This is a genomic window from Paenibacillus macerans (assembly GCF_900454495.1).
In the GTDB taxonomy this organism is placed as follows: domain Bacteria; phylum Bacillota; class Bacilli; order Paenibacillales; family Paenibacillaceae; genus Fontibacillus; species Fontibacillus macerans.
Genome location: NZ_UGSI01000002.1, coordinates 1 through 57,671, shown reverse-complemented (window position 1 = coordinate 57,671; position 57,671 = coordinate 1). Strand labels below are relative to the sequence as shown.

The following is a 57,671-nucleotide window of genomic DNA, read 5'->3' as shown; positions in this document are numbered from 1 at the left end:
CACCGATATAAACGGCATCACCATCGTCATCGCAACCTGCCGGATGCTGACCGCGGTACTAAGGATTAGCAAAAAGCCAAGCCCTGCTCTTGTGAAACCTTCTGTCTTGTATTTGCCGGTGCCGTTCATTGCATCGTCTGCTCCCAATCTTGCGGCATATTTTGATGGATGATCCAGGATTTATCGATATGCTCGCGGAAAAATTGCGGCGTAACTACCGCTTTTACTTTAATATGGCCCGTGATTCCCGTTTGTTCGCTTCTTTGCCGCTCCAACTCGGCGAACGTCCCCGGCCGGAATTGTACATAATGGGGCGGCTTAATGATCGTTCGCGAATAATTGCGGTAGGCGATGCGGATCTCTTTCAATGCCGCCGCAAAGGCGTCCATGAATTCGTTCATGGTCTCCGGCGATAGAACCTCTTTCATTTCAATCCCCAGACAATGGTGGACAAAACAATCCCGGTCCATCCAGCCGAAAAACAGATGAGGCCCCGCCTTCAGCTTGAGCCCGGCGGCAGCCTGATTAACGGCCTGGGCAATCTCCGCTTCGTTCAGCTTCTCCCCCGTTAAGTTGACCATGGACACCGTCCGTCCGACAACTTTGATCTGCGGCGGATCAGCCGACACGAATCTTACCACATCACCAGTCGTATAGCGGTACAGCCCATTAGAGCCCGTAATGATCATTTCGTACGGTACATCCTGCCTCACGTCCGCCAAAGGACACACGCTGCCGCTTTCCGGATCGCGAAATTCAAAGTAATACAAATCCGCGTTCAGCGTAAGCCCCGGGTCCTGCTCGGAATAAACGCAACCATACGCCCCTTCGGTGCCGGAATAAAAGTCGCTGACCCATACACCGTCGCCCAGCACTTGCCGGATTTGCGGAATAAACGTATCGTAAAGCACACCGGTAGACAACATCACCCGGAAGTTGGGCCATAGCTTCAGCAAATCGATACTGCCGTCGTCTCCCATCGCCGCCCGCACCGTCTCACGGTATTCGGGCAAGCGGGAAAATAAGCTGCCGCTCCGGTATTTAATATAATTCAATAAGTTCAGCGAGAAGCTGGTAATCCCGCCAATGCCGACAATATTGTGCTTTAGCGCGTATTTGGCCGTTTCAAACATTCTGCGGTCGTAATCTTCAAGCTCCATCACCGAATCGGGGACCGGATTAATATCCCTCAGCCTTGAGTTGTAGGAACTCATGATGCCGGAAATATAGCCGACCGGTACCCCGTTGATTTCCCCGACCTTCCGCGGCCCCGCCGTCGATAAAACCTTTCCGTCGGGCGGCAATAATAAGCCGCCGCCGGACTCCATATACCCGATTAAATTCCGCTTGGCGGCGCGAGACCACTGATCAAGGCTTTCACGGGTATGCGGTATCAGCTTGGCCGTGCCGGACGAACCGCTGGTTTTGGCCCAATAAAAGATTGGATCGCGGGTTAACACCCCCGGCTTCCGCTGCGCCTCTTCCAAATCGGGGGCGTATTCGTTATAACTTCTGACCGGTACGGCCCGGCGATACTGATCGGCCTCGCGCATTTGGGCAAACCCGTATCTCCGCCCTACTTCAGTCGATTCATTTTTACGGATGATGGACATCAGTAAATTTTGTTGTGTTATTTCAATGTCGGCAAGTGACTCACGAAAAGCGTTGAAATCTTCATACAATTGCCCCGTCAAGCGCTGTTTCGTAATCATCTTTGTACCATCCCTTTATTCGCAAATTCCTTTCATCAGAACCTGATACACTTCTTCCCAAGCTTGTTTCAAGGTCAGACCATGATCATGGAGAAACTGGTGCTCATAGATGATGGAACTCGTCTTCTCGATCATAAAAATGAGAATTTCCGGACGAATCGTCGGTCTCAGCAATCCTTGCCGCACTGCCCCGTTCAATAAATCGGTAAGCAGCCGCACTTTAAAGCGGCGGTAGGCCTCGACCTTTTCCCATTCCCGGGGATAGACCTGGCGGGCTTCTTCGATAACGGGCAAAGGCAACTTATATTTATGGTAGGAAAATACGGCAGCCCGGAACCGATCCCGCCATTCCTTGGCTTTATCCATTTCCTGAAGCGTACTGGTTCGATCGCTCCCCAACACCTCATCGAAAAAAACGGAAATAATATCGTCCTTGCCCGAAAAGTACTTGTATATGGTTTTCTTGCTGATGCCAAGCTGTGCGGCCAAATCGTCAAGCGTAAACCTCCGCAGACCATGCCGGCCAATAAGCTGAGAAGCTGTTTCGATTATCCGTTCCCGCAGCCTGCCTCCCTCCATTCTCCAACTAATTTCTACCCACACGGAAACTCAATTTAATTTTCTAGTTTCCTTGCTTATAGTACTACTTTTTCTATAATTTGTAAATCAGACTTTGGGTTTAAATTAGAATTCCGCCACATAACCTAAGAACGTTTTATAAAATTCCTCAAAGGAACTTAAAGGAGGCGGCAAGCGGCAATGGGTGAACAAACCGAATTTGAAGAAGGGCAACGGGCTCCGAACCCCGGCGTATACGTTGAGGTCGGCGAAGCGCGCAGCTTCCATACGCAAATTGAAAACCCCAAGCGGATAACGCTTGAAAAGGGCGACAAATTCCCGGAAACCACGAACAAAAACCGGAAGTGGAAAAAGGAAGAAAAAGCACGCGTTCATTAATCGCGAATTTCCAACTTTTTTCTCCGTATAAAAACCGGCCACCCGCACATAATATACTCAGACGGCGAGCAAGAGAGGTGTGGTTCCGTTGGATCAATCCGCAGGAAACAAACCATCAGGAGTATCTTGTCACTGCTTGTAGAAGCGTAAGAGCGCGGGTTGGGTAAGACCCCTCTTCTCCAATCCGCGTATGCTAAGGCAGTATCGAATGGTTCTCTAGCTTGTGTGAAAAGATTTCCAAAAATCAGTTCGCCGTCAACCAGGAAGGGCCCGCAAGGGTCCTTCTTTAATTTGGGCCTTATTTTTACAAAAAAGCCAACCCTGTTTGATATCGGAATGACACAGTTCCTTGCTGATGACTTTTACTGGATTCCAACGGCTGAAAACGAATCTGGTGCTCGGCAGGTATTATCCTAAAGTAAGAAGAGCCTGTTCCCGGAAGGAACAGGCTCTTCTTACTTTATTTTTATAACTTTAGATTACCGTTTCGAAATATCATTAAATCCTCGTTATGTAGAACACCTAAGGAATGACACAATTACAACTCGCGGAAAAAGCGGAGCTCCGTCCAAGCACGATAAGCGAAATAGTCAGAGATTCGCGAACAGTAATCAATAAGGAGCACTTGGCGAAGATCGCTGACGCGCTCGAAATCGACGACATATCAGAACTGATCGTATTAGAAAAGGAGTAGGCCTTTTTCACTTGTCAGTAAAAAAACAAACCTATTAATATGCAAAATGTACATACCGGCCGTCGACTGTTGAGTTCGCGGCTTTTTATAGTGCGCTTTCCGTGGAATTTACGGTAAAATTTTGCTAAATCCCTTGAAGTAACTTAGAACCTGGCTCAAAACCGAGATCAGTGCTTGACAATGACAAAATAAATTATGACTTTGGCTCTGAGGTGGCTGTCTATAGCGTTCGTGTCTTGGTATCCTGCATGCTGCTTTGCACGATTATCCCTTTAGTTCATGGGGTAGAGGGTGGGGGTTAATCACGGTCCTTTCATTTTTTTCGGTGTCTTGCCCCGTTCCTCCCGTCAGGTCTGCTTCACTTCTCCTAAACCTCCTTCTCACAAACCTGTCTAACGATCCGAGTATGTCTGCTTCTCCCAAACACATTATTCTTCCCCTGAATTTATCTTCCTCTGTGCTTCCGGATCAAACGGGATAATCATGCAAAGCGTCCGGACAGTGGGTGTTGATCTGCCGACTAACCCACCGGCCTTCCCTGTCCTCAAGCTTTCATCGCCCTTCCGATATTTCTTGCCACGATCGGTTACCGGCTTGACTGTCAAGCGCTGATTATTAGGTTGAGCTTAGAATAATTCTTCATTTATATCTGAAATAAATTGATTTTCTGATTCGTTTATCCATAATAAAAGCCTTCTACGCGATTATAACGTAGAAGGCTCGGAATCATTCAGGTATGTACAAATCATATTGATGCGGTTAGTGTATAATGGCGGAGAGGGTGGGATTCGAACCCACGCACGCCTTGCGACGCCTAGTTGATTTCGAGTCAACCCCCTTGGGCCTCTTGGGTACCTCTCCACAGCGAATTTTATTATACCATGGATCATGTACCAAAGCAATAGAATAATGCAGAATAAAAAAACAACCAAATTATGTAAATCCCATCCTCCCCAGACTGCAAGCAATTACGCGGAAAAAGAAAAAACAACCTGCACCGTGCAATTCAAGCAAGGAAGGCTGCTTTTGGGTTTTCTCAGCGTCTCCACCCTTAGGCATCATTCACTTTTGGGACGAAGGCTGCTTAGGCATGCTGACGGTGACGAAGTCGTTCCAGAAATCGGGGTTTCCAATCGACACATAACTGGCTCCGCTTCGGAAGGCCGTGTCGATCTCCTCCTGATTGCGGATTAGCCCTCCCGCTATCAACGGCTGGCCGATCCTCTGCTTGAACTCGCGGATAATACGCGGCATAAGTCCGGGCATGAGTTCCACCTCATCCGGCTCGCAATGCTGGATCATGCGAATCGCCGTTTCCACCGCCGCCGAATCGATCGCGAATACCCGTTGTATCGACTTGATGCCAACCTGCTTGGCCGCGACGACCATATTGCTTTTCGTCGTGACAATGCCGTCGATGTCGAACATTTCCGCCAAATACTCAATTACCGAGGCGTCCCGGCCGATCCCGCCCACCATTTCAACATGAACATAAATCTGCTTGTTCTTTTTGCGCAATTGCTTGACGATCTCATCCAGCGACATAATATTGCCCGCCATCAAGATAACGCGCTCGACTTTGCCGTCGACAGCAGCAGAGATCATGATGTCTTGAGTAATGGAAGCGATAATCGGATAGCTGCTCATGCTCCTCACCTCTTCCGCTGTTCTGAACTTAGCATACTGCCGATATATTAAGAAAATGCGTGCCTTTTGTTCAAATGATGTAAAAAAGAGGCGCATTCGGCACCATATACGTCGAACCACCTCTGTCGAGAACTATATAAGTTGAACTAATAATTGTACGGATATGGGCCGCCGGATGAAATGTTCTTACGATCGCTGCCCGCGCCAGATTTTCAGGATTGAACCAAATCCTTCAAACAAGCCGGAAATCCGCTGCTCAGAATCATTTTACACCCTACTCCTCCCGTGATGGCTGCTGCCCCGTCTCCTGCTCTGCCGCCGCGGAACGCAGCACCTTGCGCAGGTTTTTTTCGAACTTGGCGCGCGGCACCAGCACGCTATGCTTGCAGCCTACACATTTAATGCGGATATCCATCCCCATGCGGATGATTTCCATTTCGTTGCTCCCGCACGGATGATTTTTTTTCATTTGTACAATATCGCCCAATTGAAAAGATTTTCGCTCCATGGCCCTGCTCCTTTCTGCATGCATTAGTTCCTTGCCTTAACTCTGCCAACTTATCGGCTTACTGCAGTCCCTCTCCCCATCTCCGCATCCTCCATAGCTTCCTTGGCGAAGGTTTGAATTAGCCGTTCCACCTCCGTACGTTCCGACGGCGAACATTCCGCGGCGATCCGAATGACATATTCACTGGAGGACATGGATTGGATGCCAAGCACGTTTGGCGCCTGGGAAAACTCCGGATGGCTCTGCTTCAGCTTCTCCATCCCGGCTTTCAGCAGTTCCATGCTCTCCTCCAGCCGGCGGGTTTGGCTAAACGTCAAATCGACAACGGCCAACGCGTTTCCGATCGAATAGTTCGTCACATTGATGATCGAACCGTTCGGAATAATGTGCACCTCGCCGGTCCAACTGACCAGCCGCGTTGAACGCAGGCCGATCATCTCCACCGTTCCTTTATAGCTGCCGGTCTGAATGACGTCTCCCACCGCGAATTGATCCTCCAATATAATGAAAAAGCCAGAGATCACATCTTTAACCAAAGCCTGTGCGCCAAACCCGATCGCCAATCCCAATACACCGGCGCCGGCCAATAACGGTCCCAATTCAAAACCGATTTCCCCCAGCACCAGCATCAACAAAATAAAATTCGCCGTAATGGACGTTACATTTTTCATTAACTCCCCTACGGTCACCAGTCTGCGGGGGTTCATTTGCAGCCGGTTCTTTTCCCTTCGCTCCAAGGAGCGGTCGATCAAACGGTAGATCACTTTTACAAATAAGCGGGTTAAGATAAAAATAAGCAGTATTTTTAATGCGGAAATCAGCACGCCTTGCCACATATCCATATCCGCAAACCAGTTCCAAACCTTATCCTTCCAGGTAACGGCGGCATTCAGCATTTCATCCGTTGCCATCTCCAACCACATTGCATCTATCATCCTTTCGCACAATCCCTGACGGATTATAGCTCTATGCTATCATAGCCCATCGGCCGCGGCGAGTAAATGCCCCGAATTTCCACCGTTTCGCTGCGAATGATCCTCTTCACTTTTTCCAAAGCCTCTGACGGAAATCGAATCGATAAGGCGCAGCCTGCGGTTATCTCCTTGGGCGTCGGACACAGGTCGATGTCTACCTCGGCATATTCCAACAGCATTTCGGCTCGCAACGCCTGCTGGGTTGAATCAAAAGCCATCACCAGCCACGCTTCCCCCACCGTCGTCCCCCCTTTTTTGAATCATGACTTTAGTCCGAGTATATAATCCCCGTTTCTTCCATATACTATCTACTAAATCTACGAGCTGTCTTTGACGTTATTTTACTCGAGGAAAGGGAGATTCCATGTCACAGCTACAACCGTCAATCTCAGGCCAACCAATGCCGTATTTAAAAATCGCCCATACGGAACCAGGGATTCATTCCGCCATCATTCATCGTCTGCTTCTGCATTTTGCCGAAATCACTCCCGGACAGGAGATCGTCATCATCTGCATTGGGACAGACCGTTCGACCGGAGACTGCCTTGGCCCCCTGGTAGGCACTTCTCTCGCAAAATATAATAGCCCGGAATTCCATCTATTCGGGACGCTCGATGAACCCGTTCATGCCATGAATCTCAAAGACACGCTCGAACTCATCGACCGGACTTTCGCCGACCCGTTTATTATCGGCATTGACGCCTGCCTTGGCCAAACGTCGAGCGTCGGATCGATCCAGGTCGTGCAAGGGCCGCTCCGCCCCGGCGCGGGGGTAAATAAAGAACTGCCGCCGGTCGGCGATATCCATCTCACGGGCATCGTCAATGTCGGCGGCTTCATGGAGTATTTTGTATTGCAAAACACACGGCTTAGTCTTGTGATGCGGCTAGCGGACATCATTGCCAATTGCGTTTACACCGCAATCAAAGAATGGAACCGGAACCTTACTCCTTTATCGCGGCGAGAGCAATAGCTTCCCGTTCTTCCGTGGATAACGCATGCGTTGATTCGCCCTTCGACAAAGATTTGGCATATACATAGGAGCCGTCGCGGTTGTAAAGCCCGGTAAGAACAACTCCGTCCTGTTCCTCGTTAATAAACGCAATCGAGAAGCTCAGGTCGTTTCCGCGTTCACCGAATGCATTGTAGCGTTTAATTCCGATTTTCGCTTTTTGCTTCGGCATCAGCCGCTGTAATTCGTCAAGCTGCCGAGCCTGAGTTTCCTGAACATCTTCGATTTTGTCCTGCTGCATTTTCAAATCAATTAGCAGGCTCTCCAGATCTTCAACGCCGGTTCCCTTCATCATCAAATCGTATTTTTTTCTCATTTTCCGCAGCTTACTGCCTTGTATCAAGTTCCAAACGAACAACCAAACCAACAAAATGATAAATACGCCAACGACCAAAAACAACTGGTCGAAGATGAGATCATTCCAATCCCGCATGCTAATGTCTACTCCCCTATGCCTATGATGACTTTGTGATCGATGTCAACGCCGCAATGAGCGCCTCGACATCGGCATTTGTCGTATTGTACCCCACGCTGACCCGAACCGCTCCGCCTTCCAATGTTCCAGCCGTCTCATGTCCAAGCGGCGTACAATGATAACCGGCCCGCACGGCGATACCGAATTCCCGGTCCAGTGTAAAAGCCAGCTCGGAGGCTTCATGTCCAGCAATCGTAAACGCCACGATCCCCGTACGCGGCTTCCCCAGCTCCGGGCCCAATAAGGATATGCCTTTTACGGCGAGCAGTTGCTCCATTAATTTTTGCGTTAAAGCCCATTCCCTGCGGAATAGATTTTGGACTCCTTCTTTAAGCACATAACCAACTCCAGCTCCAAGACCGGCAATCCCCGGCGCGTTGCCCGTTCCGGCCTCATACCGGTCCGGCCGAACCGCCGGCTGCTCGGGCTCCTCCGATTGACTCCCTGTGCCGCCGTGCAGCAGAGGTTCCAAGTCAACACCCGGATCGATGTATAGCCCCCCGGTCCCTTGCGGTCCCAAAAGCCCCTTATGTCCGGGAAACGCCAGCATATCGATCCCCAAATCCTGGACGTCGATCGGATAGGATCCGGCCGTTTGCGAAGCGTCAAGCAGCAGTATCGCTCCTTGTTCATGAGCTATGGCGCTCAACTCCTTTACGGGCAAAATGCATCCTAGCAGGTTTGAACTATGCGTACACACGACCAGTCTTGTATTGGGACGAAACATGGACCGGACTTGATCAAGGTCGATTTCGCCCCGGAAATTTACTTTCGCATAGTCTACAGCCACGCCTTGAGTTCGCCGTAAATATTCAAGCGGCCTTCTCACCGAGTTATGTTCAACCGTCGTGGCGACGACATGATCCCCCGGTTTGACCCATCCTTTGATCGCCATGTTCAAGGCCGAGGTTGCATTGGAGGTGAATGCAATATCATTTGGATTTGAGATATGAAACAAAGTTGCAAGCTGAGCTCGTGTTTTGTAAATTACCCGCCCCGCTTGCAGCGCCATACTATGGTTTCCGCGCCCCGCATTGGCAGCTGGTCCAGTTAGTATTTCCAACACGGCTTCTCCTACCCCAGGAGGTTTTGGCCAAGATGTGGCTGCATGATCCAGGTATACCAACGGCTTGTCTCTCATCCGTCTCCTACATCCTCCCCAAGTCTTTTCCGTCAGACCAAGAATGACATACCCCTCTTCCCTTCAAAGCAAGCCGCTTCACAGAAAAGATGAATATGTCATCGCCCGGTTAACTCAACATATCAAGGATTCTTTGCAAGTCCTGCAAGCTATAATAATTGATCTCGATTTTTCCTTTTTCCTTGTTCGCTTTGATTTTAACGGTCGTCTTATACCGTTCACGCAAAGTTTCCTCTACTTCTTCGATATAAGGATCCCGCTTTTTGTTGGTGCTTTTTGGTTTTTCCTGTTTTTTGCGATCTAGCTGCTGAACAGCTTCCTCCAGGTCACGAACACTCCACTCATGATCAATACATTGTTTGGCCAACTGTTTGATCGTTGCCGGGTCCTTTAATCCAACTAATGCACGCGCATGTCCCATCGACAATGTTCCACGTGAAACATAATCTTTGACTTCATCCGGCAAGGTCAGCAGCCGTAAAAAGTTGGCGATATGGGAGCGGGATTTTCCTACCTTCAGGGACAACTCCTCTTGGGTCAACTGGAACTGATCCATCAACCCCTGATAAGCTACCGCGATTTCCATCGCATTCAGGTTTTCCCGCTGCAAGTTTTCAATGAGCGCGATTTCCATAACCTGCTGGTCGGAAAAAGTTCTTACTACCGCTGGAATCGTCGTATTCCCGCAGAATTGCGAAGCCCGGAACCGCCGTTCGCCGGCAATGATTTCATAACCTTTCAGTACACTGCGCACGATAATCGGCTGAATCACGCCGTGCTGGCGAATGGATTCAGCCAGTTCCCGAATTGCTTCTTCGTCGAAAGATTTGCGTGGTTGATACGGATTGGCACGAAGCTGGTTGAGAGGAATCTCAATGACTTTGTCATCGTCTTGAATAGAAAGCGACGGTATGAGAGCGTCCAATCCTTTCCCCAATCGTTTGCTACTCATAAGAGACCACTTCCTTTGCCAACTCTAAATATACTTCCGCACCCTTAGAGCGTGGATCATACGTAATAATCGATTGTCCATGAGAAGGCGCCTCACTCAACCGGACATTGCGCGGAATAACCGTTTTGTATACCTTTTGCTGAAAATATTTCTTAACCTCTTCAATCACCTGAATGCCAAGGTTGGTGCGCGCATCGAACATGGTCAACAACACGCCTTCGATTTGCAGTGATGTATTCAAATGTTTTTGTACCAGACGAACCGTGTTCAAAAGCTGGCTTAGCCCTTCCAAAGCATAATATTCGCACTGAATCGGGATAAGCACGGAGTCGGCGGCCGTTAACGAATTAATCGTCAAAATGCCGAGAGACGGCGGGCAATCGATGAGAATGTAATCGTACAAGCTGCGAACCGGCTGAAGCGATTTCTTCAAACGGACTTCGCGGGAAATCGTAGGCACAAGCTCAATCTCTGCGCCGGCCAACTGAATCGTCGCAGGGATAATATCCAAATTTTCGATTTCGGTATGCGCAATCGCTTCTTTAGGATGTACTTCATTAATAAGGACGTCGTAGATACAGTTGGCTACGTCCGCTTTATTGATGCCAACGCCGCTGGTCGTATTCCCCTGCGGATCAATATCGATCAGCAGCACCTTTTTTCCAATCGCAGCAAGTCCAGCTCCCAAATTAACAGAAGTCGTCGTTTTTCCGACGCCTCCCTTTTGGTTCGCTATGGCAATGATTTTAGACAATCCAGTTCACCTCAATATAATAGAAGAATCTTCTTGTAGTTCATATAGATGTTTGAATTCGCCAAGTTGCAGCTACAAAAAGACCAAAAAGCCCCTCGGAAGTATTTCTAACCCGAGTGTTGATTTCCTAAAACCGTGAGCTGGTTTATGGAACAGAAACAGATTGATCCAATCGAATGAATTGGCGAGGAAGTGCGTTCCATTCCATGAGCATGTGGCTGAATTTGCGAAAAAGAAGCTGACCATCAAACCTCGCGGTAAGGGTCAGCAAGCATTCTAGGAACGCTTAGGAATTTGAATGACAATTTCATAATGATCTTCGTGATCTTTTTCTTCCGTTTTAATTTGCAATCCTGAACCGGTAACCATATCGATCGATTGGCGAATCGTATTCAGCGCCAGTCTGACGTCCTTCGTAAATGAAATCCGCCTGGAAGCCGATTTTTTGTTTTTCGAAACTTCCTTATAAAAGGCAATTCTGGCTTCGGTTTGTTTCACATTCAATTCCTTGCTGATTATTTCAGCCAGGACTTTCAGTTGCAGTTCCTCGGAGTCCAAGGACAGTAAAGCGCGCGCATGACGTTCCGTAATTTTCCGTTCCATGAGCGCCGTTTTCACTTCTTCCGGAAGCTGAAGCAAACGAATTTTATTTGCGATGGTCGACTGGCTTTTCCCTAATCTTTGCGCCAGGCTTTCCTGTGTCAATTGATGAAGATCGATCAAATTTTGGTATGCCATAGCTTCTTCAATCGAAGTTAGACCTTCCCGCTGCAGATTCTCGATCAACGCAATCGAAGCGGCCTGGGAATCGTTGAAATCGCGCAAAATGGCCGGAATCGTCTCCAACCCTAATTTTTTGACCGCGCGCCAGCGCCGTTCCCCGGCAATGATTTCATACTTGTCATCCCGCTGGCGAACGACAATCGGCTGAATGACGCCGTGAGTCTTAATCGTTTGGCATAATTCATCGATCTTCTCATCGTCAAAAATGGTCCGGGGCTGATAAGGACTGCCGACAATTTCCCCCACCGGGATTTGCTTTACTTCATCACCGCTGCTCCGTTCGGTTAAACCAAACAATTTAGAAAATTGTTCTTTCATTCCGTCAATTACCACCTAGTTTCATAGTGACATAAGGCCAAGCCTTACGGGTAGCATCCCGTTATGGGGATGGAAAAGCAGTACAATCTACAATCAATCGCTTTTTAAGAGGTTGTTCAAAAAGCCTTCTTTTGAAGATGTAAGAAAGAACGTTTTGAAGAAACAAACATCATAAGCATAATCTCCGTACTGAAATCCTGACTTTTTGAACATATACTTAAAGGTTAAGATCATCACGAACCACAAAACGCCCAAATAAAGCCTGAATGGCGAAATAGGCGCTAATCTATGTAGAATGATCTCAACGCAAACCCGATATATCTATTCTACCACTTTTTCCTCTATAATCCTATTCTCTTCTTTTTAGAACTTAAAGAATATTACAGAAAAGAACCCCTCTTAACGAGATGTTTCACGTGGAACATTTTGCTAAGAGGGTGAAACAATTTATACAAGCGGAGACTTGACCGGAGTTCCTGCTTTGCGTGGGTATTTTTTAGGCGTTGGGCCTGTTTTGCGAATAATAACAAGATGACGATCGGAGTTTTCCATCGGCAACGTAAACGGTACGGTGTTTACCCATTGGCCCTTAAGCTGTGACAGACTGTACGCCGCCTCTTTGACCTCTTCCTCCGGATCGCTGCCCTTCATCGCTACAAAAACACCACCCGCTTTGGCAAAAGGCAAACAAAATTCATTCAAAACAGCCATTCGTGCGACCGCTCTCGCGGTCACCAAATCAAAGGAGTCCCTTAACCCTTCCCGGCGGCCCAAATCCTCCGCCCTGCCATGCAGCAGCTGAACGTCCTGCAGCCCGAGCTGATCAACAACATGCTGCAAAAATTGGATGCGCTTATTCAACGAATCGATGATCGTCAGCTGCAAATGAGGAAAACAAATTTTTAAAGGGATTCCGGGAAAACCGGCGCCGGACCCGATATCCGCCATCGTAACAATCTCCCCCATAGGTATGTGGAAAGCTAGAGTGACGGAGTCGTAAAAGTGCTTGATGTACACTTGGTGCCGCTCTGTAATCCCGGTTAAGTTCATTTTTTCATTCCAGGAAACAAGTTCCTTAAAATAAGTCTCAAACTGGCTTAGCTGGTTTTCCGATAGCTCGATGTCATGATCTTTGAGCAGTGTAAGGAATTCCGATTGTATCGAATCCAAGAGTAACCTCAACCTCCCGCTGCGGTCACACGATTATAGTGTTCCAGATACACCAGCAAAATGGAAATATCCGCAGGCGTTACTCCGGATATCCGCGACGCTTGGCCGATCGAAATCGGGCGGATTTTGGCCAGCTTCTGGCGCGCTTCCGTCGCAAGCCCTTGAACATCTTCATAGTTGATATTTTCCGGGATTTTTTTCTTTTCCATTTTCTGTAACTTCTCAACGTGAATCAGCTGCTTTTCAATGTATCCCGCGTATTTGATCTGAATTTCCACCTGCTCCTGCATTTCTTCATCCAAGTCCAAATCGGAAGGAGAAAGCGAGCCGATATGGGCATACGTCACTTCCGGCCGGCGCAAAATGGTCAGCAAATTGCTGCCGTCCTGGATCGGGGCCGAACCGACCGACTCGAGCAGCGGATTGATTTCCGAAGGACGGACCTTCGTTGCTTTGAGGCGTTCGATTTCCTGCTCGACTTTCTGTTTTTTATCGAGAAAACGGTCGTACCGCTCCTGGGTGATCAAACCGATCTCATAACCGATCGGCGTCAACCGCAGGTCGGCATTGTCATGGCGGAGCAGCAAACGGTATTCCGCCCGGGACGTCAACAAACGGTAAGGCTCGTTCGTCCCTTTGGTGACCAAATCGTCGATCAACACGCCGATATACCCTTGCGAACGGTCCAAAATGACCGGTTCTTTACCCTGCACCTTGCGCGCCGCGTTGATCCCGGCCATGATCCCTTGACCGGCCGCTTCCTCATAACCGGATGTGCCGTTGATTTGCCCCGCCGTAAACAATCCCGGCAGCCGCTTCGTCTCCAGCGACGGCCACAGCTGCGTCGGCACGATGGCGTCGTATTCGATCGCATAGCCGGTCCGCATCATCTGCACGTTTTGCAGGCCCGGCAGCGTCCGCAGCATTTTCAGCTGCACCTCCTCCGGCATGCTCGTGGAGAAGCCTTGCACGTAATACTCGGACGTATTTTTGCCTTCCGGCTCCAAAAAAATCTGATGCTTCGGCTTGTCGCTGAAGCGCACAATTTTATCCTCGATGGACGGGCAGTATCTGGGTCCGGTTCCTTCAATGACACCGGAAAACATCGGGGCGCGGTGCAGGTTATCCTGAATAATTTTGTGCGTTTCTTCCGAAGTATAGGTCAGCCAGCAAGGCAGCTGCTCGTTGTCGGAGCTTTTCGTCTCATAAGAGAAAAACTTCGGTTTTGCGTCGCCCGGCTGAATTTCCGTTTGCGAAAAATCGATCGTATCCTTGTGCACCCGCGGCGGCGTGCCGGTTTTGAAGCGGATTAGTTCAAAGCCCAGGTCCCGCAAATTTTCCGACAGCTTGACGGACGGCTGCTGATTGTTGGGCCCGCTCTCGTACATCAGCTCGCCCATGATGATTTTGCCGCGCAAATAGGTGCCGGTGGTCAGCACAACCGCTTTGGCCCGGTATTCCGCGCCGGTTTTCGTGATGACGCCGACACATTGGCCGTCTTCCACGATCAGCTCCTCCACCATCCCCTGCAGCATCGTCAGGTTCGGTTCCTTCTCCATCGTCTCTTTCATCGTGTGCTGGTACAGGAACTTGTCCGCCTGCGCCCGCAGCGCGTGCACGGCCGGCCCCTTCCCTGTGTTCAGCATCCGCATTTGAATGAACGTCTTATCGATATTGCGGCCCATTTCACCGCCCAGCGCGTCCACCTCACGGACCACATGGCCTTTCGCCGGACCTCCGATCGAAGGATTGCACGGCATAAAAGCGATCATATCCAAATTGATCGTCACCATCAGCGTACGGCAACCCATCCGCGCCGCGGCCAAAGCCGCCTCACAGCCCGCATGTCCCGCGCCGACGACGACGACGTCATAGCTTCCGGCAGCATACCCCATCACAAACAACCTCCTTATATCCCACAGAAAGAGAACCCTCTATCCGCTTATTTTTAAAAAATAAATCATTAAAATCTTCTGTATCATCATACCATGAACGGACTCGGCTGATACGTTCGAAATCTTTATTTCCCCAGGCAAAATTGCGAGAAAATCTGATCGATCAGCGCATCCGGCGCCGAGTCGCCGATCACTTCGCCAAGCTGCTCCCAGGCGAGCCGAACGTCGATCTGCAAAATGTCGATCGGTATCCCGCTGTCCGCCGCTTCGTACGCATCGGTCAGCGACTGCTTCGCTTTCTTCAGCAAAGCGATATGCCGGACGTTGCTGACATAGGTCAAATCGTTGGACTCCAGCTGACCTCCAAAGAACAGGCGAGCGATCGCCTCTTCCAGATGATCCAGCCCTTCCTCCGTTTTCACCGACAACTCCACAATCGATTCCTCTTTAAAATAACGCCGCACGACCTCCCGATTGAGCTGCTGCGGCAAATCGATTTTGTTGAGCAGCACGATGGCGGAACGGCTGGCCAACTGCTCCATCAAAGCAACTTCGTCCTCATGCAGCGCTTCCGCGCTATTAAGCACGAGCAGGATTAAATCGGCCTCGTTCACCGCCGCTTTCGAGCGCTCCACGCCGATTTGCTCGACGACGTCCATCGTTTCGCGGATCCCCGCCGTATCGAGCAATTTCAGCGGGATGTTGTTGATCGTCACATACTCTTCAATCACATCCCGCGTCGTTCCGGGAATGTCCGTCACGATCGCTTTGTTTTCCCGGGCCAGGGCGTTCATCAGCGAGGACTTGCCCACATTGGGCCGTCCCACGATCGCTGTCGTGATGCCTTCGCGCAAAATCTTCCCCTGACTGGCCGTTTTCAGCAGCGTGTCAATGCCTTCCGACACTTCCGCGCATTTTTGCTTGATAAACGCCATCGTCATCGACTCCACATCATGCTCCGGGTAATCGATGTTGACCTCGATATGCGCCAGCGTCTCCACTAGCGTTTGACGCAACGTTTTGATTTTCCGCGACAAATCGCCTTCCACCTGCTTCAGCGCCACCGAAAAAGCCCGGTCCGACTTGGAGCGGATCAGGTCGATCACCGCTTCCGCCTGCGACAGGTCGATCCGCCCGTTCAAGAACGCGCGCTTCGTAAATTCCCCCGGCTCCGCAAGGCGAATGCCGGGCTGCTGCAGCAGCAGGTCCATCACGCGTTTGACGGAGATGATCCCGCCGTGCGTGCTGATCTCGACCACGTCCTCCGTCGTGAACGAACGGGGCGCCCGAAACACGCTGACCAGCACTTCTTCGAGCTTCTCGCCCGTCTGCGGGTCGACGATGAACCCGTAATGGACCGTATGGGTCTCCGCTTCCGGCAGCGGGACTTTGGCGCGGAACACGCGCCCTACTTCGGCGATCGACTCCGGTCCGCTGACGCGGATGACGGCGATCCCGCTTTCGCCTACGGCGGTGGATATGGCTGCAATCGTATCGCTCAGCATTTTTGTTCACCTCGCATTATTGTAAATAAAATCAGGTTCGTGAATGTGACGCTGCGCTGCTCGTTTGATCTTCCGATCGCTGCTGCAATCAGATTGTATTAATTTGATAAATTCTAAAGCAGTGACAATCCGATTGCAAAGGCGAACGCTGCCGCTTCTCCAGATTCAAACGACCCTCTCCGCTATTCCCCATTCACTCAATTTTTTCTACACAAACGCCGGCTCACAAAAATGTTTCGCCAGGCATATTCCCGGATCATCGCAAAGCTCGATCCGGCCAACATCTTCGAAGCATTACTCGCGACGCCTTGCTCCATCCTAAGCGCATCCCGGAGGGACAGCGGCCTTCTTGCAGGTAGTCGCTCCACCACGCGCATCAGTAACTCTAAACTCCCGCTTCCCTGCGATTTCCCGCATAGAGGCAGGAGCACCGAAAGTAGAGCGTGCCCCGAAGGGGCGACAAGCGAGCCACTCGCCACTGTAACCCCGGGTGCTTCGAAAGCAGCAATGTAATCCAGCATGTTTTCAGGTTACCCGGGAGCACTCAAAGTAAGACGTACCCGAAGGGGGAAAAGCGTTCCAAGCACGCAGCTAAAGCGCATTCCCGCAGGGAACAGCGAGCAGGAGCACCTCTTTTCCTCCCACGTTACTCCAATTTGCGGGATCCCCAAGGGCAGCGAGCCCTTGGGAGCCCTCCCTTACGGTAAGGGAGGGTTTGGGAGGGTTGAGTCCCTGGTTTGGGAGGGTTGAGACACAGAAAAACGCAATGGCGTTCTACAGGCTTCACGCCGTAGCAAACGTCATTGCGTCCCATTCATTTGCTTTGCTTCAGTGTAATAACGACCCGCCGGTTCGGCTCCTCGCCTTTACTGTACGTTTTGACCTCCGGATGATCCTGAAGTTTGGAATGAATCACTTTGCGCTCCTGCGGCGACATCGGTTCAAGCGTGACTTCCTTTCGCGTACGAACGACTTTTCCGGCCAGCCTTACGGCTAGGTCCTCCAGCGTTTTTTTGCGGCGCTCGCGGAAATTTTCCGCATCCAATACAATCCGAATAAAACTATCCGAGTAACGGTTGGCGATAATATTCACCAAATATTGCAGAGCATCGAGGGTTTGCCCTCTACGCCCGATCAAGAGACCCAAATCATGGCCCGAAATGTTTAGCACGGTGCTGTCTTTGCCATGGATGGTCTCGACATTGAGATCCAATCCCATGCTTTTGCCGACGTCCCGTACGAATGACGCCGCCTCCTCATAGGGATCCTCATTCCCCTGATGCAATTCCTCCGCTTCCGCGGAAGCAGGCATCGGGGGTTCCGGAGCGCTCCCTTGCGGGGATGGTACTGAAACAGGGGCTTCAAGCAAAGTAAGCTCCACCTTTGCCTCCTTGACCCCGATCAATCCCAGGAATCCTTTTGACGGCTGCTCCAACACGTTTACGGCGACTTTGTCCTCGGTGGTGCCGAGCTTGGCCAGTCCTTGTCTTACAGCATCTTCAATGGTTTTTCCCGACGTCACGATTTTATTCATTTCGATTTTTTGGCCTCCTTGGCGCCTTTGCCGGGATGACCGGCTTTCAAATTCGAGCCGCCCCGCTTCTTGCCGGAAGAACTTCCCCCGCCGCCGCCGGCGGTTGCCACGGCCGGAACCGGGTCCTTCTTACGGTAGATGAAGAAGTTTTGCGCGATCGTGTACAGGTTGCTGAAAATCCAGTACAGCGGAAGCGCCGCGGCAAAATTGTACGCCATGACAAAGATCAGAATCGGATACACCCACATCATAAACGCCATGGGCCCTTGCATGCCCGACGGATTGACATTCGACATCATCTTGGTCTGAATAAATGTCGTGATCGCCGCAATCGCCGGCAATATAAACAGCTTATCCGGTTCTCCGAGCTGCAGCCACAGGAAGGAATGCTCACGGATCGCCGAATTGTAATAAATGGAGTTATACAACGCGATAAACACCGGCATTTGAATGATCAGTGGGAAACAACCCGCCATCGGGTTCACCTTGTTCTCCTGGAACAGCTTCATTGTCTCCTGCTGCTGCTTCTCGGGGTTATCCTTGTATTTCTCGCGGATCTTTTGCAGTTCCGGCTGGATCGCTTGCATCGCCTTGGAGCTCTTCACCTGCTTAAGGGTAAGCGGCAAAATCAGCGTCCGCACGATTAACACCATAATCAAAATCGCGATCCCGTATTCACCGTTAAACCATTTTGCAAACGTATCCAGGGCCAACGAAAAATAGTAAACGACGTTTGCGGTCCACCACGATCCGCTTGTTTTCATGCTTTCCGTCGTGGTAGCCAAATGAGCATTTTGCGGAGCGCAGCCGGCAAGAACCGCCACCAGCCCGACCGCAAGAAGGAGAAGAAGCCATCTTCTTCTGTTCGTCATCAATCGCGACACTTCAAAACCCCTCTCTTAACCTATCCATTCAACGTAAATCATAACATATTTAAAAGGACAAAGAAACAAGCCTGCCTAACGTCCGGAAGCCCGCAGCAACGAGGCTTTCCGAAGCACATGGAGCACGCTTTTCTCCAGTTCCTTGTATTCCATCCCGACGGCGCCGCTGCGGACGATTAAGATGAGATCGACATGGTCGCGGATCTCGGCTTCGTGCAGGCGGACGATTTCTTTGAGCAGCCTGCGCATCCGGTTGCGGACCACGGCGTTGCCGATCTTTTTGCTGGCGGATACCCCTAACCGGAACCGTTCGATATCCGGCTTATTGGACCAATAAACGACAAGCTGGCGGTTGGCGAAGGACTTTCCGAACCGGTAAATGCGATTAAAGTCGGCCCGGTTCCTTAAACGAAGTTTTTTATGCACGAGTTATCTCCTTGGTTCAAACTTCCCGATCCATTTCAAAGGGCGTAACTTCTAAAGTATTATAGACCAACATTTCCGCAATTAAAGCCGCATACAAAAAAAAGACCACCGCAGTGGTCTTTAACGCACGCTTTACGCACTCAATACTTTTCTGCCTTTGAGACGACGAGCAGCGAGAACCTTGCGGCCGTTTTTCGTGCTCATTCTTTTACGGAAACCATGAACCTTTTTACGCTTGCTCACATTCGGTTTGAAAGTCGGTTTCATCTATCGCACCCCCTTACAGGATTCACTATCGATTTCATCATTTTCATATCCACAGAAAATGCCTTTTACCATTTAATCATACCGCCTGTAAAAAGTCAACAGACCGTTCCTTTTTCCCGGGCGCATTCTTTTTCTTAAAAATTATACACAATCCACAATCCTTCGTTTCAAAAAAAGTTGTCCACAAATAAATAAAATATTCGGCCAAGCATATAAGTTATGCACATGTGGAAAAGTATGCTTGCGGGACTTGCGCCGTTGAATTCACAAATTTCCGGCATCCCCGGTTTACAGGTTTCGGGCTAAGGAGTATATTGAACAAGAGAAGTTGTATACAAGTATACTGATACAAGAAAGAGGTGCTTTATTATCATGAAAATTGGCATGATCGGCCTTGGCAAGATGGGCATGAACCTGGTTTCCAATTTGCTTGAGCACAAGCATGAGGTCGTAGCTTTCGACATGAATCCGGATTCCGTCAGCCATGCCGCCGGTAAAGGAGCCGTTCCCGCCAACAGCTTGGAACAGCTGGTCGCTTCCTTGGAGCCTCCGCGGGTCATCTGGGCGATGGTCCCCGCCGGCGGACCTTTGCATTCGGTCGTAACAACGCTTACCCCGCTGCTTGAACAAGGAGACATCGTCATCGACGGAGGCAATTCGCATTATAAAGATTCGCTGGCCCTGGCCGAACAGCTGTCGGAGAAAGGCATCCACTTCTTTGATGTCGGCACTTCCGGCGGCGTTGAAGGCGCGGAGCATGGCGCCTGCTTCATGATCGGCGGGGACGAAACGGCCTTCCGCCATATCGAACCGCTTTTCCGCGATCTAGCGGTTGAAAACGGCTACTTGTACGCGGGGAAATCCGGCAGCGGCCACTTTCTTAAAATGGTGCACAACGGAATCGAATACGGCATGATGCAAGCGATTGCCGAAGGTTTTGAAGTGCTGGACAAAAGCCCGTTTGAATTCGATTTCGAGCAGGTGGCGCGCGTATGGTCCAACGGTTCGGTCATCCGCAGCTGGCTGATGGAGCTGGCGCAAAACGCTTTTTCCAAGGATCCGAAGCTGGAAAGCATCCGCGGGGTCATGCATTCGTCCGGGGAAGGCAAATGGACGGTCGAAACGGCGCTCGATCTTCAAGCCAGCGCGCCGGTTATCGCCATGTCGCTGTTTATGCGGTACCGCTCGCTGGATAGCGACGCATTTCACGGCAAAGTCGTCGCCGCGCTGCGCAACGAATTCGGCGGTCACGCGGTAGAATCAGCGAAATAAACGGTTTAAAACGTACGGATATCGGCTGACCGCCAGGACGCTTTCATGCTATGATCGAAGTGATCAAGTAAAAAGGATCACACGGGAAATTTCATCTGAATAGGAGATATGATACATGCAGTTTCCTGCTTCATGGCTAAAAAGCGGCTCTTTAGGCGAGTCGATCGCCGCCGAACTTCGGCTGCAAATGGTAAGCGGCGCGATCAAACCGGGCGAGATCTTGTCCGAAAACCGCATTGCCGCGGATTTCGGAACAAGCCGCTCTCCGGTCCGGGAAGCGTTGAAAACGCTGTCCGGCGAAGGCCTGATCACTTTGCAGCGCATGGGGGCCGTCGTTCGCGGCCTGAATTTACAGGATATCGAAGAGCTTTACGATGTCCGCTATTTGATTGAAAGCTTTGCCTGGCAGCGCCTCGCCGCCGATCCGGAGAAGCTGCTGTCCCAATTGGACAAAATCGTCGACAAAATGGAGCTGGCCGGCAAACACCGGGATACGGTGGATTTTGCTTATCAGGACCTCTGTTTTCATGAAACGATCATTACCGGGGCCCGCCATTCGCGAATCGAGCAGCTATGGACCAGCATCCGGCAAGTAGTGATGACGGTCATGCTGATTACGACCCGCGAGGTCCTATCGCAAGGCGAGGAAAAAATTGAATATGTCGTAGGCAAGCACCGCAAGCTGTTGGAAAGTTTTAAATCGCGGGACAGCGAGACCATTCAGCGCAATATTGAAGAGTATTTTGCCGATTCCCGCCGTACGCTGCATAAGAGTATCCCTAAATGATTTAAGGCTGGCCTTGTGCGGCCTTTGGCCGTTCATCTTGTCGACAAGTATACATTAATGGGAATTGGATTTTAGCTCATACTAAAATCCAATCAATCTATTGAAATGAAAGCGTTGCAATATGGGCATTAACTATAAAGGAGGAACTTCAATTTGGGTACGCTGTTCGGAATGAGCCATAACGCCACGCTGCTGTTATGGACCTTAATTGTGATCGTTTTTCTTGTCTTGCTGATTTCCAAATATAAATGGAATCCGTTTGTTACGCTGTTGATCTCCGCCCTGCTGCTCGGGCTGCTGGCCGGCATGAAGCCGCTCGACGTCGTTAGTTCGATCACGGGCGGCCTCGGCGGCACGCTGGGGACGATCGCCATTGTCATCGGGCTCGGCACGATGCTGGGCAAAATGATGGCCGAATCCGGCGGCGCCGAACGGATCGCCACGACCTTGATCGACCGTTTCGGCGAACAAAGAGTGCACTGGGCGATGATGCTCGTCGGATTTATTGTCGGCATCCCCGTCTTTTTTGAAGTCGGCGTCATTTTGCTGATTCCGATCGTATTTACCGTAGCCAAAAAGACGAACATGTCGCTGCTGCAGATCGGCATACCGATTTTGGCCGGCTTGTCCACCGTGCATGGACTTGTCCCGCCGCATCCGGCCCCCATGATTGCAATCGACGCCTACGGGGCCGATCTGGGCCGGACGATTCTTTATTCGCTCCTCGTCGGGCTGCCGGTCGCGATCATCGCCGGCCCCTTGTTCGGCAAATATATCGGCAAACGCATCGCCCTGCAGCCGCCGGCCGAGCTGGCCGAACAATTTGCCGTCAAAGAGGGCCGCAAGCTGCCGAGCTTCGGCATGACGCTGTTTACGATTTTGCTGCCCGTGATCCTGATGCTGATCGGTTCGCTCGCAAGCATCATTGATCCCAAGGCAACGAGCCCAATCACGCTGTTTTGCGAATTTATCGGCCATGAAATCATGGCGCTCTTGATCGCCGTCGTGTTTTCCTTCTTTTCGCTGGGATACAGCCGCGGATTTTCGAAGCACGACATTTCCAAATTTACGAGCGAATGTCTGGCGCCGATCGCATCGATCGTGCTGATCATCGGCGCCGGCGGCGCGTTTAAGCAGGTGCTGATCAATAGCGGCGTTGGCCAGGCAATTGCCGAAATGGCCACCGGAGCGAATATCAACATTATTTTCTTCTCCTGGTTGGTGGCCGCGTTGATCCGTGTAGCCACCGGCTCGGCCACCGTCGCCATGACGACGGCCGCGGGCATCGTCGCGCCCGTGCTCGCCCTGACGCCGGGAGCGAATGTGGAACTGGCCGTACTGGCCACCGGTGCCGGTTCGATCGTGCTGTCCCACGTCAACGACGCCGGCTTCTGGATGGTGAAGGAGTTTTTCAATATGTCCGTCCCGCAGACCTTGAAGTCCTGGACGGCCATGGAAACGATTCTTTCCGTCGTCGGACTGGTATTGATCTTGATTCTGAGCTTTATTTTTTAAAAACGTCATGTTTACAATGAGTTAACCGGATATGCTGAACTATTAGGAATGATAAAGGCAAGAGGGTAGCCTCAATTCGTTCAATCATTTGTTCAACTTATACAGATATAAACGTAGAGAGAAGGTTTTGAAATGAATTCCCTGACCTATATGATCGGCCTGGATATTGGAACGACCAGCACCAAAGCGGTCCTGTTCGAACGGAGCGGCAAGGTGGTCGCCTCCGCCAACGAAGAATATCCGCTATACACCCCTTCCGCTTCCATCGCCGAGCAGGATCCGGATGAAATTTTCTCCGCCGTCGTGGCGGTGGTTCGCCAAATTATGAAAAAAAGCGGGCTGGCTCCGGAGCAAATCGGCTTCGTGTCGTTCAGCACGGCGATGCACAGCGTCATCCCGGTCGATAAAGACGGCAAACCGCTGATGCGCTGCATTACCTGGGCCGATAACCGGAGCGTGGACTATGCGGAGCGGCTCAAAAACGAGCTGGGCGGCCATGAGATCTATCTGCGCACCGGAACGCCGATCCATCCGATGTCGCCGCTGACCAAGCTGATGTGGCTGCGCCAAGAGCAACCGGACATTTTTCAGAAAACGCGGAAGTTTATTTCTATTAAAGAATACGTTTTTCTCCAGCTGTTCGGGGAATACGTGATCGATTATTCGATCGCCTCCTGCACGGGGCTGCTGAATTTGGAGAAGCTGGATTGGGACGAGGAAGCGCTGCGCGTGGCCGGCATTACGCCGGAGCATTTGTCGAAGCTCGTGCCGACGACGCATATTATGCAGGGGCTTTCGCAAAAATACGCCGACGATATGGGCTTGTCGACCTCGACCCCATTTGTGATCGGAGCGAGCGACGGCGTGCTGTCCAATCTCGGGGTGGACGCGATCGATCCCGGGGTCGTCGCCGTCACGATCGGCACCAGCGGCGCGATCCGTACGGTGGTCGACCGGCCGAAAACCGATCCGAAGGGGCGGATTTTCTGCTACGCGCTTACGGACAAACACTGGGTGATCGGCGGGCCGGTCAACAACGGCGGGGTGATTTTCCGCTGGGTCCGCGACGAATTCGCCGCTTCCGAGGTCGAAACCGCGAAACGGCTCGGGATCAGCCCTTACGATGTACTGACCAAAATCGGCGAGCGTGTAAACCCCGGCTCCGACGGCCTTATTTTCCACCCTTATCTGGCCGGCGAACGGGCGCCTCTGTGGAATCCGAACGCGCGCGGTTCTTTTTTCGGGCTGACGCTGCATCATCAGAAAGAGCATATGATCCGCGCCGTGTTGGAGGGTGTTATTTACAACCTGTACACGGTGCTGCTGGCGATGGAAGAGCAGATCGGACGGCCCCGCAAAATCCAGGCGACCGGCGGCTTCGCCCGCTCCCCGCTGTGGCGGCAGATGCTGGCCGATATTTTCGACCAGCAGGTCGTAATCCCGGAAAGCATCGAAAGCTCTTGTCTCGGCGCGGCCGTCCTCGGCTTGTATGCGCTGGGCGAAATCGATTCCTTCGATATTGTCAAAAGTATGGTCGGGGGAACGTACATGCATTCGCCAAACGCCAAGCATACCGCGGTTTATAAACAGATACTGCCGATCTACATCCGCATTTCGCGCAAGCTGGAAGAAGAATACGAAGCGATCGCCAAGCTCCAGCGCCATCTGACCGAGGGGTGAGCGGACGGTAGCTTCAAACATAAAAATGACCCGCCTATCCGAGTTGCGCTCGTACTTTAGGATCTTTAACGAACCTTTGGCATGATGCGTACTCACAAGCGGGTCTAATTTTTTCACTACTGTTTTAGCCTACTTTAACGGAATATATATATCTATTTGCGAATGGGGATGATCGTAGCCCTTAAAGCGTTCATCATACAGCTCAAAGTCCTCCCGGTCGTCCACCTCCTCTTTGGTTGAAAAAAACCAGGTCCCCCAGATATAACGAAACGTTTGCGGCAGCAGCTCCAGCGTGCCCGTATGGGTGAAAACGGCGTAACGTCCTCCCTTCAGCCTCTTGACGACAAAAGCTTCGGGCAGACCTTCAACGTCATCCACCTCCAGGCCAACCACCTCGGAAAAAAGCATGTCATCGCCCATTGTGTACAGCGCGTTATCCCCCTGACAGGCTTCACAAATGCCGAAAGCCCGTCCGTTCGGTTTGACGCCGGGAATCAAATGCGATTTGGCATGAAACTTCCTCCACAATTCGGGCAAAACATTGTCCCGCAGCGTCGTCCGGCCGCGTATTCCGGCTATCAAGATCCCCGGCACATCTACGATTCGCGGGTGAACGGTTATGTTGTTAAGCCGATGGCGGATCGCTTCCGGCTCCAGCCTATCTTTTGCCGCGATCAGCAAATTCAGCCGTTTTTTGCGATAGGCATGGGGACTCATCTTATATACCGTTTTGAAGGCCCGGCTGAACGCCTCGTTGGAGTGAAACCCGTTTTCCAGCGCTATATCGATAATCCGCTTGTCGGTGTATAGCAGCTTTTTCGCTCCGTCCGCCAAACGCCGCTTTTTGATATAGCTTCCGATGCTTTCACCCAGCAGCGCCGAAAACTGCCTGGTAAGATGATAGTAGGAATAACCAACTTTCCTTGCCACGTCCTCTACGCCGATCTCCTCACCCAGATGGTTTTCTATATATATAATCGCTTTTTCGAACGCCTGCAAACAGTCCACGGCACACCCTCACTTCATATCAATTCGCTGGAATAGGCACGAACCCGAAAAATTCAGGATGTGCTTTGTCCGCATGCAATTCGATGTCCAGCACGGTCTCGCCAAGCGGTTCGCGAATATCATAACTGCGCCAGCCGTTGGCGCTTCGTCCGCCCCAGCACAGTTCCATGGTCCCTTTGGCCGGGTTCATGATCATGCTTTTAGTGGTACCGAAAAAGTCTTCATAATACGGGCAGCTGAGGCCGGCCGGGAATTTTCCCAATAGCAGCTGCTTCAAATCATCCTCCGAAACCTGACCCTTCCCTTCAAGAGTATGCCCCATCAATTCGTAACGCTGCAGGGAATTGCGCATCGCCTGCGGCTCGTAAGGCACCAGTTCCGGCATATGCGGATGATTGGTGGCGTAAAGAAGCTGGGTGGTGCTGGAATGGTCGATTTGCTTCACGGCCATCCGGCCATCGAGCGTTTCCGCGAGCGCGGCTCGGCCGCTTTTATCCACAAGCATTAGGTTCATGTTATACGCTATAGGCATGTCTTTCATATACGCCAAGGCCTCGGGGACATCCTTGCAGTTTTCCAGCAATGCGCGGATCACCGCCCAAAACTGCAAACCGGTCAGCTTCGGACTGCGCATATACGGCAGCGCCCCAACCGGAAAGCCGCAGGAGCTCATCGTCACGGCAAGCCCGCATTCGTTAAAACCGTCATCGCGGCCGAAATGCAGCACACTGGTGCCAAGATGGGCATACTTTCCGGTCACGGAGGTTTTCACCAGCGTAAAATCCTCCGCATCCGAGCTGAATTCATAGTTCCGGGCAAGCAGCGGGTTTCCGCTTGCGGAAATCCCCGGCAAGACGGCGATCTGGCTGCACCGCGGGCGCAAGTAAGTCATGGCGTAATAGATGATTTGCGAAGGCTTGGCTTCCAGCGCGTCGGCGAATCCCCGCAGTTCCTCGGCAAGGCCCGGACACCAGCGGTTGAACAATTCGGCGGCTTTCTTCGCCTCCGCTTCATCAAAATGATCAAATCCAGCGGTGTGAAAAGCTCTCAGCGCAGGGTTCTCCTTCGTAAATTCGCCAAAGCCCCAGCCGATTTCGTAATTCGTTCCTCGCAATTCTACCGTATAAGCTTGTTTTTTAATCATCCGGTTCCTCCTATGTCCAATGAGTTTTTTATTATTCCGGTTCTCCTGCTTCGACCACTGCCTTTTCTTCAGAATCATTTCACATCGCTTGCCAAACCCTTTATTCTTTTGTTCAACATATATTCTGCCAGAGGCAAAAATAAAAATCTTGATAGTTTCTGCTGCCTAACTGCAACGAAAAACATAAGGGCAAAAAAGGGCGTTATTCCGGCAATATCCGTCCATTGGAGAGAAATAGAGGCAATTTATGTCGCTATATTTACGAAACGTAGGGTGATGCCGGCTTTCGGGGCATCCATAGGAATATAGGTACATAAAATGCCGCTAATGAGGTTGAACGTGCTTGGCAACGGATAATAAGTACATAAAGTGCACTAGCGTTGCAAGAACACTAACATCAATTTTCAGCAAAACCCACATTTGGATTATTGAAACTATAAATGGATTTTTTTACAGTCATTTTTTAAGCTTAAGACCAAAAAGTCAAGGTTACCTAATGCGTAGGTCGCGATGTCCCATTAAATGTATATAATGGATATTATTACTTGAATTTGCTTGGCTTAATTATCCCAACCATTGTGCGCACCGATAACGCTTTGGGACCTGACCCCGGACGTCTCCCCGGACTACTTCGACTGGGTTTCCGATCCAGTTCGGTTCGAAAGGATCGCCATGAACGGTACAAGTACTCGCGGAGAATCCGGAGCACTTGCCAGTTTGTTTTTGCCGTTTGGGTGCTGTGCCGGATGTGCTCCACGAGCAAGGCAGTAATTAAAGCCAAGAATAACTGGTTCCAAATAGCCTGTGGTTTATGACTGTGCAGCTTCTTCAATCGCAAATGTTGCTTCAGCCATTTAAAATACAACTCGATGAGCCAGCGATTTTTATAGATCTGCGCGATTTCTTCAGCGGTCTTATCCCATACCGATGTAAAAATACGATAAGTCCGTTCCTGCTCGTCATAAAACTCCACCAAACGAACGGAATGTTCCATGGATCGGAAGGAACTGCCCACGCAAACCTTGGCGTCCCGCGTGATGTTCGAGCCTTCCGGAACAGGATACTCCTCAATGACGGTGGCAAGCGCGCGATCTCGCATACGGATCACAAACTGGATGTTGTCCTGGACCCATTGATCCATCCGGGCATAATCATCATAACCGCGATCCATCACATAAATCGCATCCGAGGGGACGACCAGTTCAACGGCCCCCGCACGATCCCCTACATTGAGCGAACTGGGGATCATGGCATCAGGAAATAGCTTGTCGGGAGCTGTAACAACGAGGCGCAGATGCATCTTGACGCCGCTACTCTTATTTGACATCTTGGCCCAACTTCCAAGTTGAAGCGGCAGTCGAATGCTGGAAGAATCAATGATGTGCAATTTCCCGCTCTGGCCCTGGTGGCAAGCACGTTGCTGTGTTTGTGATGCCAGATGCTGAAACATCCACTCCAACAGCTCCGTTGGGATCTGATCGAGTTTTCGGGATAATTGCGAGCCGCTGATACTCTCCAACTGTAGAAGCTGCTGAAGTTTCGGCTCAGCACGAAGTGCAATTTCCATTTCACCGTAAGATGACCATTGTTTCAACTGAGCATTGATGAAGAGCATGATCGCTTTCATCGTGGTAAGTTTCTTGGTGTAATGGTCGAAGAGTAAACGTTGATGCACATCGATGGGCAGTAAGGAAATCAGTTGACGAATGACCGTTTTAGCTTTAACGTTATCCATGGATGGTCTCCTTTTGTAGAGAGTTATGGACAACGTACCTACCTCTTTACAATAGGAGATTTTTTATGCTTTTTCCATGAAAAATGATCATAATTACCCATATTTAACTAATATTTGATTATTCGCGTTAGGTTTTATGCAACGCTAGTGCATAAAGTGCCGCTATTTTAAAGTCCCAGCCATCGGTTCCCCGGTCCAGCAACCAGCAGTCAAGTTCAGTCAAGCACCGATTTCTGATCTTCTGGGTTAAGCCTATTATCCCATTAAAAAAATATATGCACAGGTGAAGAGAAGCCGGTCAGGTCTTGCCATTAATAACCTGTGCATAATTTTTTTGAGTTTTTCGTTCATCATGTCGAAATTTAAACAAATTATAAACAATATGTAGTGGTGTGCATGAGAATTATGCACAAGTTATTGAATTTGTGGATAAAAGCAGACAATACATTGAAATATAAGCCTTGGTTTGCTATGATTATATTGCTTTTGTTGTGAATATCTAAGTTTTGAGTATCGTTTATTCACAACCTGTGGATAAAATTGTGAACAATTCGAATTTATTCACGTTTATAATAATCATATGGAACTGGACTATGGGGATAAATTTCCCCATTATTTATGTTTTTTTGACTTCTTTCGCATGGCTTAAGCCACACTTGGAAGTTTTAAAAGGAGTGACAGTCTGTGGACAGCCATACTTCGGAAATATGGCAGCAAATTTTAGCGATCATTAATACCAAACTGAGCAAACCCAGCTTTGACACCTGGTTCAAAGCAACGAAGATCGTCACTATGACCGACAAAGCGATCGTCATCTCCGCGCCGACGACGTTTGCAGTGGAATGGCTGGAAAGCCGCTACACGAAGCTGGTCGCAACGACGATTTTCGAATTTACCGGCAAACAGCTCGACGTCTCCTTCGTCATTGAAGAATCCGCTCCGGCCGAACAAACCCAGGTGTACAAGGAACCTCCCGCTCCCGTCCCAAGCGAGGAAAGCGTTTCCAACATGCTTAATCCGAAGTATACGTTCGACACGTTCGTCATCGGGTCCGGCAACCGCTTCGCCCATGCGGCTTCCCTGGCTGTCGCGGAAGCGCCGGCCCGCGCGTACAACCCGCTTTTCCTCTACGGCGGCGTAGGACTCGGCAAAACCCATCTGATGCACGCGATCGGCCACTATATTTTGGAGCATAGCCCCAGCAGCAAAGTCGTATACATTTCCTCCGAGAAATTTACGAACGAATTCATCAATTCCATCCGGGATAACCGTGCGGAAAGCTTCCGCAACAAATACCGCAACATCGACATCTTGCTGATCGACGATATTCAGTTCCTGGCCGGCAAGGAATCGACCCAAGAGGAATTTTTCCATACGTTTAACGCGCTGCACGAAGAGAGGAAGCAGATCATCATCTCCAGCGACCGCCCGCCAAAAGAGATTCCGACGCTGGAGGAGAGGCTGCGCTCGAGGTTCGAATGGGGACTGATCACCGATATCCAGCCGCCGGATTTGGAGACGCGGATCGCGATTTTGCGCAAAAAGGCCAAGGCCGAAAATCTCGATATTCCGAACGAAGCGATGATCTATATCGCCAATCAAATCGATACGAACATCCGCGAGCTGGAAGGCGCTTTGATCCGGGTTGTCGCTTATTCCTCCCTGATCAATCAAGACATCACCACTCATCTGGCGGCGGAAGCGCTCAAGGATATCATTCCTTCCAGCCGTCCGAAGATGATAACGATCCAGGACATTCAGCAAAAGGTCGGCGATTACTACAATTTGAAGCTGGACGATTTCAAAGCTCGCAAACGGACCAAAGCGATCGCTTTTCCGCGGCAAATCGCCATGTATCTGGCCCGCGAACTAACCGATTTCTCGCTGCCGAAGATCGGCGACGCCTTTGGCGGACGGGACCACACGACGGTCATTCACGCACACGAGAAAATCACCCAGCAGCTCAAGAACGACCAGGAACTGTACAAGATCGTAAACAACATTACCGAGAAAATAAAAAACGCCACCTGAATAAGGGATAAGCCTATGCACATGATATTCACATGTGGATAGGCTTCATTTCATATTTTTCGGGTTGTTATCCACATATTCAGGGCCCCTACTACTTCTTCTAAATATATTTAAATATACACATCTTAATAAGTGGTAGCGCACAACCTGACTTCGGGGACCAACGCAAACGGCAATCAGCACAATTCGCGCGCTCTCGTATAACCCGAAGAACCGAGGGAGTAATCCCGTTACATAAAACAAGCTTATGCGTATAAAGCAAGTTTTATTACTAATAGATTTAAAGTTACCGAAGTAAATTTTATTGCGAAGTTATTTCAAAGAGGCTTATGCTTCCGAAGTAGTTTTATTGCGATGTTATTTCTAAAGGAGCACACGCTCCATAAAACTTTTAGGAGTTGAATTTATGAAAATCCGCATTTTAAAACATGATCTTAACGAGTCGATTCAGCACGTATCCAAGGCGATTTCCAGCCGTACGACAATTCCGATTTTGACGGGGATCAAGCTGGAAGTGAATTTTCAAGGGATGACCTTAACCGCCAGCGACACCGACATCTCCATTCAGGCCTTTATCCCGGCCGAGGACAAGGAGAAGCAGATCGTTCAAGTCGAACGTCCCGGCAGCGTAGTGCTGCCCGCTAAATTTTTCGTTGAAATTATCAAAAAGCTGCCTTCGGAAGAAATCGAAATGGAGGTTCAGGACGGCTTTCAAACGTTCATTCGCTCCGGTGCGACGGACATCCAAATGGTCGGCCTTGACCCCGAGGAATTCCCGGTACTGCCGAGCGTCGAGGAGAACCAGGTCATTTCCATTCCCGGCGATTTGCTGAAAAATATGATCCGGCAGACCGTATTCTCGATTTCCACCAACGAAACTTCGCCGATTCTGACCGGGGTATTGTGGAATTTAAGCGACAATCAGTTCAAGTTCGTGGCGACGGACCGGCACCGGCTGGCCAGCCGTGTGGCCGGGCTCGATGACGCCGAAGGGGCGCGCTTCAGCAACATCGTCATTGCCGGCAAAACCCTAAACGAGCTGAGCAAAATCATTCCCGATCAAAATACGCGCATCGAGATCGTCGTCGCCGACAACCAGGTGCTGTTCAAAATCGACCGCGTCCTGTTCTATACGCGCATTCTCGACGGGACTTATCCGGATACTTCCAAGATTATTCCGACAAACTATAAAACAGAACTGATTTTGGACACGAAAAAATTAAGCGATTCGATCGACCGCGCTTATTTGCTGTCCCGCGAGGAGAAAACGAACATCGTGCGCCTGCAGACGCTGGAGGACGGCTCCATTGAAATCTCCTCCAGCTCTTCGGAACTGGGGAAAGTTACCGAGCAAATGGAAGTCGCCCAGTTCACCGGGGAACCGCTGCGCATCTCCTTCAACTCGAAATATATGCTGGACGTGCTCAAAGTCGTGGAGAGCGAGCAGCTGCATATCGGATTTACGGGCGCGATGAGCCCGATCATTATCAAGCCGGTAGACGACACGCAGAGCCTGTATCTGATTTTGCCTTACCGGACTACCCACTGATCTGAAAGGAAATTGGCGCCATGAAAATAATCTCCATTTCCAGTGAATATATTAAATTGGATCAATTTTTAAAATTGGCCGATTGCGTGCCGACGGGCGGCATGGCCAAAGCGCTGCTGGCGGACGGGGCGGTCAAAGTCAACGGGGAGGCGGAAGAGCGCCGGGGCCGGAAGCTTTATCCTGGAGATAAAATCGAAGTGGAAGGAAGCGGAACCTTCCAGGTGGCCGGACCGAAGGCTCCCTGACCGGCTGCTTCACAGCCTTAAATCCGCGGAAGGAAGCGGAAAACGAGGGGGCTTAAGCTATCGTGTATGTTAATCAAATAACGCTGCAGCATTACCGGAACTATGATACGCTCTCGTTAAACTCGTTTGGCGCCGTCAATTTGATCATCGGACGCAACGCTCAAGGCAAAACCAATCTGCTCGAAGCTTTGTTTGTGCTGGCTTTGTCGAAATCGCACCGGACCGGCAAAGACAAGGAGCTGATTTCGTTCGGCAGCGATCACGCCGTGGTCGAGGCGGAAGTGGAGAAGAAGTACGGAGCCGTCCGCCTGGAGCTTCGCCTGACCTCGCAGGGCAAAAAAGCGAAGCTGAACGGTCTGGAGCAGCGCAAGCTCAGCGATTTCATCGGCGCGCTGAACGTCGTCATGTTCGCCCCGGAGGATTTGGAAATCGTCAAGGGCACGCCGGGAGTGCGGCGGCGTTTTCTAGATATGGAAATCGGCCAGGTGCAGCCCGGATATTTATATCATCTTCAGCAATATCAGAAGGTTTTGGTGCAGCGGAACAACCTGCTGAAACAAGCCTGGGGCGCCGGACCCGAGCTTTCCACGATGCTGGAAATCTGGAACGAGCAGCTTGCGGAGCATGGTGTTAAAATCATCAAAAAAAGGAAACAATTTATAAGAAAACTGCAAAAATGGGCGGAGCAGATCCACGAAGGCATCACCGGCGGCGGTGAAAAGCTGAAATTATCCTATCTTCCCTCGTTCGGCGAGACGGAAGAAGAAGATGAAGCTGTCTTATTGCGCCAATTTATGATAAAGTTATCACAAGTGAAGGATCAGGAAATCCGCCGCGGCATGACGCTTTGCGGCCCCCATCGCGACGATGTCTCTTTTTATATTAACGGGAACGAAGCCCAAGTATACGGGTCGCAGGGGCAGCAGCGGACCACGGCGTTATCTTTGAAACTGGCGGAAATCGAGCTCATTCATGAGGAGATCGGGGAATATCCCATCCTGCTGCTCGACGACGTATTGTCCGAGCTCGACCCTTACCGCCAAACCCAATTGATCGAAACGTTTCAGAGCAAAGTGCAGACGTTCATTACGGCAACTGGCATCGAAAGCATCAATGCAAGCCGGCTGCGGGACGCCAGCATTTTTCATGTTCAGGACGGACAAGTCCAAGGAGGGGCGAAGGAGTAAAATGTATATTCATTTGGGCGGAGAAAAAGTCATTCTCTCTTCGGAGTTGGTTGCGATTTTTGATATTTCCATCGAGCAGTCTTCGAAAATATCCAAGCAGTTTATCAGCCACGCGCTTGAGCAAAAAAACGTCGTGCGTATCGGCGAAGAAGAGGCCAAGTCGATCGTCGTGACCCAAAATGAAGTATACTATTCGCCTATTTCCTCGGCGACTTTGAAAAAAAAGGCTAACGTTATATTGGCGGTTTAGCGTTATAATATAAGTTCAGGGGTTTACAAGTTGTGGTTGAATCTATAGAAGTAGGTGAAGGCATTGTCGATGAACGAACAAACGTATGACGAGAGTAACATACAGGTGCTCGAAGGCCTGGAAGCGGTCCGGAAACGGCCGGGGATGTATATCGGATCCACCAGCGTCCGCGGTTTGCACCACTTGGTATGGGAAGTCGTAGACAATAGTATAGACGAGGCGCTTGCCGGCTATGCCAACAAAATCGACGTCATCGTTCATGAAGATAACAGTGTGACTGTCATAGACAACGGCCGGGGCATTCCGGTCGGCCTGAATGAGAAGCTGCAGAAATCAACGCTCGAAGTCGTCATGACCGTGCTGCATGCCGGGGGGAAATTCGGCGGCGGCGGGTACAAAGTGTCAGGGGGACTTCACGGGGTCGGCGTTTCCGTCGTCAACGCGCTGTCCACGAAAGTCGTCGTTGAGGTAAGACGCGACGGGCATGCTTATCAGCAAGAGTATCACCGCGGCGTGCCTCAATACGATGTGCGGGTCATTGGCGACACGGAGGAAACCGGGACGAAGACGAGATTTTACCCCGATCCGGAAATTTTTACGGAAACGACCGTTTTCGATTACAACACGCTGCTGACGCGGATTCGGGAGCTGGCCTTTTTGAATAAAGGCATCAATCTTTCCCTGACCGATGAACGCACCGGAGCCAGCGATTCGTTCCATTACGAAGGCGGCATCAAGGAATATGTGATTTTCCTGAATCATAACAAAGAAGTGCTGCATGAAGAGCCGATTTATGTGGAAGGCCAACGCGAAATGATTCAGGTGGAAATTGCCCTGCAATACAACGAAGGGTATACCGAAAATATTTATTCGTTTGCCAACAACATTCATACGCACGAGGGCGGCACCCACGAATCCGGCTTTAAGAGCGCGCTGACGCGCATCATCAACGATTATGCCCGCAAGGCCGGGATGATCAAGGACAATGACAACAATTTGACCGGGGACGACGTGCGCGAAGGATTGACGGCGATTATTTCCGTGAAAATTCCCGAACCCCAATTCGAAGGGCAAACGAAAACGAAGCTCGGCAACAGCGAAGTGCGGGGAATCGTGGAATCGCTGTTTGCGGAGAAGCTGCAGGAATTTTTGGAGGAAAACCCGGCCGTATCCCGGCGCGTCCTGGAGAAATCGCTGCAGGCTTCGCGGGCGCGGGAAGCGGCCCGTAAAGCGCGCGAGCTGACGCGCCGCAAGAGCGCCCTGGAGGTCAGCGCCCTGCCGGGCAAGCTGGCGGATTGCTCCTCCAAGGACGCCTCGATCAGCGAACTGTACATCGTCGAAGGCGACTCGGCCGGCGGCTCGGCGAAGCAAGGGCGGGACCGCCACTTCCAGGCGATTTTGCCGCTGCGCGGTAAAATTTTGAACGTGGAGAAAGCGCGTCTGGACCGCATCCTCGGCAACGCCGAAATCCGCGCGATCATCACGGCGCTGGGCACCGGGATCGGCGAGGAGTTCGATATTGCGAAGGCGCGGTATCACAAGGTCATCATCATGACCGACGCCGACGTTGACGGCGCCCATATCCGGACGCTGCTGCTGACGTTTTTCTTCCGCTACATGCGGAAGATCATCGAAGCCGGTTACGTTTATATCGCGATGCCGCCGCTGTTCAAAATCGAACGCAACAAAACGGTGCGCTACGCCCAGTCCGAGAAAGAACGCGATGAAATCATCGCCGAATTCGGCGAAGGGGTAAAAGTCAACGTTCAGCGCTACAAAGGTTTGGGCGAGATGAACCCGGAGCAGCTGTGGGAGACGACGATGGATCCGGAAAGCCGGACGATGCAGCAGGTATCGATTGCCGACGCCATTCAGGCGGATGCGATTTTTGATACGCTGATGGGCGACAACGTCGAGCCGCGCCGCGATTTCATTCACGAGCATGCCAGATACGTCAAGAACCTCGATATCTAATCGGATGGGCGAAAAAGTAAAAATCAGCGTGAAATTGATCAAAATACCGTCACTGTGGTGGCGGTATTTTTTTAATATGGAGGTACGCAAGAGGGAAGACGACGAGGAAGGTTACTTAAATTCGGCTTGTCTGAAACTTGCTATAATCAGTCATAGACGGAGTAAACCGGTGGGAATGACATGGTGACTACCCGAAAGGGGGTGACGCTGTATCACTTGACTTGTTCGTGAAGATTCTGGACTTGCTGCTTAAAGTGGTTGGCATTTTTGCTGGCCTTCAGACTTTGTTTTGCGGCAAAAAACAGAAGAAAGCACGTAGAGACAAGAAAAACCACCGGCGATAGGTTGGGCCCTCGACCGGTGGTTTTTCTTCTCTTTGAATGAAAATCTCGCCGTGGTTGCCCACTGGAGCTTTGTCGGAATAGTCGTGATGCTACCAACATCACGACTATTTTTATTTTACCCATGTGCAGATGAAGATATGACATAGGGGTTGTTCCTTCATAATTTGTCCTTAGTATAACACATCCAGCGTTACATATCTACAAATCAGTGTTTGGGGTTTTAAACTTCCATTCGTCGATATCTCGCGGGTCCACATGCAGCACATGGGCGATCAACAGCGCTAAGGTGGCGTTCGGAATCACAATGCCGTACTCAATATTCTGATAGTTTCGCAATGTGCATTTCATGGTGTTGTTGATGTGTTGTACGAGTGATTCTTGGGTAAACCCTGCGGCTTCCCTTGCTTCCTTGATCCTCAAATGCTACAGCTCCTCATTTTTATTCCGTCTCTTCTTTTTATGATAGAGGAGTTGAAAATTTTTAATCACGGTAAATTTTTCATGAAAAATATTGCGTTAATCATTTTTAGTTATATAATAAAAAAAGCCAGATCACCTCTGGTTTGAAAGCACTTTTTGCCGGATAGTAAAGAGGGGGAGGTTTGTCTCCTATAAAAAATTTCAAAAAAAGGCATATTTCCCTAGGATATTACACTAGGGAGGTACACGCCAATGAATGAAGATGGTATTCAGGCAAGGATTGAGCGAGAGCGAAACAAATTGCATGTATTAACGGAAAAATACAATGGACAGTTTGGACATCCGCGCGTGATTCATCAATCTATGATCCTTGATGAACTCATTAATCAGTATTACCAGCTTCATAGACGTAACATAAAAAAGCCGATTGCGTGAACAATCGACTTAGGGGCGAGAATCTTTGCTGGGTTGCTCGCCCTTTTATTTTAACAGATGATGAAAGCTTTGCAACTGGTGAGGCAAAAGCGTATGCATTCGTACAATCCTGCGTAAATTGTATTGACCATTGTTCAAAATATGGTTATATTTATAATATATTCCCAAAATTTATCAGAGGTGGTTAGTTTGAATAATACAACCACGATTCTCGGAGCGCTGGAGCAATTTTCAAAACAGCATGGGTTAAATATTAGTCAACTATCCAGGCTGACTGAATTGAATACGGGTACGATGAGTGCTATTTTAAACAGTCAGCGAGTGCTTTCCGTGCATCAACTGGACCGCATTACTAAGGTGATGAATCTACCCGATGGGCATTTTTATGAGCAGTACATCCAGGAGTACTTGAATGAAGTGGCGCCGAATTGGCGCAGAATCAAACCTTTTTTTTACCGGTGCGCAGAGCTAGACAAGTTGGATTGCATTAAGCAAATCGTAAATCTATTGCTGGATAACCCTTTATATGCATCTCCGCTGTTTGAGGTAGCAGAAGAGTTAATTGCGCAAGGAAAACGGATGGCAGCAGCGATTCTTTACGAGAGTGTAGCTCTAAGCGAAAAAAGTCAGCATTCAGAGCGGTTAGCTTATTGCCAGTACAAGTTGTTCCTAACTAGACTTGGCCCCGATCAGGAACAAAATTACCGGGCAGCGATCCAGTTTGAGCCTTTTGCGGAGCGGCTTGAGGAAATCGACCAACTGGTAGCATTGAAGGATTTGGCGGATACTTATCGTTCTTTGCGTCGCTGGGATAAGGTCAAAAAAATTTGCATAAAGTTAAAGCAGTTGGCTGAAATTCAGTACTCTTTCTCCCACTCCCGAAAAAAGTTGGATCAAGGCTTTGTTAAGCTGCCCAGGCCATTATTTTTTTATGTTGTCTTTGGTAATATGCTAATAAGTAACGCTTATTATGAACAAGGAGATTATGAATTGGCCCTGCAAATTCTCAGTGAAGCCGCCGATTTAGAATGGGTCAAGGAGACGGATGAAGAAACATTATACTGGAAGAACTTGTTTCAGGAATGGACTCAAGCTAATATTCTGCTAACCAAGTTAATGGCTGGCGACATAGAGTTGCTTTCGGAATATGTGAATTACTTCGAAACGAAGGAAAATGAAATACTCACAGGTTTATGGAATATCATGATAGTAGCTAACCGTTACAAGATTAACCTTGATCATATTCTTACTAAGTTTGAAAGCGTATTGTCTAACGTTCTGGAGCATGAAGAAAACGAAATATACAACCAACAAAATACTGACGATCAGCTCGTTGGTTTACTGTGTGAATTAGCTGATTATTATTTAATTAAAGGGGATCACAAACAAGGATTTAAATTCTTGATAGATGGCCTAAAAAAATCTACTATGATAAATGACGAAAGCTCTATGCTTCGGTGTATGAGATTGTTTGAACGTTTTAGAAACGTTGCGTCGGCTGAATCGAAAGTAGAGTATCATCAATTAGTGGAAATGGGGGATGGCCATGAAAAAAAATACTCTGTTGTACGCAATTAATTTTCTATTCGTATTGGTGATAAGTGTAGGAGTAAGTGCAGGACCGCTTATGGGAACGTTAGGCTTCCATGTTGGAGGTTAATTCGAATCTCTATCAGGCTAGTCGCTATAATTTACATATCAGCTAAAACCACCGGATTCCGCAAGGCTCCGGTGGTTTTTCTACCGGAAGCGGGGGAATCAGGAATGATACGAAGTATCGGGATTGTCAGGCCACTTGATGAGCTTGGGAGAATTGTTATCCCTATTGAATTACGCCGATTTATCGGGATAGGCCAGGGCGATACCATAGAGTTTTTTATTGACAATGAATCCCAAAGAATCATGATGCGCCCGTACCGGACGCAAGAGTGCCTGTTCTGCCAATCGATGGAGCAGCTTATATACTTCCGGGAACGCTTCATTTGCGCGGCATGCTTACGGGAACTGTTCCCTACACAGCAAGCTGGGAGTCAACAAACGGCCATCATGGGAATAGCGGTGGCGTTGGAAAATCGAAACGATCCCGACGCAGGAGCTGTACGGCGGCCCCGGCAGAAGACGAGTGAATTAATCCGAAAGCTTAATGAAGTGATGGCTACCTATCCGTCTGAAAATCAATCTAAGTGGGCGAAACGGATCGGCGTTTCACCGTCGAGAGTCGGCCAACTACTTCGTGCTATGAAAGAAGCTGGGAGTCAACAATCGGCCAACCAGGAATTTGCGGTGGTGTTGGAAAATCAAAGCGATTCAGTTGCAGGAGCTGCACGGCGGCCCCGGCAGAAGACGAGCGAATTAATCCGAAAGCTCAATGAAGTGATGGCTACCTATCCGTCAGAAAATCAATCCCAATGGGCGAATAGGATCGTAGTTTCGCCGTCGAGAGTCAGCCAACTACTTCGTGCTATGAAAGAAGAAGAGGGCCAATAGTGAATTCCGGTGGTTTTTCTGTCATGATGCATTTGTGACCGTTTTCTTACTAAATAAATAAAATTTTGTAATAAATAACCAAACACCTCCTAATTGGGTAATAATGAGAGATGTAATAATAGATTCAAAAAAGCCCGTAGAAGGAGGTGAGTATGGATGGATGATATGTTAATGGGTAGTATTCTACTGTTCGTCGTGTGATTTTGATTTTAATCTTCGTATTATCCGATCTAGAACCATACCTACCATGAACCAAAAAAACACAGTGATTACGTAAGTGAGGACAATTGGGAAGAATACCACTATTTGATTGAAAACTGGAAAATTAATTGATATCCACACTACAGGGCTAATCAGGGCTAAGAGGATTGCATACTCATCAAATCCGAAAATTTCTATAATGACGATCGCTAATGAAATAAAGGCGAGCCAAAAACGAAATGTTTTAAATATCCCTCTCATAATGAAAACTCCCATCCTAGAAGAAAGTATATAAACCAATCATAGTATAGAACTCCTTTTATACCCAGTTTGAGTAACATGCCTTGTGATGAAATTACTTTTTTGGGAGGCTGTTTATTTATGAAAATAGGAAAGACTTTAGTCACTGTTGGAGGATCGGTGCTTCTTTTATCGACTTTAGTTCCGGCTACCATGGCATTGAATGATAACTTATTGGAAACTAAAATTCAGCGCTACACATTCTTGACAGCCTGAAAAGTTGGCATATGCCGACGTTTCCCCTTAATCATTGCTTCCCTGCTACCGGATACTTTTAATGTTTATGGGCTTGTTGTGAAAAGTCTGTTGAAGTATGTAGTATCGTGACAAGTATTGTCTAAAATCACCATATTAGGGTTATTTTGTGTTATGTTAATGATGTGTATATCGGATTTTAAGTAGAGGGAGGAGGAGCCGAGCTAAGGTTGGATTCTGGTGGTTTTAAGGGTTATTTCAAAAATTAAAACAGGAGATGGGTAATTTGTTTAAGAAAGTTAGTAAATTAATGGGAACTGCTGTTCTTTCGGTATCTTTGTTAGCTGTTTTTCCTGGAGTTAATGTAACAAAAGCTGAAGCACAGAATGAAGTTACAGAAACTTATGAATCACAAAATGAACTCCATTTAACAGATTTTTTTAATAACTTTAATCAGTTAAGTGGTAGTGATGCTTCTGATCAGTCAATTGTAATTACAGACCGGGATACAATTAATGCAGTAGCTGAGGAACAATCTTTAGCTGATCCAGATTCAATTAAAGAGATACGGTTTGATTCTGTACTTTTAAATTCAGAACCCTCTTCGTCTGATAATAAGCCTTCAGCAGTAACTAGTAAACCACACATAGAAAATGTAAAAGATCTGGGCACAGGTTGGATCTTTAAAAATAACTATATATCACATATTTTTGATGGTCCTGCTAGTGTAGAACAAACTTTTTCAAAAGAGGATTCCCAAGCTTTTACTGGTGAATTGGGATTGAAGTTCCCAAAGGTTGTTGAGTTAAAATTTGGAGTTACACTTGGTGAAAAGAAGACACAATCAACGAAATATTCATTTAAAGTTGCTAGTAATGAAACTATTGAGCTTAGAATCTACACAAATTACAGAAAAAAGAGTTATGAACTCTGGGAATTAATAAACGGACTAGACTATAATAGAGGTACTGACTATCTTCATACATCAGTTGGACTGTATTTTGAACAGATAAAACGATAAAACTAAAAAATGAAGAGAACAATTATTAGTATCGCTTTACTGTATTGTGGGGTTATTGTATGTTTGACTATATTAGGGTATGGATTTAAATACTCCAAAGACTTAACAGTATGGCGTGAAAGCTATGGGAAACTATGGACACTTATCAGTGATAATCATTTACTACTTCCGTTCTATTTTTCATTAGCAGTTTCGTTGGTTGCATTTGTTTTGTTGTTAATAGAATATTTTTTTGAAAAAAAATAGTTCATATTTTGTTGAATATGCGGGCCGCCGTTCTTGGGACTTTTTGAAATCTTGTGAGGAACGGCAAATGCTGATACAAGTGATGAGGCACTCGAATGGGGAAAACCATTCGGGTGCTTTTTTGTTGGCCGGATCGCTCCGGTGTAGTCACCAAACGGCCAATGAGAACCCCCGTATTTACCGATTGCTCATTTTGAGCAATCGGGTGCATATAATGAGTAATCGCTACTCCCTATATGTTGTATTACTCAAAATGAGCAATACTATATGCAGTATTATGAGTCCAACTTCTAGAAATAATGGTCTAATTGGAAAGACAGAGTAACCGGTGGGATTGGCATTCTTGCTGGCCTGAAGACTTTGCTCTGTGGCGGACAGAAGAAATTACGTAAATGCAAAAAAACCACCGGGAATAGGTTTGGAGAACCGCCCGGTGGTTTTTCGGCTGTGATAGGTTGAAAATCTCGCCGTGGTTACCCATCGGCCCTTGTCTGCCGCGATCCAGCATCGCGGCATTTTTCATTTTGCGTATTTTCTAAGCACATTATACCACAAGCAGGGCTTACGTAAAAGCTTGATCAACCGCCTTTATGATTTCTGCCTCTGTCGGTTTCGCGTATCGCCTGGTTATGTTATTGTCGGCGTGTCCGGCCAGCTCCGCGACCGTGGCAATATCTACACCGGGGGTGCTGACGAGTTCACGGCAGAACGTATGTCTCAATCGGTGTGGGTGGACACCGAATTTATACAGCATGTGTTGCACGGTGATCCGCTGAATGAGAAGCTGCAGAAATCGACGCTCGAAGTCGTCATGACTGTGCTGCATGCCGGGGGGAAATTCGGCGGCGGCGGATATAAAGTACCAGGGGGACTTCACGGGGGCGGGTGGGCGAAAAAGTAAAAATCAGCGTGAAATTGATCAAAATACCGTCACTGTGGTGGCGGTATTTTTTTTACGATGGAGATGCATTACAACTTACTACTTCATTCCGAGGTGATTTCCATGGCTGGTCGGGCTCAACCGGCGGTGAAGCGGCCTCACGCCGCCAGCGGCCGCAAAATGAAGTCGTTGCAGCGGGGCGAAACGATCGCCGGAATATTGTTCGTCAGCCCGATGCTGCTGGGCGTGTCCGTGCTGGTGCTGCTGCCGATTGTCGCCACGCTGGTGCTCGGGTTTGCGGACTGGAATTTCGTGCAGGGCTGGGACGGCATCCGTTTTGTCGGCTTGGAAAATTTCCGCAACCTGATGGAAGATTCGATGTTTATTCGTTCACTTCGCAACAATTTGATCTTTCTGCTGACCGTTCCGGCGTATATGCTGATTTCGATGGTGCTGGCGATTTTGATCGACCGTTACGTGTACATGAAGGGGTATTTCAAGGTGGCTTATTTTATGCCATACATCTCCAACATCGTCGCCGTGGCCGTCGTCTGGCAGGTGCTGTTTCAGCCTTCCTACGGTCCGATCAACGAGCTTTTGAAAACGATCGGCTTCGCCAATCCGCCGAAATGGATCGCCGATCCGAATTATGCGCTCATCTCGATCATGATGATCACGGTTTGGATCTCCATCGGCTTCAACATGATCATTTACATCGCCGGGCTTCAATCGATCCCCAAGGATCTGTACGAAGCCGCCGATATCGACGGCGCCAACGGGTGGGTGAAATTCCGCCGCATTACGTTTCCGCTGCTGTCGCCGACGTCTTTTTTCCTGATGGTCACCGGGATCATTTCCACGTTTAAAGTGTTTGATATCATCGCTGTATTAACCCAGGGAGGACCGATCGGTTCGACGACGATGATGGTGTGGTATCTGTACGATACGGCCTTCGTGAATTTGAAGGTGGGCTACGCCTCCTCCATCGCCACGGTGCTGTTCGGGCTGGTTATGCTGATTACGTTCATCCAATGGATCGCCCAGAAAAAATGGGTCAACTACTGAGGAAAGGAGTGGGCTTAGATGATGACGAGCCGCCGTATCGAGTGGCCGAGGGCCGTTCTGGCCCTGCTGATGTTTGCCGCAAGCATCCTGTTTCTGCTCCCTTTCTTCTGGATGCTGATGACGTCGTTCAAAATCGAAACCGAGGTGTTCGTTTACCCGATTGAATGGATTCCCCGGACCTGGAACGCGGTGGAAAATTACAAAGAGGTGTGGTTCGGCGACTATCCGTTTTACGTGTATTACTGGAATTCGATTAAGGTCGCTGTGGCGACGACGTTTATTTCCAGCCTGATCTCCAGTTTGGCGGCCTACGGCTTCTCGAAGATCAAGTTCGCCGCCAGCCAGGGGTTGTTCCTGATCGTGCTGGCCACGTACATGATTCCGAGCCAGGCGATTTTGGTGCCGCAGTTTATTTTGTACCGCAACATCGGGCTGTTCGACAGCCATCTCGGCCTAATTGTCATCAGCAGCTTCAGCGTGCTGGGGACGTTTATGCTGCGGCAATTCTTCATGGGCGTACACCAGGATTTCATCGAGTCGGCGAAAATCGACGGGGCCGGGCATTTGCGGATTTTCCGTTCGATCGGTTTGCCGCTGGTGAAGCCGGCCGTGGCGACTTATGCGATCTTGCGGTTTATCTGGACATGGAACGATTATCAGAATCCGCTGATTTTTCTACGGACCGACAAATGGTTTACGCTGCCGCTGGCGATGCAGAAGTTTACGTCCATGAGCGGGGAGTTTTATTCGCTGATTATGGCCGGGGCGGTGTCGGCGATCTTTCCGCTCCTGATTATTTTCATCATCGGGCAAAAAAGCGTAATTGAAGGAATTGCTCTCGGCGGGGTGAAAGGTTAACGGCATAAGGAAAGACACACGAACCGTCCGGGGGAATCCATATATATCCTGACCAAGGAGGGTTAAGCATGAACAAACGGAAAACGGGGGCAAAACAGGTAAAGTTATGGTCGGCCGTGCTGGCCGCGATGCTGCTGATCGGGCTGCTGGCGGGCTGCGGGGGCGGCGGGAACACGGCCGGAGGCAACGGCGGGGGATCTCCGGCGGCGGAAGGAGAAACGTCAGGTGACGGCGGCGGCAAGGTGAATCTTCGCTTGTACACGTACGGAACCGAGGAGGCGTACAACTGGAAGCACACCCTGGAGGCCTATGAGCAGGCCAATCCGGGCGTAACGGTCGAGCTGGTGCAGCTGAGCGAAAAAGGAGACACCCAGGAGGCGTTCAAAAAGCTGGACCTGGAAGCGGCCTCGTCGGCGCAAATGGACATCCTGATGTTCAGCGATGCCGCCGGATACGCACAACGCGTGGCGTTAGGCATGGCCGAGCCGCTCGACGATTACATCGCCAAAGACGGGTACACCGTGGAAGAGGATTACAAAGTGGACACCCATTTGGACGGCAAAGTGTATGCGCTTCCAGGCAAATTTAATCCGTGGTACGTGCTTTTGAACAAAGATCACCTCGAAGCGGCGGGACTTCCGGTGCCTGCCGACTGGACCTGGGACGAATTTGCCGATTATGCAAAAAAGCTGACCCAGGGGGAAGGTGCAGACAAACGCTATGGAACGTATTTCCACGGGCCGCAAGCCGGCGGATGGATGGAATACGTCAAGCTGCTGATGATGAATCAGCCGCAAAACGCCGATTTTCTGAAAGCGGACGGCTCTTCCAATCTGGATGACCCGAATTTCCGCAAATCGCTGGAGCTGCGCGTGCGGATGGAGAAAGAAGACCAGTCCTCCGTGCCGTATACCGATATGATTTCGCAAAAGCTCGCTTACCGGACGCAGTTTTTCAACGAATCGGCCAGCATGCTGACGATCGGGAGCTGGATGAACACGGAAATCGGCGGTACCGATAAAGTCCCGTTGAATTTTAACGTGGCGGTCGCCCCGTTCCCGAAGAACAATCCCGAGGATGAAATCGGCCTGACGCCGGTAACCACCGATTATGTGGCCGTCGCCGCCAAATCGCAGCACAAGGAAGAGGCGTACCGCTTTGTCCGCTGGTATACGACGGAAGGGCAAGTTGTGCAGGGCAAGAACATTCCGGCGTGGAACGGCGTAAGCTCTGAGGAAATCACCGGCATCATCGATACGATTCTGGCCGGCACGAAAAATCCGGAGAAGGTCGACAAAGAGTCGCTGGTGAACACGCTGATGGCCTCCAAGGCTTCCGCGATCATCCCGCCTTCTTCGTACCAGGCCGAGGTGTACAAGGCGATCAACGAGGAGTACGAGAAGCTGATTTTGGGCAACCAGGATATCGATACGACGATCAAAAATTGTCAGGAGCGCGTTAACCAAATTATTGAATCCAACAAAAAATGAGTGGTAAAATGATCCAAAACAGGGGGCGGCATCGCCCCCCCTTTTCGCTAAGGGGAGAGGTGAAATGTTCAAGCGGCTCAGCCACTTTGCGCCCCGGACGATTCGCGCGAAATTGATTTTGGCCGCGGTGGTCTGCATTCTCGTTCCCGCTGCCTTTACCTTAAACGTGTATCATGCGCTGACGCAAAAGGCGGTCAAGCAGCAGGCCATCGCCAATGCGGAAAATTCGCTCGAGCTGGTAAACGGCTCGGTGACCCTTTTATTAAAAGGCATGCTGGACATCGCCAATTACATCCAGGTCAATGCGGGGTTGAACACGTATTTCAAGCTGGTGGCCTCCGGATATCAGGAGCCGGACCCTTACCGGAAATTTACTGACGCGAACCGCGTGCTGGAACAACTGGACAGCCTGACCGTGGTTGGCGAAAAAAGCTATGTAACGGTGCTGCTCACCGACGGATCTTATTTTATGAATTATTCCGTAAGCGATTACAACCCGCTCGATTTGCTGCAGGAACCCTGGTTCGAACAGCTCGACGAGCTGCAGGGGTTGGATTCTTATTGGATTGGCGCGGAGCCGACGAAATTCAAGTACGACCGGTTCGACCATCCGTACCAGGTGTCGGTAGCGCGTACGCTGCGGCTGGCTAATTCGGACATTTACGGGTATGTCGTCGTGACGGTGATGGAGGATCAGGTCAGCGATATTTTCAGCGAACTGACCGCGGGCCAGGAAGTTCGTTTGGTGGATGCCGCGGGGAGGATCGTGGCGGACCGGAACAAGGACAACATCGGCGGCGCGTATCCCGGCGGGAAGCAGGAGCAACTGGGGCATGGGCTTGGGGCTGGGCATGAGTATGAGTATGAGCATGGGCGTGCGGCGGCGGAAACCGCCTTTATTTTGCGGGATGATGGCAAGCCGCTGCTCGTAGCTGAGCAGAGCATCGCGCTGAACGGCTGGCGGTTGATCCTTACCCAGCCCTACCAGGAGGCGACGGTCAACATCAGCTCGATCTTCAACCGTGTGTTCTTGTTCCAGATCATCTCGTTTATCGTGTTTATGGCGATGCTGATCGTGTTGGTCAGAACGTTCACCCGGCCGCTGGTGCGGCTCGGCAAGGCGGCGTCGGCGGTGCAGCGGGGCAACCTGGAGGTGCGCTCCGGCGTTCGCGGCAATGACGAAATCGGGCGGCTGGGGCTGCTGTTCGACCAGATGCTGGACCGGGTAAAGCAAATGATCGCGGAAATTTCCACGACCCAGGCCCGCAAACGGACGGCGGAGCTGAAAATGCTGCAGGCGCAGATCAACCCGCATTTTTTGTTTAACGTGCTCAATTCGATTCGCATGAAAGTGATGAAGCATGGTGATCTCGAGAGCGGGAAGATGATCGGTTCGTTGTCCACGCTGCTGCGGATGACGATCAGCCGCGAAGAGGATGAAATCACGCTGCACGAGGAAATCGAGCTCGTTTCGCATTACGTGCGGCTGATGAATTTGCGCCAGAAGCAGGAAGTGACGCTGGAGCTGGCCGTGGCGCCGGAGGCTTTTCTCGTGAAAGTGCCGCGGCTCATCCTGCAACCGCTCGTGGAAAACGCGCTGATTCACGGGCTTACGCAGCAGGCCGGCGTCATCAGGATCGCCGCTTCGATGGAACAGGACGGTTTGCTGCTCACCGTCGCGGATAACGGCGCCGGGATGGAAGAAGCGAAGCTTGAGGCCACGCTGCGCAGGATGAACGATGCGGGGGCGGCGCCTGAACAAGCCGGTATCAAGCCGAAAGGCCATTTTTCCGGGATGGGCCTGCACAATGTGATGGAGCGGATGCGCTTGAGGTTCGGGCCAATGTTCCACGTGGAAATTCGCAGCGAACCGGGACTCGGAACGGTGATCGAGATGTACATTCCTCACGATAAGGGGGAGCGCTAGTGTATAACGTGATGCTGGTGGATGACGATTATCCCGTAACCCAATTGCTGTCGGAGGCGATCCCCTGGGAAGGGCTTGGGCTGCGGCTGATGGGTTCCTACGAAAACGGCTGGAGCGCCTGGGAGCAGGCGCAGCGGGAAATGCCGGACATTCTGATCACGGACATCGGGATGCCCAGAATGGACGGACTGGAGCTGTCGGCCCGGATTCGGCGGATGTCACCGCATGTGCGGATCGCCATCTTGTCCTGCCACAGCGAATTCGAATACGCCCAGCAAGCGATGCGGCTGAATGTGCAGGATTATTTGCTCAAGGATACGCTCGATCCGGAGGATGTGGCCGCGGTGCTGCGACGGTTCAAGGACCATATGGACGAAGAGGCGCACAACGGCTGGGAGCAATCGCGGATGAAGCAACTGGTCGTGGAGGCGAGCGAGCTGCGCAAGGAGCAGATGCTGGCGAGCCTGATCGATCAGCCGCTGTTCTCGGCGCAGAAGTGGGAACAGGAAGCGCGGGAATACGGTCTGTTTCTGCCGGGGCAGTCCTGTTTGCCGGCGATCGGTTACGTGGAGAACTACCAGACGGTGAAGCACCGCTTCGCATCCGACCGGACGCTGCATTTTGCGATCGGCAATGTGCTGGGGGAAGTATGGAACGGGCTGCCGTTGCAAGGCCTTCACGTCAGATATGACACGGGGACGTCGATTTTGCTGTTCTCTCATACGCCATCGCTGAAGCGGAACGCTGCGGACGAAGCGGCCGCTTGCCTGCAGGAGATGCAATTCACGCTGCGCCGCGTGCTTAAGGTCGGCATGTCCTTTGTGCTGGGAGAGAGCTGCGGCGGCGCGGAAAGCCTGAAACAGAAGCTTGGTGAGCTGCTTAACGGCGAGAGCGTGAGATTTTATCTGGAACCCGGGGAAATTGCCAAACGGAGCGAAAAGACCTTGGAAAGCGCGGGGGATGGCGAGCGGCCGAATCTGTTCGCTTTTTACGACCGGGCCAATACGGAGCTGAGGGAAGCGCTGCTCGGCAAAAATCCGGTCCTGGCCGATAGCATAGCGGACAAATGGATGTCCATGATCGGCCGGGCGCGGTATGCGCCGGAGACCGTCAAAGACTGGACGCTGAAGCTGCTGCTCGATTTGAAGCTGAAGCTGCATTCGCTGCATTCGATCCGCCCGTCTTATTCCGCCGAGTCCCTGCATAAGGAGTTGGTCGACATTTATTCGCTGTCCGAGCTTGGCGCTTGGTTGAAGGGTCATTTGGAGCGGATTGCGGCCCTGACGGAGGCGGGTTCGGGGGCGAGCCGGCGAACCGAGGTGGCGGAGGCCTGCCGGTACGTCTCCCTTCGCCTTCATACGCGAATCAGCCTCGACGAGGCGGCCGGGCATCTGCATTTGAACCCGAGCTATTTCAGCCGGCTGTTCAAGAAGGAAACCGGCATGACCTTCATAGAGTATATTACGCGCATGAAAATGGAGCGGGCCAAGGAGCTGCTGGACGGGACCCGGTATTCCGTCGGGGAGATCGGCGAAATGCTCGGTTACGACAATCAGAGCTATTTTATTAAAACGTTCAAAGGTTACACGGGCGCCACTCCTATGGAGTACCGGAGATGAAGGGCGTTGGGAATCTGGCGGTGAAGCGGAGGATGGGATCATCATGAATTCGTTGGGACGAACGTTGGAACGTGAGGATTGGCTTGCGATCGTAGGGCGTATGGCTCCGGCTGACCTTCGTTTGTATTATCCGGGCGGAGATCAGGCCGCGTTTTGGCGGCGGGTGAGGGAGTCCGGGGAGTACCGGGAAGAAGTCCTGGAAATCCGGGCGGAAGCGGAACGGCTGCGGCACGAACAAAATCCGGAGCTCGCCTATTCGTTGTTTGCGGTCTTTGCGCAGCGGGGGACGCGGCTGGAGTATGAGCGGGTTTACTTCGAGCGGAGACGGCGGTTAAATACATTCGCTTTGCTGGCCCTGCTTGATCCGGACGATCAGGTTGCGGAACACGAGCTGCTGGACATGATTTGGTCGGTCTGCGGCGAGTATACATGGTGCCTGCCGGCCCATCTGGGCGAGGTCGGTCATGAGCGGGCCATCGACCTATTTGCAGCCGAAACTGGGTTTACGCTAGGCGAAATCGCCTTGCTGCTGCAGGGGCGGCTGCCCAGGCTGCTGCAAACGCGCATCGAGGCGGAAGTGAACCGGCGGTTGTTCGAGCCTTTCCTGAGGAGCGGGCCGTACGAATGGGAGACGGCCAGGCATAATTGGGCGGCCGTATGCGCCGGTTCCGTCGGCGCCGCCGCGCTGCTGCTCCTGCGGGACCCGGAGGCCTTGAGCGCCATCCTGCAGCGCGCGCATGCCAGCCTCGAATGCTACCTGCAAGGCTTTGGCGCGGACGGGGCCTGCCCGGAAGGGCCCGGGTATTGGAACTACGGGTTCGGCTATTTCGTGTATTTTGCCGATTTGCTCGCGCGGCGCACGTTAGGAGAGGCCGACTGGTTTGCCGGGGACAAGGTGCGGCGGATCGCCGAGTTTCAGCAAAAATGCTACCTCGGCGGTGACCGGGTGGCCAATTTCTCCGATGCCGTCCCCCATTGCCGCGTGCAGATCGGGTTATCTCATCAACTCGCCCGCCGTTACAAGAGCGTGCAGCTTCCGCCGCCCGGCCTGCGGGCCGATTACCGGGACGACCATTGCAGCCGCTGGGCGCCGGCCTTCCGCAACTTGGTCTGGAAGGATGGTGCGGCGGAAGGGGAGCAGGACCGCGATTGGCCTGCGGCGAGTTGCTATTTGCCCGATGCCCAATGGCTGGTCTCCCGGCACCGGAGCGCGGCCGGAGCGTTTGGCTTTGCCGCCAAGGGCGGGCACAACGGGGAGCCGCACAACCATAACGACCTGGGGCATTTCATCCTGATCGCAGACGGGGACACCTTTGCCGCGGATCTGGGCAGCGGCGAATATACCGCCGATTATTTCGGAGCAGGCCGGTACCGCTATGATTGCAACGGGTCGCAGGGTCACTCGGTGCCGATCATCAACGGCCGGCATCAGGCCGAAGGGGAGCGGCACGCGGCGGCCGTATTGGAGGCGGCCACCGGCGAAACGCGGGATGAGCTGCGGCTTGATTTGACCGGAGCTTATGAAGAACCAGGGCTAAAGCGATTCACCCGGTCGTTTGTCTGGGACAAAACGGAGCTGCCGGCGCTGGAACTGACCGATGAATTCCGGTTTGTCTTACAACCGGAAGCACTGGCGGAGCGGGTGGTGACGCCGCTTCAGCCGGTGATGAACGGAAACGGCGAGGTCCTGCTGGCAGCAGGCGGCGGGAAGCGGGCGCTGCGCATCGTTTATGACGGGCAGCGCCTCGAGCCGGCCGCGCAGCCGCACACGTTCCGCAATCATTTCGGCCGGGACGAAACCTGGTATTCGCTTGATTTTATCGTCAAGCGGCCGCGGCAGACAGAGCGGGTGCGGCTGAAATTCGAATTTGTTTGAACAACGAAAGGGGAAGGTGGATGGCATGCAAGCAGCGGAACACACGCTGGAGAGGAACCGGGCGGATTGGGCGGAGGAAGCATGGGGCAAGGCACGGCGAAAAATACAAAGAACCAGCGGGCGGATCGGAGCGGGATTCCCACACGCCAGCCATAACGGGGTATACGAGCTTGCCGATCCGGGCTGGTGGACGGCCGGGTTTTGGCCGGGGATTTTATGGCTGCTGTACAACGGCACCCGGGATGAGCGTCTCAAGGCGCTGGCCGAGCGATGCGAGGAGACGCTGGACGGCGTGCTCGACGGGTATACGAGGCTGGATCATGACGCCGGCTTTATGTGGATTTTAACGAGCGTAGCTTCGTATAAGCTGCTGGGCAAGGAGCAGTCGCGCGTTCGCGCGCTGAAAGCGGCCAATTATTTGGCGGCTCGCTTTAACCTGAAGGGGCGCTACATTCGGGCTTGGAATCCGTGGACCGAAGGAGAGGACAATGCCGGGATCGCCATTATCGATTGCAGTATGAACACGGCTCTCTTGTTCTGGGCTTCGGCCAACACGGGCGATCCCCGCTACCGCCATATTGCGGAGGCGCATATGGATACGGTGCTGGAGCATTTTATCCGCCCCGACGGTTCGGTGTACCACATCGTCCGGTTCGATGCGGAAACGGGCGAGCGCCTCGAACCCCTCGGCGGCCAAGGATATGCGCCGGAGTCGGCCTGGTCCAGGGGTACGGCCTGGGCGATTTACGGCTTGACGCTGGCGTATCATCACACCGGCAAGCCGGCGTATCTTAACGCGGCCAAACGGGCCGCCCACTTCTTTCTGGCCGGGCTGCCGGAGGACCATGTGCCGCCATGGGATTTTCGCGCGCCGCAGGAGCTCTGCCATATCCGCGATTCCTCGGCGGGGGCCTGCGCGGCCAGCGGCCTGCTGCTGCTGGCGGATCAAGTCGATCCTTTGGAGTCCGCGGTTTACCGGGAGCCGGCGATCCGTATCCTGGATTCGTTATACCGGAACTACGGCGCTTGGGATGATGAGCGCGAGGAAGGTTTGATTTTGCACGGCACGGGTCATTATCCGGAAGGCAAAAACGTCGATGTGCCGCTGATCTACGGGGACTTCTTCTATGTCGAAGGGCTGGCCCGGCTGCTGGGGAAAGGGCCTTTTTATTGGGAATAGGCGCATTTGCGGAGAGGAGCGTCGGAACATGGCGGCGGAAATGGAAAAAGGAAAAGGGATACAAACGGGGGCAATTTCGAAGTCCATTCGGGAAAATCCTTTGGCCGCGCGGCGGGACCTGCAGGCGGCGTTCCAGCAGCTTACCGGGCCGCTGATGGGGCATTACACGGGCGGCCGCGCCCGTTTAAAACTGGGAGCGGCGGGAGCAGGGTATCCGGACTCCGTCGCCGGGATGGAGGGTTTTTCCCGCGTGTTGTGGGGCTTGGTTCCTTTTCTGGCGGGGGGCGGGGAAACCCCGTTAGAGGACATCTGCCTGGAGGGGATCCGCCACGGTACCGATCCAGGTCATGAGGAATACTGGGGCGACGTGAACGATTACGACCAGCGCCTGGTGGAAATGGCGGCGTTCGGGTTCGCGTTGGCGCTGGCCCCGGAGCGATTCTGGAAGCCGTTGGGTGAGCGGGAACGGAAGCATCTGTACGCCTGGCTGAATCAGATCAACCACCGCGCTTGTTACGATTGCAACTGGCTTTTTTTCCAGGTGCTCGTCAATATCGGGTTTCATAAGGCCGGACTTCCATATGACCGCAAGCAAGTGGCGCGCAATTTAAGCCGGATTGACGAATTTTACTTATCCGACGGCTGGTACAGCGACGGGCCGGGCGGACACAGCGATTACTACGTGCCGTTTGCCCTGCATTTTTACGGTTTGCTGTACGCCAAGCTGATGGGGGATGAGGACCCGGTGCGGGCTGCCCGCTTTAAGGACAGGGCGGCGCGGTTTGCCGCCGATTTCACGTTGTGGTTTGCGCCGGACGGTTCGGCGCTGCCCTATGGGAGAAGCCTGACGTACCGGTTTGCCCAGTCGGCGTTCTGGAGCGCGCTGGCTTACGCCGAGGTTGACGTTTTTTCGCCGGGGGTGATCAAAGGTCTCGTCTTGCGGAATTTGCGCTGGTGGTTTCGGCAGCCGATTTTGGATGCGGGCGGACTGCTGACGGTCGGTTACGCCTATCCTAACCTGGTGATGGCCGAAAATTACAATTCGCCGGGGTCGCCTTATTGGGCCTTTAAAGCTTTTTTGCCGCTCGCTTTTCCGGAAAGCCATCCCTTCTGGCAGGCGGAAGAGGAGGCGCTGCCCGCTGCCGGGCCCGTCGCGGTGCAGCTGCCGCCGCATCTCGTCGTTTGCCGGCAGAACGAGAACGGGCATGTCGCCGCGTTCAACAGCGGCCACCTCTCGACCAATGAACACACGCATACATCGGCAAAATATGAAAAATTTGCCTATTCGACCGCCTTCGGCTTTAGCGTGCCGAGAGCGGAGTGGGGGCTTGGGCAAGGGGCTTTCGACTCGATGCTTGCGCTCAGCGAAGGGGACAATCTGTACCGGGTCAGAAGGAGCAACGAGGAGACAGGGATTGAGGAGAACCTCATTTATGCCCGGTGGAGACCGTGGCATAACGTTTGCGTTGAGTCCTGGATCGTCGCCGGTTTGCCGTGGCATTACCGGATTCACCGGATCAGCACGGACCGGGAGCTGGACGTTGCCGAAGGCGGATTTGCCTTGGGGCTTGAACCGGCTGCGCAGGGCGAACAAACCGGGACGTTGTCCGAGGGCGGTGTGCTGATCGGCAATTCGCTGGGGAGCAGCGGCGTCGCCGGCAAACTAGGGTATGAGCGGGCGGAACTGATTTACCCGAACGCCAACACGAATGTGTTGTATCCGCGGACCGTCATTCCTACGCTTCGGGGCCGTCTTCGGCCGGGCAACCATTGGCTGATTGCCGCCATATACGGAAATCCGGCTTGTCCGGGAGCAAAAAAAAGCGCCCGCATCAGTTCGCCGGAAAGCGCCCATGAGCCCTCCGGAATGGTGGATGTGGGGCAAAATGAGATCCGCATCAAAACGTTTACGGGCCAAGTAAAAGTGATTCGGATGGATTGAACAGACGCATGAACGGTTTTCGCTATTTGGAAGAAGCTTTCAGCCGGCCGTACGCTACTGCGTAACGCCGGATTTTTTTATAGACTTCTTTCGGGTGCAGCATTTTGAAAGGGAACAGGGCGGGGAGGGTGTTCACCTCCAAAATCCAGATATGATGGTATTCGTCAATGGCGATGTCCAGGCCGATTTCCTTGAGCCTTGGAAATTTACGGGCCAGCTGGGCCGCCACCTGTTCGCCGATCCATTTCATTTCTTTGTAAAGGCGGGCGAATTCTTTGGCGTTCGTGTAAGGAGCCAGAAGATCTTCGATCAGCATGACGCTGCCGCCGCCCCGATAGTTGGTGATTACTTTTTGCTGGGCCGCCACCCGGCCGATAAATCCGGTCGTTTCCCAGGTTTTGCGCGGGGTTCTCTGTACGAGGGCGCGGATGTCGAATTTACGCCGCCGGTACGTAAGCGCGTGAATCCCTTTTTGAATCAGGTAAGGCGTCTGTCCGATTCTTTTCTCAAGCGCCTCGTACAATTCCTCCAACGCCGGGAACAGTTCGGATTCCGTTCCGTACCTTAACCTGTATTGCATTGGACTCTCCGGGGCAAGTTCATCCCGCCAGAGTTCTACGCTCATGACGCCGTTGCCGTAGGTTCCATTGTCCGGCTTGACAAAGACGAACCCGTACTCGTTCAACATATCCCGGAGAGGCTCCAGAGCGAATTTTCGGGTATCCGGGATATAAGGACGAAGTGATTCATTCTGCCGGATTACTTTCGTTTTTTCCCATTTGCTTGCGATGCGTTGAATCGCCAAAACGAGATCCTTCCTTTCCTCAGACTTCTTTGCGAGCCAATTTCCGAGTGCGAAAAACATAGGACAGAAGAGATAAACAATGATATAATTATAAGATATGGGGATTTTATAAGCTTTTTTGGCCTATATCCGTAGTGTATGTGCGAACGTTTCGATGGGAGTGGACACATCCCTATTTTTTTGCTGTCCTTATGGAATGTGTGATGAAAACCGGCCCACGTTTAATTGAGCTTGCTTTGTGAAAGTAATATAATGAAAGTGGCGGTTTTTCGGGCTTTTCCCATAGATTGGCATGTGGGTAGAAATGAAGGAGGTCCAGCATGGCGGAAGAAAAATTCTCTCAAATCATTGACCGGGACATCAATGTGGAAATGCGCGAATCCTTTATGGATTATGCCATGAGCATTATTGTCAGCCGTGCATTGCCGGATGTAAGGGATGGTCTGAAACCGGTGCATCGCCGGATACTGTTTGCGATGTCGGAACTGGGGATGCATCCGGACAAGCCGTTTAAGAAATCGGCGAGAATCGTCGGCGAAGTCATTGGTAAATACCATCCCCATGGGGATTCTGCAGTTTATGAAACGATGGTGCGCATGGCCCAGGATTTCTCCATGCGCAATATGCTGGTGGAGGGTCATGGCAACTTTGGTTCCATTGACGGTGACTCTGCTGCAGCGATGCGTTATACGGAAGCGCGTTTATCCAAAATCGCAATGGAAATGCTTCGCGATATCAATAAAGAGACGATTGATTTTATGCCGAACTACGACGGTGAGGAGAAGGAGCCCGTCGTATTGCCGGCGCGTTTTCCAAATCTGCTGGTAAACGGGGTTTCGGGGATCGCCGTCGGGATGGCGACCAGCATTCCGCCGCATAATTTGGGCGAGGTTATCGATGGGGTGCAGGCTTTGATCGAAAATCCGGACATCAGTTCGCTGGAATTGATGGATTATATCAAAGGGCCGGATTTTCCGACGGCAGGTTATGTCATGGGCCGTTCCGGCATTCGGCAGGCCTATACGACAGGCCGGGGAGCCGTGACGATGCGGGCTAGAACCTCAATTGAGGAGCATAACAACAAAGCCCGGATCATTGTGGAAGAAATTCCTTATATGGTCAATAAGGCCCGTTTGGTAGAGAAAATCGCCGAGCTTGTACGGGAAAAAAGAATTGACGGCATCACCGATTTGCGCGATGAATCGGACCGCACCGGGATGCGCATCGTCATCGAGCTCCGCCGCGATGTGAACCCTAACGTTGTCTTGAACAATTTGTACAAACATACGGCGATGCAGAGCACGTTCGGCATCAACATGATTGCGATCGTCAATAACGAGCCTAAGCTTTTGACGCTGAAGGAAGTCCTTAGTCATTATTTGCAGCACCAGATCGAAGTTATTCGCCGGCGCACGGAATTCGACTTGAAAAAAGCCGAAGCCCGGGCGCATATCCTGGAAGGCCTGCGCATCGCTTTGGATCATATTGACGAAGTTATCGCCTTGATTCGCGCTTCCAATTCCGATGAAGAAGCCCGCGAAGGTTTGATGACGCAATTCGGTTTGAGTCTCGACCAGGCTCAGGCTATCCTCGATATGCGACTGCGCCGGTTGACCGGATTGGAACGCGAGAAAATCGAAAGCGAATATAACGAGCTGCTGCAAAAGATTGCGGAATACCGTGAGATTTTGGCCAATGAATCGCTTGTGCTGGAAATTATCGGGCAGGAGCTTCAGGAAATTCGCGAGAAGTACGCCGATCCTCGCCGGACGGAAATCACGATCGGCGAAGAGAGCATTCTCGACGAAGATCTGATTCCGCAGGAAGAGGTCGTCATCACGCTTACGCATACCGGTTACATCAAACGGCTGCCGGTTACGACCTACCGCAGCCAGAAACGCGGCGGGCGCGGCGTTGTGGGGATGGACACGAAAGATAATGACTTTGTGGAGCATCTGTTCGTGACGAACTCCCACCATTATCTGATGTTCTTCACCGACCGCGGCAAAGCCTACCGCCTGAAAGCTTACGAAATTCCGGAGCTGGGCCGTACGGCGCGCGGTACGCCGATCATCAACCTGATCCAGATCGAACAGGGCGAGACCGTCAATGCGGTGATCGAGGTCGAGCGTTTTGATGAGGACAAATACCTGTTCTTTGCGACCCAGCAGGGGATCGTCAAAAAGACGCCGATCGAAGATTACATCAACATCCGCAAAGGCGGCCTGATTGCCGTGAATCTGCGCGAGGACGACAGGCTGATCGACGTGAAGCTGACCGACGGCCAGCAGGAAGTCATCATGGGCACGGCGCAAGGGATGTCCATCCGGTTCCCGGAAAGCGACGTTCGTTCCATGGGCCGATCGGCTACCGGGGTTAAAGGCATTACGCTGGA

The 57,671-nt window shown here is 51.2% G+C and carries 52 protein-coding genes, 1 tRNA gene and 1 pseudogene (1 of these 54 running past the window's edge); 28 read left to right on the top strand and 26 right to left on the bottom strand.

Annotation, left to right across the window (positions count from 1 at the left end; translation table 11 throughout):
• The 3 genes in view from DYE26_RS23340 to DYE26_RS23330 are tightly spaced (at most 15 nt apart) and all read right to left on the bottom strand, a layout consistent with a single transcriptional unit that may run on beyond the window.
• A protein-coding gene (locus DYE26_RS23340; RefSeq protein ID WP_063836287.1) for an MFS transporter crosses the window boundary here: on the bottom strand, positions 1-129 show its 5' portion. 1,137 nt of this gene lie to the left of the window's left edge; 129 of the gene's 1,266 nt are visible here — the first part of the coding sequence; it begins with the start codon at positions 127-129; the stop codon falls past the left edge of the window.
• A complete protein-coding gene (locus DYE26_RS23335; RefSeq protein ID WP_036618245.1) occupies positions 126-1,712 on the bottom strand; it encodes a GH3 family acyl-acid amido synthetase in 1,587 nt (528 codons plus the stop codon). Before DYE26_RS23335 ends, DYE26_RS23340 begins: the two co-directional genes overlap by 4 nt.
• A gap of 15 nt (positions 1,713-1,727) precedes the next feature.
• Positions 1,728-2,291, bottom strand: coding sequence for a TetR/AcrR family transcriptional regulator (locus DYE26_RS23330; protein ID WP_036618243.1), 564 nt, complete (start codon positions 2,289-2,291; stop codon positions 1,728-1,730).
• 180 nt (positions 2,292-2,471) lie between these two features.
• Between DYE26_RS23330 and DYE26_RS23325 the strand changes: the two genes are divergently transcribed.
• Positions 2,472-2,669, top strand: coding sequence for a YjzC family protein (locus DYE26_RS23325; RefSeq protein ID WP_036618241.1), 198 nt, complete (start codon positions 2,472-2,474; stop codon positions 2,667-2,669).
• Between the two features lie 529 nt (positions 2,670-3,198).
• A complete protein-coding gene (locus tag DYE26_RS23320; protein ID WP_036618239.1) occupies positions 3,199-3,363 on the top strand; it encodes a helix-turn-helix domain-containing protein in 165 nt (54 codons plus the stop codon).
• A 770-nt stretch (positions 3,364-4,133) separates the two neighbouring features.
• On the opposite strand, the gene DYE26_RS23315 is transcribed toward DYE26_RS23320, so the two are convergent.
• From DYE26_RS23315 to DYE26_RS23295, 5 genes are all read right to left on the bottom strand, one after another.
• Positions 4,134-4,224 (bottom strand) — tRNA-Ser (locus DYE26_RS23315).
• A gap of 201 nt (positions 4,225-4,425) precedes the next feature.
• Entirely contained in the window at positions 4,426-5,010 is a 585-nt protein-coding gene (locus DYE26_RS23310; RefSeq protein WP_051985148.1) for a glycerol-3-phosphate responsive antiterminator, read from the bottom strand.
• 274 nt (positions 5,011-5,284) lie between these two features.
• The gene (locus DYE26_RS23305) at positions 5,285-5,518 is read right to left on the bottom strand and encodes a DUF951 domain-containing protein (protein ID WP_036618237.1); all 234 of its coding nucleotides are present in this window, start codon (positions 5,516-5,518) and stop codon (positions 5,285-5,287) included.
• Between the two features lie 50 nt (positions 5,519-5,568).
• Positions 5,569-6,441, bottom strand: a complete 873-nt coding sequence (locus DYE26_RS23300) for a mechanosensitive ion channel family protein (protein WP_115311318.1) — start codon at positions 6,439-6,441, stop codon at positions 5,569-5,571.
• A 35-nt stretch (positions 6,442-6,476) separates the two neighbouring features.
• Positions 6,477-6,710, bottom strand: coding sequence for a putative Se/S carrier protein (locus DYE26_RS23295; protein ID WP_036627213.1), 234 nt, complete (start codon positions 6,708-6,710; stop codon positions 6,477-6,479).
• Positions 6,711-6,856: 146 nt separating this feature from the next.
• Here DYE26_RS23295 and yyaC point away from each other — a divergent pair, with 146 nt between their 5' ends.
• Entirely contained in the window at positions 6,857-7,465 is a 609-nt protein-coding gene (gene yyaC / locus DYE26_RS23290; protein WP_036618236.1) for a spore protease YyaC, read from the top strand.
• On the opposite strand, the gene DYE26_RS23285 is transcribed toward yyaC, so the two are convergent.
• From DYE26_RS23285 to rpmH, 12 genes are all read right to left on the bottom strand, one after another.
• A complete protein-coding gene (locus tag DYE26_RS23285; RefSeq protein WP_036618235.1) occupies positions 7,437-7,937 on the bottom strand; it encodes a DUF4446 family protein in 501 nt (166 codons plus the stop codon). The two genes, yyaC and DYE26_RS23285, sit on opposite strands and share 29 nt — an antisense overlap.
• Before the next feature lie 22 nt (positions 7,938-7,959).
• On the bottom strand, positions 7,960-9,120 hold the full coding sequence (locus DYE26_RS23280) for an aminotransferase class V-fold PLP-dependent enzyme (RefSeq protein WP_036618234.1): 1,161 nt from the start codon (positions 9,118-9,120) through the stop codon (positions 7,960-7,962).
• A gap of 109 nt (positions 9,121-9,229) precedes the next feature.
• Positions 9,230-10,072, bottom strand: coding sequence for a ParB/RepB/Spo0J family partition protein (locus DYE26_RS23275; protein ID WP_036618233.1), 843 nt, complete (start codon positions 10,070-10,072; stop codon positions 9,230-9,232).
• The gene (locus DYE26_RS23270) at positions 10,065-10,826 is read right to left on the bottom strand and encodes a ParA family protein (protein ID WP_036618232.1); all 762 of its coding nucleotides are present in this window, start codon (positions 10,824-10,826) and stop codon (positions 10,065-10,067) included. Before DYE26_RS23270 ends, DYE26_RS23275 begins: the two co-directional genes overlap by 8 nt.
• 276 nt (positions 10,827-11,102) lie before the next feature.
• The gene (gene noc / locus DYE26_RS23265; RefSeq protein ID WP_036618231.1) at positions 11,103-11,927 is read right to left on the bottom strand and encodes a nucleoid occlusion protein; all 825 of its coding nucleotides are present in this window, start codon (positions 11,925-11,927) and stop codon (positions 11,103-11,105) included.
• Between the two features lie 447 nt (positions 11,928-12,374).
• Positions 12,375-13,097 carry a 16S rRNA (guanine(527)-N(7))-methyltransferase RsmG gene (gene rsmG, locus DYE26_RS23260; RefSeq protein ID WP_036618229.1) on the bottom strand — a complete coding sequence of 241 codons (723 nt, stop codon included), beginning with the start codon at positions 13,095-13,097 and terminating at the stop codon, positions 12,375-12,377.
• An 8-nt stretch (positions 13,098-13,105) separates the two neighbouring features.
• Positions 13,106-14,992 (bottom strand): tRNA uridine-5-carboxymethylaminomethyl(34) synthesis enzyme MnmG, encoded by a 1,887-nt coding sequence (gene mnmG, locus DYE26_RS23255; protein ID WP_036618227.1) that lies wholly within the window; start codon positions 14,990-14,992, stop codon positions 13,106-13,108.
• Between the two features lie 125 nt (positions 14,993-15,117).
• Positions 15,118-16,497: a tRNA uridine-5-carboxymethylaminomethyl(34) synthesis GTPase MnmE gene (mnmE, locus tag DYE26_RS23250; RefSeq protein WP_036618225.1), complete on the bottom strand. Its 1,380-nt coding sequence runs from the start codon at positions 16,495-16,497 to the stop codon at positions 15,118-15,120.
• Between the two features lie 814 nt (positions 16,498-17,311).
• The gene (gene jag, locus DYE26_RS23245) at positions 17,312-18,031 is read right to left on the bottom strand and encodes an RNA-binding cell elongation regulator Jag/EloR (protein ID WP_036618223.1); all 720 of its coding nucleotides are present in this window, start codon (positions 18,029-18,031) and stop codon (positions 17,312-17,314) included.
• Positions 18,028-18,915: a YidC/Oxa1 family membrane protein insertase gene (locus tag DYE26_RS23240; RefSeq protein ID WP_036618221.1), complete on the bottom strand. Its 888-nt coding sequence runs from the start codon at positions 18,913-18,915 to the stop codon at positions 18,028-18,030. Before DYE26_RS23240 ends, jag begins: the two co-directional genes overlap by 4 nt.
• A 75-nt stretch (positions 18,916-18,990) precedes the next feature.
• Positions 18,991-19,341: a ribonuclease P protein component gene (gene rnpA / locus DYE26_RS23235; protein WP_036618220.1), complete on the bottom strand. Its 351-nt coding sequence runs from the start codon at positions 19,339-19,341 to the stop codon at positions 18,991-18,993.
• A gap of 132 nt (positions 19,342-19,473) precedes the next feature.
• Entirely contained in the window at positions 19,474-19,608 is a 135-nt protein-coding gene (rpmH, locus tag DYE26_RS23230) for a 50S ribosomal protein L34 (RefSeq protein ID WP_009223341.1), read from the bottom strand.
• A 372-nt stretch (positions 19,609-19,980) separates the two neighbouring features.
• Here rpmH and gnd point away from each other — a divergent pair, with 372 nt between their 5' ends.
• From gnd to gntK, 4 genes are all read left to right on the top strand, one after another.
• Positions 19,981-20,880: a phosphogluconate dehydrogenase (NAD(+)-dependent, decarboxylating) gene (gnd, locus tag DYE26_RS23225; protein WP_036618218.1), complete on the top strand. Its 900-nt coding sequence runs from the start codon at positions 19,981-19,983 to the stop codon at positions 20,878-20,880.
• Positions 20,881-20,995: 115 nt separating this feature from the next.
• On the top strand, positions 20,996-21,667 hold the full coding sequence (locus DYE26_RS23220; protein ID WP_036618216.1) for a GntR family transcriptional regulator: 672 nt from the start codon (positions 20,996-20,998) through the stop codon (positions 21,665-21,667).
• A 153-nt stretch (positions 21,668-21,820) separates the two neighbouring features.
• The gene (locus DYE26_RS23215) at positions 21,821-23,182 is read left to right on the top strand and encodes a GntP family permease (protein WP_036618214.1); all 1,362 of its coding nucleotides are present in this window, start codon (positions 21,821-21,823) and stop codon (positions 23,180-23,182) included.
• Positions 23,183-23,314: 132 nt separating this feature from the next.
• The gene (gene gntK / locus DYE26_RS23210; RefSeq protein ID WP_036618213.1) at positions 23,315-24,862 is read left to right on the top strand and encodes a gluconokinase; all 1,548 of its coding nucleotides are present in this window, start codon (positions 23,315-23,317) and stop codon (positions 24,860-24,862) included.
• A 129-nt stretch (positions 24,863-24,991) separates the two neighbouring features.
• On the opposite strand, the gene DYE26_RS23205 is transcribed toward gntK, so the two are convergent.
• From DYE26_RS23205 to DYE26_RS23195, 3 genes are all read right to left on the bottom strand, one after another.
• Entirely contained in the window at positions 24,992-25,870 is an 879-nt protein-coding gene (locus DYE26_RS23205) for an AraC family transcriptional regulator (RefSeq protein ID WP_036618211.1), read from the bottom strand.
• A gap of 19 nt (positions 25,871-25,889) precedes the next feature.
• A complete protein-coding gene (locus tag DYE26_RS23200) occupies positions 25,890-27,014 on the bottom strand; it encodes a C45 family autoproteolytic acyltransferase/hydrolase (protein ID WP_036618209.1) in 1,125 nt (374 codons plus the stop codon).
• 541 nt (positions 27,015-27,555) lie between these two features.
• The gene (locus DYE26_RS23195; RefSeq protein ID WP_036618208.1) at positions 27,556-28,749 is read right to left on the bottom strand and encodes an IS4 family transposase; all 1,194 of its coding nucleotides are present in this window, start codon (positions 28,747-28,749) and stop codon (positions 27,556-27,558) included.
• A gap of 684 nt (positions 28,750-29,433) precedes the next feature.
• On the opposite strand from DYE26_RS23195, the gene dnaA reads away from it, so the two are divergent.
• From dnaA to gyrB, 6 genes are all read left to right on the top strand, one after another.
• Positions 29,434-30,780, top strand: coding sequence for a chromosomal replication initiator protein DnaA (dnaA, locus tag DYE26_RS23190; RefSeq protein ID WP_036618207.1), 1,347 nt, complete (start codon positions 29,434-29,436; stop codon positions 30,778-30,780).
• Between the two features lie 406 nt (positions 30,781-31,186).
• A complete protein-coding gene (gene dnaN / locus DYE26_RS23185; RefSeq protein ID WP_036618206.1) occupies positions 31,187-32,329 on the top strand; it encodes a DNA polymerase III subunit beta in 1,143 nt (380 codons plus the stop codon).
• Between the two features lie 20 nt (positions 32,330-32,349).
• On the top strand, positions 32,350-32,574 hold the full coding sequence (gene yaaA / locus DYE26_RS23180; protein WP_036618205.1) for a S4 domain-containing protein YaaA: 225 nt from the start codon (positions 32,350-32,352) through the stop codon (positions 32,572-32,574).
• A 62-nt stretch (positions 32,575-32,636) separates the two neighbouring features.
• Entirely contained in the window at positions 32,637-33,761 is a 1,125-nt protein-coding gene (recF, locus tag DYE26_RS23175; protein ID WP_036618203.1) for a DNA replication/repair protein RecF, read from the top strand.
• 1 nt (position 33,762) lies between these two features.
• A complete protein-coding gene (gene remB, locus DYE26_RS23170; protein ID WP_036618201.1) occupies positions 33,763-34,011 on the top strand; it encodes an extracellular matrix regulator RemB in 249 nt (82 codons plus the stop codon).
• Positions 34,012-34,080: 69 nt separating this feature from the next.
• Positions 34,081-35,985: a DNA topoisomerase (ATP-hydrolyzing) subunit B gene (gene gyrB / locus DYE26_RS23165; protein WP_036618199.1), complete on the top strand. Its 1,905-nt coding sequence runs from the start codon at positions 34,081-34,083 to the stop codon at positions 35,983-35,985.
• A 542-nt stretch (positions 35,986-36,527) separates the two neighbouring features.
• On the opposite strand, the gene DYE26_RS23160 is transcribed toward gyrB, so the two are convergent.
• Entirely contained in the window at positions 36,528-36,749 is a 222-nt protein-coding gene (locus tag DYE26_RS23160; RefSeq protein ID WP_036618197.1) for a helix-turn-helix transcriptional regulator, read from the bottom strand.
• Positions 36,750-37,001: 252 nt separating this feature from the next.
• Here DYE26_RS23160 and DYE26_RS23155 point away from each other — a divergent pair, with 252 nt between their 5' ends.
• The 5 genes from DYE26_RS23155 to DYE26_RS23135 all read left to right on the top strand — a co-directional run bounded on the left by DYE26_RS23155 (position 37,002) and on the right by DYE26_RS23135 (position 41,388).
• Positions 37,002-37,184 carry an aspartyl-phosphate phosphatase Spo0E family protein gene (locus DYE26_RS23155; RefSeq protein ID WP_036618195.1) on the top strand — a complete coding sequence of 61 codons (183 nt, stop codon included), beginning with the start codon at positions 37,002-37,004 and terminating at the stop codon, positions 37,182-37,184.
• 180 nt (positions 37,185-37,364) lie between these two features.
• Complete coding sequence (locus DYE26_RS23150; RefSeq protein ID WP_326067827.1) at positions 37,365-38,762, top strand: transcriptional regulator; 1,398 nt, start codon at positions 37,365-37,367, stop codon at positions 38,760-38,762.
• Positions 38,763-38,948: 186 nt separating this feature from the next.
• Complete coding sequence (locus tag DYE26_RS23145) at positions 38,949-39,671, top strand: AbrB/MazE/SpoVT family DNA-binding domain-containing protein (protein ID WP_051985146.1); 723 nt, start codon at positions 38,949-38,951, stop codon at positions 39,669-39,671.
• 582 nt (positions 39,672-40,253) lie between these two features.
• Positions 40,254-40,388 carry a hypothetical protein gene (locus tag DYE26_RS34590; RefSeq protein WP_255310288.1) on the top strand — a complete coding sequence of 45 codons (135 nt, stop codon included), beginning with the start codon at positions 40,254-40,256 and terminating at the stop codon, positions 40,386-40,388.
• A gap of 265 nt (positions 40,389-40,653) precedes the next feature.
• Positions 40,654-41,388 (top strand): enterotoxin, encoded by a 735-nt coding sequence (locus tag DYE26_RS23135; RefSeq protein ID WP_036618190.1) that lies wholly within the window; start codon positions 40,654-40,656, stop codon positions 41,386-41,388.
• Between the two features lie 808 nt (positions 41,389-42,196).
• Here the strand turns inward: DYE26_RS23135 and DYE26_RS23130 are convergent.
• On the bottom strand, positions 42,197-42,460 hold the full coding sequence (locus tag DYE26_RS23130; protein ID WP_082207993.1) for a site-specific integrase: 264 nt from the start codon (positions 42,458-42,460) through the stop codon (positions 42,197-42,199).
• A gap of 234 nt (positions 42,461-42,694) precedes the next feature.
• On the opposite strand from DYE26_RS23130, the gene DYE26_RS23125 reads away from it, so the two are divergent.
• The 9 genes and pseudogenes from DYE26_RS23125 (at position 42,695) to DYE26_RS23090 (ending at position 54,471) form a co-directional block, all read left to right on the top strand.
• Positions 42,695-43,579, top strand: coding sequence for a carbohydrate ABC transporter permease (locus DYE26_RS23125; RefSeq protein ID WP_371861054.1), 885 nt, complete (start codon positions 42,695-42,697; stop codon positions 43,577-43,579).
• Positions 43,580-43,597: 18 nt separating this feature from the next.
• On the top strand, positions 43,598-44,437 hold the full coding sequence (locus tag DYE26_RS23120; RefSeq protein ID WP_082207602.1) for a carbohydrate ABC transporter permease: 840 nt from the start codon (positions 43,598-43,600) through the stop codon (positions 44,435-44,437).
• A 68-nt stretch (positions 44,438-44,505) separates the two neighbouring features.
• Positions 44,506-45,927, top strand: a complete 1,422-nt coding sequence (locus tag DYE26_RS23115; RefSeq protein WP_036618184.1) for an extracellular solute-binding protein — start codon at positions 44,506-44,508, stop codon at positions 45,925-45,927.
• 64 nt (positions 45,928-45,991) lie between these two features.
• Positions 45,992-47,854 carry a cache domain-containing sensor histidine kinase gene (locus tag DYE26_RS23110; protein ID WP_036618182.1) on the top strand — a complete coding sequence of 621 codons (1,863 nt, stop codon included), beginning with the start codon at positions 45,992-45,994 and terminating at the stop codon, positions 47,852-47,854.
• Between the two features lie 11 nt (positions 47,855-47,865).
• Positions 47,866-48,180: pseudogene (locus DYE26_RS34935) on the top strand (response regulator); the annotation flags it as partial.
• A gap of 744 nt (positions 48,181-48,924) precedes the next feature.
• On the top strand, positions 48,925-49,473 hold the full coding sequence (locus tag DYE26_RS34930; protein WP_371861053.1) for a helix-turn-helix transcriptional regulator: 549 nt from the start codon (positions 48,925-48,927) through the stop codon (positions 49,471-49,473).
• A 43-nt stretch (positions 49,474-49,516) separates the two neighbouring features.
• On the top strand, positions 49,517-51,349 hold the full coding sequence (locus DYE26_RS23100; protein ID WP_115311316.1) for a heparinase II/III domain-containing protein: 1,833 nt from the start codon (positions 49,517-49,519) through the stop codon (positions 51,347-51,349).
• Positions 51,350-51,374: 25 nt separating this feature from the next.
• On the top strand, positions 51,375-52,529 hold the full coding sequence (locus DYE26_RS23095; RefSeq protein WP_036618177.1) for a glycoside hydrolase family protein: 1,155 nt from the start codon (positions 51,375-51,377) through the stop codon (positions 52,527-52,529).
• Between the two features lie 28 nt (positions 52,530-52,557).
• Positions 52,558-54,471: a DUF2264 domain-containing protein gene (locus tag DYE26_RS23090; RefSeq protein WP_082207601.1), complete on the top strand. Its 1,914-nt coding sequence runs from the start codon at positions 52,558-52,560 to the stop codon at positions 54,469-54,471.
• Between the two features lie 22 nt (positions 54,472-54,493).
• On the opposite strand, the gene DYE26_RS23085 is transcribed toward DYE26_RS23090, so the two are convergent.
• Positions 54,494-55,276, bottom strand: coding sequence for a YheC/YheD family protein (locus tag DYE26_RS23085; protein WP_036618174.1), 783 nt, complete (start codon positions 55,274-55,276; stop codon positions 54,494-54,496).
• Positions 55,277-55,596: 320 nt separating this feature from the next.
• Between DYE26_RS23085 and gyrA the strand changes: the two genes are divergently transcribed.
• Positions 55,597-57,671, top strand: a 2,075-nt coding sequence (gyrA, locus tag DYE26_RS23080; protein WP_115311315.1) for a DNA gyrase subunit A, incomplete at its 3' end; no start/stop codon positions are given.

Bases quoted from the DNA above. Each gene is read 5' to 3' on its own strand.
- DYE26_RS23155 (WP_036618195.1), top strand. From the start codon at position 37,002: ATGAATGAAGATGGTATTCAGGCAAGGATTGAGCGAGAGCGAAACAAA.
- DYE26_RS23220 (WP_036618216.1), top strand. From the start codon at position 20,996: ATGCAGTTTCCTGCTTCATGGCTAAAAAGCGGCTCTTTAGGCGAGTCG.
- DYE26_RS23125 (WP_371861054.1), top strand. From the start codon at position 42,695: ATGAAGTCGTTGCAGCGGGGCGAAACGATCGCCGGAATATTGTTCGTC.
- noc (WP_036618231.1), bottom strand. From the start codon at position 11,927: ATGAAAGAACAATTTTCTAAATTGTTTGGTTTAACCGAACGGAGCAGC.
- DYE26_RS23285 (WP_036618235.1), bottom strand. From the start codon at position 7,937: ATGCGGGATTGGAATGATCTCATCTTCGACCAGTTGTTTTTGGTCGTT.
- DYE26_RS23305 (WP_036618237.1), bottom strand. From the start codon at position 5,518: ATGGAGCGAAAATCTTTTCAATTGGGCGATATTGTACAAATGAAAAAA.
- DYE26_RS23320 (WP_036618239.1), top strand. From the start codon at position 3,199: ATGACACAATTACAACTCGCGGAAAAAGCGGAGCTCCGTCCAAGCACG.
- rpmH (WP_009223341.1), bottom strand. From the start codon at position 19,608: ATGAAACCGACTTTCAAACCGAATGTGAGCAAGCGTAAAAAGGTTCAT.
- DYE26_RS34590 (WP_255310288.1), top strand. From the start codon at position 40,254: ATGAAAATAGGAAAGACTTTAGTCACTGTTGGAGGATCGGTGCTTCTT.
- DYE26_RS23145 (WP_051985146.1), top strand. From the start codon at position 38,949: ATGATACGAAGTATCGGGATTGTCAGGCCACTTGATGAGCTTGGGAGA.
- DYE26_RS23195 (WP_036618208.1), bottom strand. From the start codon at position 28,749: ATGGATAACGTTAAAGCTAAAACGGTCATTCGTCAACTGATTTCCTTA.
- yyaC (WP_036618236.1), top strand. From the start codon at position 6,857: ATGTCACAGCTACAACCGTCAATCTCAGGCCAACCAATGCCGTATTTA.
- DYE26_RS23095 (WP_036618177.1), top strand. From the start codon at position 51,375: ATGCAAGCAGCGGAACACACGCTGGAGAGGAACCGGGCGGATTGGGCG.
- DYE26_RS23330 (WP_036618243.1), bottom strand. From the start codon at position 2,291: ATGGAGGGAGGCAGGCTGCGGGAACGGATAATCGAAACAGCTTCTCAG.
- DYE26_RS23295 (WP_036627213.1), bottom strand. From the start codon at position 6,710: ATGGCTTTTGATTCAACCCAGCAGGCGTTGCGAGCCGAAATGCTGTTG.
- DYE26_RS23300 (WP_115311318.1), bottom strand. From the start codon at position 6,441: ATGTGGTTGGAGATGGCAACGGATGAAATGCTGAATGCCGCCGTTACC.
- DYE26_RS23110 (WP_036618182.1), top strand. From the start codon at position 45,992: ATGTTCAAGCGGCTCAGCCACTTTGCGCCCCGGACGATTCGCGCGAAA.
- DYE26_RS23115 (WP_036618184.1), top strand. From the start codon at position 44,506: ATGAACAAACGGAAAACGGGGGCAAAACAGGTAAAGTTATGGTCGGCC.
- mnmE (WP_036618225.1), bottom strand. From the start codon at position 16,497: ATGCTGAGCGATACGATTGCAGCCATATCCACCGCCGTAGGCGAAAGC.
- yaaA (WP_036618205.1), top strand. From the start codon at position 32,350: ATGAAAATAATCTCCATTTCCAGTGAATATATTAAATTGGATCAATTT.
- jag (WP_036618223.1), bottom strand. From the start codon at position 18,031: ATGAATAAAATCGTGACGTCGGGAAAAACCATTGAAGATGCTGTAAGA.
- DYE26_RS34930 (WP_371861053.1), top strand. From the start codon at position 48,925: ATGTCCATGATCGGCCGGGCGCGGTATGCGCCGGAGACCGTCAAAGAC.
- gyrB (WP_036618199.1), top strand. From the start codon at position 34,081: ATGAACGAACAAACGTATGACGAGAGTAACATACAGGTGCTCGAAGGC.
- mnmG (WP_036618227.1), bottom strand. From the start codon at position 14,992: ATGGGGTATGCTGCCGGAAGCTATGACGTCGTCGTCGTCGGCGCGGGA.
- DYE26_RS23275 (WP_036618233.1), bottom strand. From the start codon at position 10,072: ATGAGTAGCAAACGATTGGGGAAAGGATTGGACGCTCTCATACCGTCG.
- DYE26_RS23310 (WP_051985148.1), bottom strand. From the start codon at position 5,010: ATGAGCAGCTATCCGATTATCGCTTCCATTACTCAAGACATCATGATC.
- DYE26_RS23325 (WP_036618241.1), top strand. From the start codon at position 2,472: ATGGGTGAACAAACCGAATTTGAAGAAGGGCAACGGGCTCCGAACCCC.
- DYE26_RS23090 (WP_082207601.1), top strand. From the start codon at position 52,558: ATGGCGGCGGAAATGGAAAAAGGAAAAGGGATACAAACGGGGGCAATT.
- DYE26_RS23130 (WP_082207993.1), bottom strand. From the start codon at position 42,460: ATGCAGCACAGTCATGACGACTTCGAGCGTCGATTTCTGCAGCTTCTC.
- gnd (WP_036618218.1), top strand. From the start codon at position 19,981: ATGAAAATTGGCATGATCGGCCTTGGCAAGATGGGCATGAACCTGGTT.
- DYE26_RS23100 (WP_115311316.1), top strand. From the start codon at position 49,517: ATGAATTCGTTGGGACGAACGTTGGAACGTGAGGATTGGCTTGCGATC.
- DYE26_RS23120 (WP_082207602.1), top strand. From the start codon at position 43,598: ATGATGACGAGCCGCCGTATCGAGTGGCCGAGGGCCGTTCTGGCCCTG.
- dnaN (WP_036618206.1), top strand. From the start codon at position 31,187: ATGAAAATCCGCATTTTAAAACATGATCTTAACGAGTCGATTCAGCAC.
- remB (WP_036618201.1), top strand. From the start codon at position 33,763: ATGTATATTCATTTGGGCGGAGAAAAAGTCATTCTCTCTTCGGAGTTG.
- DYE26_RS23280 (WP_036618234.1), bottom strand. From the start codon at position 9,120: ATGAGAGACAAGCCGTTGGTATACCTGGATCATGCAGCCACATCTTGG.
- DYE26_RS23335 (WP_036618245.1), bottom strand. From the start codon at position 1,712: ATGATTACGAAACAGCGCTTGACGGGGCAATTGTATGAAGATTTCAAC.
- gntK (WP_036618213.1), top strand. From the start codon at position 23,315: ATGAATTCCCTGACCTATATGATCGGCCTGGATATTGGAACGACCAGC.
- DYE26_RS23200 (WP_036618209.1), bottom strand. From the start codon at position 27,014: ATGATTAAAAAACAAGCTTATACGGTAGAATTGCGAGGAACGAATTAC.